Genomic DNA, 57671 nt, shown 5'->3' with positions numbered 1-57671 from the left:
GATATACTATATTTACATGTGATCGATTATGCTGCTCGTACTTCTGATGAAGGACTGACACTGTTGAAATCAATCCGCCGTACATTTTCCAATCTACTCATTCTCAACGGTGGGTATTCCCGCGAGCGTGCCGAACAAGTGCTGCACAACGGTGAAGCCGATATGGTATCGTTTGGAACACCTTTCATTGCTAATCCCGATCTTCATTATCGGTTAAAGCATGGTATAGCGCTGCAGGAATCAGACCCCAATACCTTTTATACTCCGGACAGTAAAGGCTATACCGATTATACTTTCGCCTAGAAGATTGTTTTTTCATGATACAGGGAATGCGGTGTATAGCTATCTATATACACCGCATTCTTTACAACTATATATAGCATTTCAATACTATAACGCTGTGGCTGTTGCCGGTAACTGGAACAGAGAGGCATAGTTTTGTGCAAATGCCTGGAACGTGCGTGGCGCATGCCCGGTACTGTCATGAACGGCCGTGCTGATTTCGGATGCTTCTCCCCGCGCATAGTGAGCGTAGTCTTCCAGCAATCCATCAGCCTGCCAAACGGGAAATCCAACGTGCAGTAAAGCGTGACGCATTTCTTGCGGTGATACATTTATAAATTTTACCTGGTATCCGAATGCATCGGAAAAACGCATAGCCATTTCGGTGTGGGTTAATGCCTCCGGTCCAGTAATGTTATAAATCTTATTGGCATGATTGCTTTCCGTCAATGCTGCAGCCGCAACTGCTGCTATGTCCCGGACATCCACTGCGCTTATTTTTGCATCACCGACAGCAGCAAAGAATTTACCCTGCTTTGTTATAGGCTCACGGAAGCCGAGAAACCCCTGCATATACAGATTCGGTCGGAGAAACGTATAGTCTATGTCCGTTGCTTTTATTTTTTGCTCGATCGCAGCATGGTATCGCAGAAAGCGTACCGGTGAATGTATATCAGCTGCAAACTGCGATAGTTTTACAATATGCTGCACGCCTGTTTCGCATGCCGCGTTTACAAAATTAGTCTGAAGTTGTTCGGCCTGTTCGGACGAATTGGTGAGGAGAAATGCGCGCTCAATTCCCTGCAGGGCATTCCGTATACTTTGTAAGTCGTTGAGATCGCCTATAGCAAGTTCTGCTCCGAGGTAAGCGAGTGTGGCGGCATTCTCGAACGATCGTACCAGTGCGCGAAAAGGTATGCCCTTGGCCGCGAGTGCTCTTGCCAGTTCTGTACCTACACTTCCGGTTGCGCCTGTAATCAGGATAGATGGTGATTTCTTCGTTGTCATATTTTTGTTTGTTTCGTTTGATATGACAAAGGTGTAAAGACGACTCTCCGGGAAATTGTAAGAAAACGAAAAATGGCAACAACCGTTATTCAGGTCTGGCAATGCAGATGTCCTGTTGAAACTTCAGGAACCTGGTGGGCGAAAGGTTGAGGTAATGTTTGAAATCGTGAATAAGCTGACTCTGATCGTAGTAACCAAATTGTGTAACTACATCCTGCCAGTCCACAGGCTTACAGGTTTCAGTAACGGAACGTCCCAGGTATTCAATCGTATTTAGAAAGCGCTGATACCGCGCCATCTCTTTAGCGCTATACCCCAGGTGTTTTTTATACTTTAACTGAATGTTGCGTTCGCTTTGTTGGGTGTCTTGTGCTACAACCTTGATCGCATTTACATTTGAGTCCTGTGTATACTGGTCGAGTTGTTCGAGCGTTTCATCTTTGTCCTTTAAATAAGGTTGCGCAAATTCGAGTAAAACTTGTATACGATCCGCTGTATGCTTGCTTTTTAAAATGGACCACAGGTTGTTGAAACAGTTATCGTTTATGATCGTATCCGGATCAACCGAGATTTGTGTTGAGGCAAGTGCTCGCCCGAAGAAGCGGAAGAACCCATCTGATTTGAAATTAACGACCAGCATGTCGACTTCAGGAGGCAGCGTGTAGTCAATGGGTTGTTTTATAGGTCCGAGTACAACTACTTTATCGAGGTCAAGCATGGAACCTTTTGGCGATGTAAAGCGGACGGTTTCTCCAAAACTAAATATCAATATGGTTTGATACGAAGGCAACAGTGTTTTATGTACCGCTTCATTCGTAAGATTACGCGCTTCATAGAAATGCGTGAATACATCCTCAAATGCTGCAGGTGCAGCAATCCGTGATCCGATGTAGGCAGGCTCGTCCTGATGCGATGTATTCTTCATGGTCCCTGCAATATAGTATAAATGTGTTGTGTAATATATGACTTATGGCTGTGCCAGATTATTGATCTTTTGCTGAATATTCTCTTTCTCCGTTTCTGTTTTGGCAAGTGACCACGCTCGTTCAAAGTTTGATTTGGCTTTGTTTACATCAATCGCCTTGTATAACTCTCCCAACAAAATGAAATAAAAGTGACTATGTTCCAGTCGAAGTTGTTCCGCCTCTTTCAACGCTGCCGGCGCACCGTGTACTTTGTACAAAGCGAACGCCCGGTTAAGCGCTACGCTTGGAGAGTAGTTGATCGTTAAAAGTTGATTGTATAGATAAAGTATATCTTCCCATTTTTCTGGCGAGTCTTCTTTTAGACAATGCCAATAGGCAATACGCGCTTCCAGGTGATAAGACGTTATTTCTTCGCCTTGGACTGAACGCTCCAGAAAATACACACCTTGTTGGATTAGTGCCTGATCCCAGAGCGCTTCGTTCTGATCTTCATATAGTATCAAAGCGTCTTCGCTCGTTTGCCGTGCATTAAATCGGGAAGCATGAAAACACATCAGTGCGAGTAATGCGTTCGTTTGGGGCTCATCGGTACTTTTGTACTCTGTCAGCATCAGGCATAGACGCAATGCCTCCAGGCAAAGATCTTTTCGCAGAATGGCATTCTGTGTTTTTGAGTAGTAACCTTCTGTAAAGAGCAGATATAGTATGTGCAATACATTATCAAGTCGGCTGGCTATTTCATTTTCCGGAGGCAGCTCCATTTTAATTTTCTCTTCACGGAGTTTTTCTTTCGCACGGAACAGCCTTTTATTAATTGTTTCTTTGTTGGAGAGGAAAGCCTCTGCAATTTCATCAATTCCAAAACCACAGAGTATACGCAACGCAAGGCCTATCTGCGCTTCGCTGGCGATAGCCGGTGTACAAATAGCGAAAAGCATTTGCAGCTGACTATCGCGAATATTTTGTGTTGAGAAATCAGGCTCGTCTTCTACCGATGGGACCGCTAGTTCCGGCACTACTTTCTCCTCGTAGATCTTGGTCCTTCGGAAATGATAAAGCGTTTTTTGTTTGGCTACGACATACAGCCATGCCGTTGGATTTTCAGGAATGCCCTTCATTCCCCAGGTTTCAGCAGCCAGCAGAAATGTTTCACTGACGATATCTTCTGCCAATTCAATATGCTGCAACCCGAACTGCTTACTGATAACAGCAACCATTTTACTGAACTCCTGCTGGAAGAGTTCTTTAAGCGAACGATTTTCTCTTTCCATAGTTAAATTGAAAAACCACTCCGGTTGATCAGAGTGGTTTTTGTCAGCTATAATTCGTTAACTCATAATCTGTCGGATCTCAACACTGCCGTTAGCATCTATAGCCGGGCAGCCATGTGCCAGTGTAGTGGCTTCATCAAGACTTTCTGCCTTTACAACAAGAAAGCTGCCGAGGCGTTCGCGGATTTCTACAAAGGGTCCATCAGTTACAACACCTCCGGCCTTCAATACTTTCCCTTCCATGCTAAGACGTGTACCGTTGCCTGCTAATTTACCTTGTGCCGCTATACCACCTACCCAGTTCTTCCATTTTTCAGTAAGTACTTGCATATCTTTCGGTGATATGTTGCTATGGTCAAAGCTCGGTTGACGGAATAATAATAGAAAATCTTTCATAATTAGAGTTTATAGGTTGTGCGATATCTCTTCAATTGTGTCTTTCAATTTACAAAGTAAAATTAAAGGTTAAGCGTGTACTTCAAACTGTCCCGGCTGGTACGTTCCTGCCACCGGACGAAAGGCTATATTAATTCGGTTGTATGAATTAATGGTATTGGCAGCAATAGTAAGCTCTATAACTTCATCTTCCGAGAATTGCCTTCTTACTTCTTCAAACACTTCGTCTGATACGCTTGCTTTGGTGATGGCTTCTGCCCATGCGAGTGCTGCACGCTCGCGGTCGGTATAGATCGGTGATTCTCTCCAGGCATCCAGCATATAAAGTCGTTGCTCGGTTTCTCCGTTTGCACGCAAGTCTTTCGAGTGCATATCGAGGCAATACGCACAACCATTGATCTGCGACACGCGGAAGTACAATAAATTTAAAAGCGATTTTTCGATGGATGATTTGGAAGGATATACTGTTAAGCCATACATCGCCTTGAAAGCACTTTTTCCTTTTTCGTTGAAATTCAGTCTTGGTTCCATGTTGTTAATGTTTATGTGTTTGTGATATGTTTGATTTACAACCCTACAATGACTGACATTCGATGAATTGGACATGCACGCTGAAATTTTTTTTGATTTCGTTCGAATGCTAATTAAGTTGTTGATATTGTGCCTCTTAGAAGATGAAGATAAGTTGTGTATGAGCTGTCAAAAGATTGCTTTGCTTTTCAGATCCGACATGGTATACTTGTTAGCGCAATAATTTAATTTACTATGAACAAGTTCGGATGGATAATTTTTTCGTTGCTGGCGGGATCTTTTCTGCCTATTCAGGCGGGGCTTAATGCAAAAATGGGTAAAGCGTTAGAGAGCCCGGTATATGCTTCGCTCATATCGTTCGTGGTTGGCTCGGCAGCACTGATACTATATATACTTTTTACAGGACAGTCGGTTTCATGGGCGGGACTGAAATCGGCACCACCTCAGGCATGGCTCGGAGGTATACTCGGTGCATTTTATGTTACCGTTATTATACTCGCCTTCCCGAAGCTGGGACCTGCGCTTACGTTCGGTCTTATTGTATTGGGACAGATGGTTATCTCCCTGGTGCTCGATCACTTTCAGATACTGGTGCCACAACAGCACACTATTAATATATGGAGAATTGCCGGTGTAGCTTTGATCGTAGCAGGAGTGGTGATATTGAGGAAGTTTTGATGTAGACGCTGACGCGACACTTTATACTTTCGTAGGCGCATGCCCGAAAGCATTTTTGAACGCGAAAGAAAAATGCGAGAGATCTTCAAAGCCTACTTCCAAATATACTTCAGAAGGCTTCTTGCCTTTTTCCTTTATCTGGTAGTATGCTTCTTTTAGTCTGCGTTGTAGCAGCCAACGGCTTGGTGAAGTACGAAATATTTTTTCGAAGTCGCGTTTAAAAGTGGCAAGACTCCGGCCGGTAAGGTAAGCAAAGTGATTCAGCGTAACATTGAAATGATAATTCTTGTTCATGAATGCTTCCAGATCAATTTTACCAGGCTCGGAAAAATCGAAGAGTATATCTTTTAGCTCAGGATTAGTTTTGATAAGTATAAGTATAGCTTCCTTTAGCTTTAGAGCTACAAGTTCGTCACTGCCGCGCTCGTTAAGCGTGTCGTAAGGTTCAAGTGATTCCAGGTAACTCTTAAACATTTGATGAGCCTCCAGCTTCAGTATACTATCGCCATCGTGAATATGATTTACACTATAATTATACTCTATGCTGATTTTACGCAACGTCTCCTGATCCAGGTATATTGAAATTGATTTGAACTCTCCGGCTGCAGGCGGTTGTTTCGTAAACTTCAGGAGATTGTTGCGTTTGATGAAACGGAAATCTCCATCCTTGAAAATATACTCCTGTGTGCCATCATATAGCGTTAGTGTACCGGCTATCTGATAGCTGAATATATGCTCGGGTACGAATTGTTCGCCTTCACGACTCTTGTTAAAGTAGCAGGAATATGTAATTCGATTCTGACTGTTTTTGTTCACCTGTAGTGACATAGCAATTTCCGGTTGCTTGATTAAAGAAAGTGACATCAGGTGGTTTTTCGTTCCCACCTGATATAAAGTTTGCTGTTCAGGCAACAATCTGCAAATGATTCTGATTCCCGTGTCCTATATTTTATTTGTATTGGACAATACTGCGGGTGGACGGAATTATAGTATTGATTGATGTACGTTGCTCCATCAGTTAATCCGGATGTCTTTTCAGAATACCGGTATGAAATTGATTTTACTGATGGGCTAAACACACGACTGAAATCTATATATTGACTATATCTGTTCCTGTCTCATTTACGTGCAACAAAACTTTTTCCAAGTTCAGTGTCCAGGAAATTGGTTGCTTCGCGGTGATCGGTGGATGTTGTTACCGGCAACCATTTTTCAAATTCTGTTTTCCTTTTTTCGTCAGCCAGTTTCAACAGCGCAGCCGCTTCACTCCCCAGCACCAGGTGTACAGGAGGTTCAGGGTGGTCTGTCAACTCAATCATAACATGGGCTGCTTTTGCAGGATCACCCATCGGTATAAATGCACCGCTTGCAAAGTATTCAGCGCGATTGTCTACCGTGGTTTCATAACCTTCAACGCGCGCAGCATAGATCATCGAGTTGCCTGCCCAATCGGTACGAAAGCCTCCTGGTTCAACGGATGTAACGTTAATACCCAGCGGAGCTACTTCACCAGCGAGCGCTTCGCTGAAACCACTCAGTCCAAATTTGGAAGCCTGATACATGGTCAATCCGGAGTTACCCACACGGCCTCCTATAGAACTGATTTGTAATATACGACCACTACGTTGCTTGCGCATATAGGGTAATACGGCACGTGTTACAGCTATGGGAGCATAGAGGTTTGTCTCAAGCTGATTGCGTACCTGCTCCTCGGTATATGCTTCAGCAGCTCCGGTTATACCAAAGCCAGCGTTGTTAACCAGTATATCAATGCGACCAAAGTGCCTTATTGTTTTCTCCACACTATCCTTGATCTGTGCAGAGTCATTAACATCCAGCGTGAGTGGAAGTATTTGTCCGGGATATTTAGCAACCAGGTCTTCCAGTTGTTGCGTGTTGCGTGCAGTAGCCGCTACGTTGTATCCTTTTTCCAATACTGCTTCTGTCAGGCTTCTTCCCAATCCGCGGGAACTGCCGGTTATAAACCAAACTTTTGTCATATACTTTTTTTTGTTTTTGATGATACAAAGTTAGTGTAAACGCGCGCGGTCAACTTTGTTAAAGAGCTCAAAGATGCTTTGCTGAAAAGCTCAGATTACGAGCTTGATTTTCCGGGAAATTGCGTTTGCCGCTTGTTTTATGAGACACGCCTTTAAGGGGGTGAAAAGATCCTTTCGGGATGTTGCCGTTTGAAAAAGAAAACACTTTTCGTATTTAGTAGTATGATTAAGGATGCAGTTATTCTGGTACTGAGTTGTCTGGGTGTAGCACAAGCATTGTTTCTATGCGGCTATCTGTTTACGGTAAAAGACAGGAAGTCAAATATATTGCTTGCACTGGTGTTGCTGGGGTTGACTATGCGCATTGGTAAATCGGTGCTCTTTAATTATATGCCGCTCGAGCCATGGATACGAAACATCTGTATGTCGGGTATGCTGATAACAGGACCATTCCTTTGGTTCTATGGCAGAGCGTTGTTTGAGAAGAAATATTTTTCAGGACGCGACTATCTTCACCTGATTCCATTTGCAGTTTTTGTTTTGTGTTGCCGCATTATCCCGAACCGAGGTGACATGTTAACCACCGTTATTTTCTGGCTGGTATTTTTACACATGGCAGTTTACCTGACTGCATGTTGGGTATATATGGTGCGATCGTTGAAGGGAACGCGGTTGCTACCGTGGTATAGGAATATAACAGCAGGCGTAACCATTATCTGGCTTCTGTATGTGGGCATCTTTGCACGGCTGATTCCATTCTATATACTGGGATCTGTTTTCTTTTCTTTCCTGATGTATATCTTCTCTTATCTTTTGTTGAAGCGACATGTTTTTGCGCTGGAGAAGTATACATCGTCCGGTATGGATACCGTTGCGTCCAGGCGTTTGCTCGAACAGATAAAAGATCTGTTTGCAAACAAAGAGATGTATCTCGAAAGCGATGTGTCGTTGAAGATGGTAGCTGAAAAACTTTCGGTAGGAGCACGTGATGTCTCGCAGGTGATAAACGAATACGAACAAAAAAACTTTGCTGAGTTTGTGAATCAATACCGGATCGCACGTGCGAGAACATTGTTGAGTGCCCCGGATTATGCACGTGAAAAAATTGAAACGATAGCGTACGACTGTGGCTTTGGGAATGTCACTTCATTCAACCTCGCCTTTAAAGCCGAAATGCAAATGACACCTTCACAATACCGGAACCAGTTCGCGGTCGCAGAAGCGTAAGAAATATATAGTGCTGTATAAATGTCAAGAGGACCAGGTGATCCTCTCTTAATTAGATATCGCGAAACGCTTTAGTTATTAATCATTGGCGTGAGGCTTTCATCCTTGTTTCGTAAATCTATACCTCCTTCCAACACAGATTTAAGATTAGCCAGGTAAAATGTCCAGCCGTTGGAGCAGCCTAATCGCACGAATTGTCGCGAGTGATCGTCTAATGGAATATTGTAATGACGGAGCGCAATGACCGTATATCCCTTCTCTTCACGGAGGTTAACGTCCACCAGGCACTCGCCTTCAAATGTAAATTGCAGGTAATCCTTTCCATTAGCCTCTTTGATAACACCTTCCATCGGATCTTTGTATAAATACCAAAGCCACTGATACCGGGTTCCTTTCTGCGCAGGGGTGTTGGCATCCATGCGTGTACCCGTTGCGTTGTAAAACTCTACTTTCTGTAAAAACCATTTTTCCAACTCACTTGATTTGGTCCAGGCGTCATAGATGTCAACTATACTGGCGCGAATGGCTATCTTTTTTGTGAAGGCTGTCCAATCGAAATTTTTCATAGGTGGTAATATGAGTGCAAGGTATGATAACGACTGTGTGTGACTGGCGATCAAATTACTTTACGAACGGAAGATTTTGATGAGCGATGCCAGTTCTTCTTTTTCATAACCGGCAACTTGTGCGCGCTTGAAGAAACTCGCACTTAGTTCAGCTACCTCTGTGTTGATGCTATAAGCTTTTGATGATTGCAAAATTCTTTCGGTTGCTTCCACACTTATCGACAACGGACTTTGTGTTATAGCAAAGTTTCCCGATTGTATCACGCCTGCTTCGTACTGCATGAACTCCGTAAAACCCGGAGTCACCTCGCGAATGATGCTGCCAAGTAAATCTACCGGAAAACCTTCCGCTTCACTAATGCTTACAGCATGAAAGAAACCCAACAGCGATCCATATAAATAGGACAGTGATGCAAGGTCCATTGCAGCCGCTGCACTGACTTTCTCACCAAGGTATTTTATATTTCCTCCGAATATTTTCAACACGGCTTCGCTAAAATCGAAGGCATTTTTTTTACCGGATACAAATATAGTGGTATCAGGACGCGCCATTTGTTCAGGAGCAACTTGTATGGCGCCATCAATGTAGTGCGCACCGTGTTTATTCGCCCATGTTTCCAGTTCGCGGGCATCTTCGGGACTACCGGTGGTTAACTGAATAATTGTTTTTCCCGCCAGGCCATCCGTAACCAGTTTGTTGAAGAGTATATCTTTCGTGGCGGCATAATCGAGCACACAAATAATAATGATATTACTGGCGTTGATAGCATCAGAAACGTTTGATAAAAATGTTGCACCTTCTTTTACAAGTACATCAGCCTTCTGCTTCGTTCTGTTCCATACTGCGACATTATAATTCTGCTTCATTAAGAGTCTGGCCAGCGTTATACCCATTTGTCCTAAGCCAACAACCGTTGCATTTTTAATCGTCTTCATTTTATTCGTTTTTAAATTTTTGATGACTCAAAATTGAAGACTGTCACCTTTCAGCTCAACGTGAGAAAATTTATTCAGCGGAATAATTTTTCCCTATAGAAAGGTGTTCCCGGTGATGATTAAATTTGTTGAAAAGGAAAGATTATGTATACTCGAAAGAAGCCCGAAGACCTTGATTGCGGCATTGAAGTTGCCATGCGCGTATTTGGTGGCAAATGGAAACCGTGTATCATCGATATAATCAACAAGGGCAAAAAGAGACCAAGCGAAATACACCGAGCTATAGCTTCGGCCACTCCGCGTGTCCTCAACATTCAACTTAAGGAACTTGAGAACTATAAAGTGGTAAGTAAAACTATTTACCCTGGTCTGCCACCAAAAGTAGAATATACTCTTACCGAAATGGGCAAGAGTATATTGCCACTTGTTGCATTAATCGATGCATGGGGCCAACGCAACAGTGAAGAAGTAAAAAAGATCAGCGATATGCTGAAAGTGGTGGGGAAGATGAAGATTATATGAATTCAAAGAAATACATAACTCAACTAAAGAAACAATCCAGTGCTCAGCAACGCTCTAAGAGCCCATCTATGAAGTCATCGCTGAGACCGGATGTTTACAAATCGGATACAACGGGGGAGGGTATATATCAGAATCGTGATTTCTTTTGTATAGCGTATTTGAGACCGAACTGCGGAACTACACGGGTATTATCATTACCTTCGAGAAATTTCTGTCCGCCAACGGCTAGTTCCAGCCAAAGTCCTTCATCAATTTTCATTTCACCGCCAATGGTGTAGCGTATATACTCACTCTTCTCAAGAGTCTCTCCGCGAAGAGATGCCTGACTATATAAGAACTCTGCCGATAATCGTTTGTCAGCTTTGCCAAGCAACAATCTTCCTCCTGTGGAGAATTCCCATTTCAAAGGCACGGAACTGTCTTTGTAGTTGATGTAGCTTGCCTGGTATATTACCTGCGAACGTTTAGCGAATGTGGAGTTACTGTTGCCAAGTCCGGGAACGCGTCCTGCTATACCGCCAAAAAGACGCCAGTTAAGAAGTGCTAAATCTTTAATTGAATTTTCAGCAGAGTTATACTTTGACCCTGCTTTGAATTGAATAACCAGGCGGTTCCAGTTTTCTTCCACGAAAATTTTCTTTTCCCGCTTCAAAGCTTCGCTAAAGCTTTTTTCAAATTCCTTTTCTTCTTTGAGCTCGGTAAATGTGAGCTTTGCATTTTGAGCAACAAGCGTTGATAACGTCTGCGCCTGGCTATTATTTATAGTGATACTGAGTGTTGACATTTTCCGGAGTACTGTATCTTCGAGCGCCATTGTATATAGCTGATTATCTGTTGAGTCATAGCGAAGTAATCGGCTCCGATAACCACCACCAAAGTATTGTAGTATAGCTACTCTGGTTGCGGCTGGCAATGGACCCGCCGGTGTTGACAACGTATTAAGAAACAGATTTACATCCCGAAGGTGTTTGTTTCGCTGCCCTGCAAATGACAGTTGATTGGCTATACTATCGCGATTGGCTAAATAATTAGCGAAGAAATTTTGTAACCTTCGGCTGGCTACCGGATCAGTTCTGTCAATCGGTGTCCAATTGATGCCCCATGCCGCTAATAGATTAGATGAATCGCCTTGTGCTGTTCCAATGCTGATCTGTAAATTCTTGAGTGATTTATTTTGTTCCCAGGCCGAGCGTACTTTTAACGCTTTCGCGAGAATGCGATAGGGTGCAATTTCTATTGCAAGGCCGGGTTTCAGGTTTCCTTCCGCATCAATGTAATTTTGGATGCCTACAGCAAGCTCTTTGATATTTCCAGGCCTTACGACATCATTGGAGTTTATATCGAGTATAGAGAAGGCTGTAATATCAGGTACCGCGAAATCGACATAGTAGTCGTCTATACTAATGGAATCGGGATTCTGTGCGTAAAGCGCACTGGTAACAAATCCTGCTATAAGAATGGAGATGATCTTTTTCATATATAGGTTTCTTAATTGGTAGCGTCTAAAAGAGCGTCATCAGAAATTTTTGTGGCTGCACCCGCGGGTACATTTACTTGTCGTGTCCACACATTCAGAACCTGACCATCCTGCTTCCAGGTTATCGTTACGGTTACAGTCACATTATTGGTACCGATGTTACCAAGTCTGATGTCCCAGGAATTAATATCGTCATCGAGATTGACAGGAAGTCCTAGTGTATGCTGCGAAGGATTGCCGGTTGAACTTTTGTTGGTGAACGTCAGGTCACTCACATATATATAGCTCCATACATTTGTATCCTCAATATCAATATCAATTGATACAGGGCCACCGTTTTTATTGAATTGAACTAGTTCCATGGTTTGAGTCTTTTGGGATTGTTTATTTTTTCTCATTTATAATTTTGGTAGCATAAGGCACTACTCCTATACCGAGTGATGCCAGTATAGGCCAGAGCTCTTCGAATTTTGGTACAGCAAGTCCTTTGATAGCGAAATACATATAATAGCTTGTTATACATATCGCGATAATGACAGCTGAGAGACCGGAGAAGAATGCGATTAATCTGCTGCTACTTCTTTTTAATACGGGCTGTTGTGGCGCTTCTCCGGTAGCAAGCGAAGTGCGCTGTAACTGCTCAACTTGTTCATCAGACATGTCCACTGAAAGTGCGTCAGCTATTTTATAGTTGTCTTTTTTCAGCCAGCGCAAGAAATACCACAGCAAGAGTATAAATAGTATTACTGGTAACAGGATCAATAACCATTGTATAAAGTCAGGCTTTGTAACACAATCTATACAGGGATGTACAGGTGGTCTACTTATCACGGCGCGTTTGATCGAATCCGATTTTATGACAAGCGTTTTTAACGATCGATTCGATTCTGTATTTACCTTGATTATCTTGTTTAGTCGGTTCGTGACGACAGTGTCGCTCGGTGCTGACTGACTGTGTGCAGTATAAACACACATCATCAGCATTAGTATATAGACAAGTATTTTCATGTCGGTAATAGCTTCGGATAACTTTTTATGGTGAGGCAACTGGTATAATAATGTTAAGCGCGTTGTCCGTTTGTTACTTCGTTTATCTGTTCTTGTTTGGCGAGCCGTACGTTCGGCTGAGCGATATTACTGTGGCGTTGGTACCGGATGGCTCTGCGTGCACCTTTCACCTTACTTTTAACAGCCATTCTTGCACTGGCCAGTGTGTCGCGACTATAGGTTTCGTGGCTGCCACTGCTGGGGTTGAAGAAGCCTATATATCCTCCCGGATTTACTCCGAATGATTTCAGAGAAGATCCGTCCGGGTTAATGGTGCCCAGAAAATCATTGCGACCTTCAAACTCATCACCGCCTGTGAAATATAATGGCAATACAAAATTGGAGACGAGTACTCCATCTATTTCATACGTTTCTGATTGGACAGCATCGCACATCTCATACCAGTGGAATACATCACTGTCGTTGGTTGGATCAGGGTGTGGACCTGCCACCAGAAGATTTACTTCTGCATCACCAATCAATTCGAGTACTTCATGTGAAAGTGTTACAGACCACGGTTCATTCAATTGCGCTGCTATATCGAGGAAGACAAAACCGAACGGTATGCCCCGGTTGTTGAGATCGTGATAGCCGAGAGCACCATCGATGTCTGAACGGTCCCATATATATACAATAGCGTCACCGCGCATGTCAATCAAATCTTGCTTGTCTGGATTGGAAGCACTTCGTCCTTCCAGGCGAAGTGTGGCACCGAGGCTCCAGTAGGGTTCAAAATCTTCGCAAATCTGCCTGCGGATAGCACGTATAACCGTTTGAAGTTCAGCATCTGAAACTTTTCCATTGCTGTGGTTGAGGATAGAGATTAGCATACAATATATAGTATAGATAACAGCTTACTCTTTACAGGATTTTCAGCGATCTCCTTGGGTTTAGAGATTTATTCTCTGACAACGAGAACAAAGTTCATTCAGCAAGTGCTGCCTATCAATGTGAAAAGGGCCGTGCGTATGCCGTGAAAAACCCCGTTTTTGCAGAATGTAAATTGTAGGAATATAGTATTGCAATTCCGGAACACGTGTTGTTTCGGGTATAAACAAACTATCTAACCTAAAATAAAAAGTGTATGCAAAGAAGATTTAAACTCGGTGACAAAATTGCTTCCACGGAGCAAACACCATCGTTAACAATTTCGGAAGATGGAAAGCGAATGATCTTTACGTTCCCCATCATTTCAACTGAAACACCTGATACGGAACCGTTCGAACGTGACAACAGCAAGCGGCACACACACCGCGATCTTTTTGAACCGGTCGGAGGAACTATATATAGCAGTGGTTTGAAAGCTTCGCTTACGAGCGCAGGTGCCAGTGGTGAAACAGTACTGAATCTTACCATGAGACTTAATTCGAAAGTGCCCGGCACCGGAACTGCCTTTGCCCTGGGAGCCAGCTCTACCAATGGTAATGGACATCATTCATAGGAACTAACCTCTCTACAAAACAGAAGCTGCCTCACACGAGGCAGCTTTTTTGTTTAGATAAACCAACGGTATATAGACAGTTTACACAATGACTTCTTCGGCCTGTATATAGCTCTTTATAAATTGATCCCATCCAAAATGTTGAATAAACTCAGTTGGTGAAAGTGACGATTCAGTCATAAAGTTATCGAGGAATGATGTTCGATAGTCCTCTGAGAAAATAGGGAAGTAAATTGAAAAGCCAGATGGATTTACCCCTGGTAGATTGCCAGCTTCCAGAAACTCTTTTCCAATGAACGAACTAACCACAACCTGGTCCATCATAGCGATGAGTGTATTGAAAAATTTTTCAGGAATGAGTTCCGGCATCTCGTGGTAAAAATTTACAACGAGATTGCGAAAATCGAGAAGACAGAACATCGGGATGCCGGGTGATATATACCCGCATTTACTTGCAGCCCTGAATATTTTTTCGCGATGATCCGGTATGGCGGCTGTTAGCATACCGGCAAGTCGGTCAATCATCCGTGCCAATGCCGGATACCATGAGAGATCATTTGCAAATAAAGCAACCTCATCACGAGATTCAGCATTGTCGGGAAACGTGGCAGCAAAGTCGTTAACTATAATTTTGGATAAAGTTTCCGGTGTCATGGCAGAATTGTCAGCCATAGCTTGTAGTATATTTTTATAGTTGAATGAATTGTTGAAGTACATGATAGTCTCGAATGTAACCAGGTAATCGGTGCACCTGCTTAGTTCATACCCGGTATCAAAGAACTGGAGAAAGCAATTGGACATAACCAAAACATCTAAGTTCTGTCCATCGAAAGCCCATTGAATAGCTTGCTTTAACTCCGTTGCTGTCAGCATAGGCAACGCATCATCCGCAGGCACAGGAGCTGCTGCTCTGACTAATCGTTCTGTTTGTAATTGTTTTTGTTGAAGAAAGTGAAATGCATTTAAGTGAAGGTTTTCCAGGGGCGATCTTACTACTGAATTCTGATTTGTATCCGGAAAGATTCCGAACGGTTGGCCATGATCCCAGGTGAATAGTATATACCGCTCGGCAGCAAATTGAGACAGCACCCGTTGCTTGAAGAAAACTGTGATATCTTCTTCCTTGTCCATTCTGAACTCACGGCTCTCGCAAATGGGATTGAATATATTGTTTCCATCTGCTACAGATTCAAGATTACAGAACAAGGTAGTCCAACCGGGTTTTCGGATCAGCGAATCATTTGGTCCGAGCACAGTGGCCAACGGTAATGTTGTTGGTGCTATCTCGGCACGTATGTTAATGCAAAGCACTACGGCTACATCAGGCGACAAGTTAGTAGTAGCGAGTTGGTCGAGCATTTGTGTAAATGCCCGGAGGTTGTCGGCTGCACCTTTAATAAGAAAGATGGCTGTCCATTTGAATTTTTTTGGTGTCATAAGAGGTAGGGTTTTGAATATAGTAATAAAAGTGCTGTCATTCGTGCTGTGTAACAAGGTGAGAATATCCGGTCGACAACGGGAAAAATCCCGTTATCTCGAAAATCTTAAAACCGGAATATTGTAGAGTTAACACGGAAGATGTATATTCCATACATGTTCCGATACTTTACTGGTTAACGTTTGGCACTACAACCTTAATGAGACTATAATGAAAGTGATGATCGGAATTGCTGATGATCAGCAGTTATTTTTAAAGTCACTGGTAACGCTCGTCAATACCTTTGGCCAGTTTACAGTTGTACTGGATGCGCAGAACGGAAACGATCTTTTGGATAAACTGGAAAGGACGAAGCAAGAACCCAGCATTATTTTATTGGACGTAAACATGCCCGGCATGGACGGTATACATGCGGCCCGGCAGATTTCGCAACGATATCCTGCTATAAAACTGGTGGCTTTGTCTATGAAGGATGATGACACCACAATTATCAGTATGTTCAAAGCCGGGTGCTGTGCTTACCTGGTAAAAGATATACATCCCGATGAGTTGGAGAAAGCATTGAGCGAAGTATATAGTAAGGGATTTTATAATGCAGATGCTGTAAATATAAATTTCCGCCGGTTGCTTGCGCACGGGGATAAGAGTAATGAGACAAGGTTTACAGATCGTGAGATGACGTTTCTGCGATTGGCATGTACTGACATGACCTATAAACAAATTGCTTCGGAAATGAGTCTTGCCGAGCGCACCATTGACGGTTATCGTGAAGCGTTGTTCGAAAAGCTTAATGTGCAGAGCAGGGTAGGGATGGCGATGGAAGCTATACGGAGAAAGTTGGTGGAGATTTAGTATATTCTATTCCTATAACATTATCATATTATTATGCAACGAAGAGTAAAACTTGGTGCCTTTCAGGATTTGGCGACAACCACACCTGATGTAAAATTTTCAAGCAACGGAAAAAGTCTGATCATTGCATTTGCATTTAAGTCAGAGGCGATTCCTTCAAATGATCCTGTGACTCCAACACATCCGAAAAGAAACACGCACCGCGACATTATTGATATTAGTGGATCAGTATACGGTGGAAGTCTGGATGCAACGCTCTATGGTAGTTCTGAAGATTCAAGTACTGTCGTTTTAACCTTGAAACTAAATTCCAAAGTTCCGGGAACTGGTGCCGGATTGGTATCGGCAAAGAGAGGTGGGGCGAAGAAGGCTGTGAAGAGGAAGTAAATCTTACTTGCCGCAGATATCAAATGTCTGTCTTTTCAGGTGAGGTGATTTCGATCATTTCAATATAGCGTGCTATAAAAGCATCCCAGGTAAATCTTTTCACAAATTCAGTTGGAGATAACCCCGACTCACGCATATATAGATCGCGAAAGAGCGAATGATATATGCCTGGTGTTTTGGGAAGATATATTGAGAAGCACGATGGAGCTTTAAATTCATCAGATGCTTCGTTTGTAAAATCTTCTCCTACGAATGATTCAACCACCACTTTCTCAAGAAACGATTGGATTACTTCATAGCCATTGTTTTGAAATAATGCCGGAGCTTCATTGTATAAACAGGTTATGAAATTTCTGAAATCAATGAGTGCAAATATTTCTATGTTGGGTGCTATATATCCACATTTTGATAAAGCAGTTTTTATTTCCTGGAAATAACGCGGAAGTTCCCGGATAAGCGTCTTGCTCAACTCGTCAAATTGCTTTGCTATCGATGGATACCATGATAAGTCATTGGCAAATAAGGCAACGGAACGCTTAAACTCATTTGAATTGTTAGGGTCAGTCTCGTATAAAAAAGTTGTGACAATCAACCTGGATAACGACTCTGAGGATATATATGGGTTGCATGAGATTGCCTCCAGTATTGTCTTATGATTAAAGGTATCGGCAAAGTACATCAATGTTTCAAATGCAACCAGATATTCTGCGCATGAACTCAATTCATATCCGGTGTCAAAAAATTGTAAGTAACAATTCGACATAGCGATAACTCCCATTTTCTTACCAGAGAAAGAAGACGCAATAGCATTCCGTAACTCAGTTATGTTCAGAATTTGTACATCACTCTCAGTCAGAAACTGTCGTGCTTTGGGTTTTAAGGCTGGAAAAGCATTATATAGTTTAAAATAAAGGGGCAAAGGATTTTTTGAATTTACTATTCGAGGAGCTTCATCGCTGCCCCCGAAAATTCCAAATGGTTGTCCATGATCCCAAGTGAATAATGCATATTGCTCTGCAGGAAAATTGTCCTGCACTATATCTTTGAAGAAGAAAGTAACGCTTGCTTCGTCCAGTATATCAAATTGTGGATTTTCTGAAATTAACGTTAATGAGTTTTCAGCAATTTCTATCGTGTAGAATAGTGTTGTGAAACCTGCTGATGGCCGGTTCGTGCCCCTGGGAAAATTGGTTGGGACAAGATTTGAATCAATATTTATACATAAAACGATCGCGATATCTTTTGTTTTCCGGGCTTCCAGGAGTTGATTGATGACTGCTGCCATATCCTGAACTTGCGCAGACAAGCTTTTCATAAGGAAAATTATGGTCCACTTAAATTCATTTTGTTGGATCATTTTCGTAGCTTACTATTTTGGTTGTGAAAAGCTTTGGCTATTATATACTCCTAACTGTTATACTCTATCCAACGGTCGCGTGTCTTGGCCAGGAGACGAAGTTTGTTACGCCTATTAAATATACCCAAAACGAAGGACTGTCGAGTTACTACACTACAAAAATTATTAAGGATTCCTATGGCTTTCTGTGGATTGGGACACAGGAAGGTCTTAACCTTTTCGATGGAAATCGCTTCCAGACATTCACCAAACGTTCACCTGCCAAGCAAAAGCTAAACGGAAGTTTTGTCTCTGATATTCTCGAGGACAAAAAGAGAAACTGTCTCTGGGTGTTATTGTCGTATGGTGAAGCATGTTCGATCGACTTGCAAACGCGCAGGGTAACGCGCAGAATTTCACTAGACACCAGTAATCCCGAAAATGTGAAGTGGAGACGATGTCTGGCGCTGAAAGGTGATACTTTGTGGATTGCCGGATTGGACTTTGCCTATGCCTATCATATACCAGAAGGAAAAAGTTTGTCAATCGATATTCATGCAAAGTGTCAGCTTGATAAAGGTGAACTTAATATCTCGATGATATACTTTGATCATCAACAACGGATGATCCTCTGCGTGGATGGATATGGTATCATTATACTTGATAAAAACCTGGAGCTTCTTCGCACGTTCCGCGAGACAGAGTTAAACACATCCGGTGCCAATACCCGGCTTCGCTTTTGGGATGCCGTTATGTTGAAGCGTACGCTCTACATGGCCAGCAGTATAGGACTGAAAATACTCGATACTGACAAATTAAAAATCGTACAGCGCTCCGATAATAGAAGCCCGTTGATATACCATTCAGAAATGCAAAGCATTGCGGCTTCATCTGATTCCTCTTTGTTGCTATCTACATCAAAAGGTATATATGAATATAACCTGGCATCCAGGCAAACAACGATATATAGAGATAATAACCCGGATCATAATTTATTTACTTCAACGTATGATATATACTACGACACCGCGACTCATCGGGCATGGCTTGGTACATTAGCCGGAATTGCTTCTTTCCCTACACGGGCTACTCACTTTCGATCATTTTCGGAATATGGCTATGAGGTCAAGCTTAAGCACTTATTTTCGTTACTACCTGTTTCGAAAGATATACTTTACTGTGGTGATGAGAATGGTATATACAAGGTAAATACCCGTACAAGTGAAATCGTGCAGATAGACAAGGCCAGTTCTAATCTGATGCTTTTCAAGGATGCCCGGAATCACGTGTTCGTTTCGAACAAGAATGGTTTTTATATCATTGAAGGTGATAAGCTCAAGCCGGCACATACCATTATACCATCGTTGAAAATACTGAATTCAGATCATCTTAGCTGCGGCATTCAATACAACGATTCGCTGGTGTTGTTTGGAAGCATTGTGCAGAAGGGACTGGCGGTTTGGAATACAAACACGAATAAAATCCAGATTTTTCATCGGCAGTCTAAGGAAACATCGATTGACGGACTCTCGATTATCAATTACTTGTATAAAACAAAAGGTGAAGATGTAATGATTCTCACCGAACGATCAATAATTGCTTTTAATCCGCTTACTCATAAATATACTACGCATACACTTCGCGATAATCTGACACAAGAAGTGATGAGTAACTTTATGGACATGTGCGAAATGGAGGATCGATTTTATATTGCCACATATGGAGATGGATTGATTGAAACAGATAAGAAGTTTCAGGTTAAGAAAATAATTCGTTCCGAGGACGGGCTAAATAACACCTGTATATATCGGGTTTTTCCTTTTTTGAATAAAGCTATACTGGCTACGACAAATGAAGGAATATCGGTTATATATCTGAACCCCTTAAAAGTTAAAAACTATTTTCAGACCGATGGACTTAACACGAACGCTTTTGAGCAGCTCTGCGGTTATCAGGACGAGCGCTATATACTAGCCGGAGGTATTGATGGTTTTACAATTATAGATCCTGCGCTGCTGCCCCGCAACGAACGACCGCCTGATCTATATTTCTGGAATACAAAAGTGAATGCAAAGTCGCGCGTGATTGATTCATGTCATATCAGGATGAAAGCTATAACTATACCTACTGATGTCTTGCAAACAACAGTATCATTTTCTGCGCTTAATTTCAGCAATCCCAAGGAAGTAAGGTATGCCTATAAAATCAATGAACTTAACAATGACTGGATTGATTTGGGTAAACAAAATTTTGTGGACTTGATTGGGCTCTCTCCCGGTAACTACACACTTCAGGTTCGTGCCGCCAACGAAGACGGTATCTGGAGTGAGACACCCCTTGCGTTGAGTCTTACCTATATGCCAAAGTGGTACCAGACGGGTATATTTAAATTGGCAATTATACTGATGGGCGGTGTTTTAATTTACGCATTGCTGCGTTACCGCATCGATCAATTACGAAAGCAGCAAGAGATACGGAAAGAAATTGGGAACGATTTGCATGATGATATAGGAAGTGTGCTGAATACATTGAAAATCTTTACGCACTTGGCAAAGCGTGAACCCGAAAATAAACTTCATCTTGATCAAATTGAAGAATCAATAACGCAGGCGACTACAGGCTTGCGTGACATGATTTGGGTATTGGAAGAATCAGAAGATACAATCTTTGAGTTAATGGAACGCATCAGAAAATTTGCTTTTCCTGTTTGCGTTGCCAACCAGATTGAATTGCATGTAAATATAGCTGCCGATAAAAAGACAAAACCTCTCATTAAAACTGAAAAGCGGAACCTGCTGCTTTTTGCCAAGGAAACAATCAACAACAGTATAAAATACGCCCAATGCAAAAATATAACAGTATCGCTTGCACAGAATGGGAATGCGATACGACTAAAAATTGTTGATGATGGAATGGGCTTCGATTTGCAACAGATAACCTATGGTAAAGGATTAAAAAGCATTCAGCTGAGAGCACTTCAGATAAATTTTAAGTTTGCCATGGTATCGTCACCCGGCAAGGGCACATCAGTTGAAGTGTGGTGCGAGTAAACATAAAAGGCCCTGAATTTCTTCAGAGCCTTTCCGACCTAAACCTGAGATGTTGTGAGTGTTACCTACGCGTGATCATCTCTACTCATCGCGCAGTGTTTTTACAGGATCCATCGTGGCGATGGTATATATCTTGTAACCAATGGTAAGACCGCAGATTGTTAATAATAATCCGACTGCCATGGCAGCGGCATATATATCAACGCCTTTATAGTATCGCCACATGTTACTCATAATTGTATTTGACCATGTATAGCCGGCCCAGGCTCCCAGTGCTGAGGCTACCAACAGGATGATGATAAATTCTGCATTAATAATTCGACTGATATTGAAGACGGAGGCTCCGAGTATTTTTCGAACGCCAATCTCTTTCATACGCTTCACAATATTTAAGGACACCAGGCTGAATAGTCCTGTAACGGAAAGAAGCAGAGCAAGTGTTCCTAGGAATGTATATCCATACACAACACTCATGTTGAGATTCGTCACTGTCTGCAAATCGGAAGACAGCATGCGGCCCGGGTATAGCCTGTTGGGAAATATTTTATACCACTCTTTCTGCATGTAGTCCTGAACGGAAGCTATATTTTCAGCCTTTGCATTTACAATAATATTACTGTACTGATCGGCCGGTATATAGCGCATCATAAGCGCATCGCGATCACGCCATAATCCCTGTGTATATATGTCTTTTACGACACCAATCACAAAAAGACGAATGCTATCGCGCCAAACAATTTCTTTACCCAGCGGCTGTGTGAGTCCAAAGAGTGTAGCCATGTTTTCAGTGATGATCACGGACTCTTTCATATCTGTTTCTGAGTTGCTGATGAAATCACGACCCTGGGTAAGTTGCAGGTTGAACGTCTTCAGGTAATCATCACCTGCTTCAACGATATCTACTTCGGCCTTTTTCATTTCATGTTCAACCGCTTCGTGCATTCTGAAAGAACCAATGCTGCTTTTGGCCCCTGCTATCGAAAGTATCTCCGGATTGTTTTGTAATGCGTTTCGGTACGTATCAAATTCACTTCTATTGTTTACCGGAGCAATCAGAGAACCGCGAATATCAAAACCAAGATCATACTCCCGTTGGTAACGTGCATTTTGTAAGAATGCAAACGCACTGACAATCGAGATCAATGAAATGGCAAATTGCAGGCAGAGCAGAATGCGGGTAAAATAGTTGGTGCCTCCAAACTTGAGTTTCCCCTTAAGTATACTTACCGGTTGAAATTTACTGATATAAAATGCAGGATAACTTCCCGCTATAATACCGGTAATAATCAGCAACGCGATAATAAAAAATAATATAGACGGTTGATCAAAATAGTTTACTTCCAGGTGTATATTATTTCCGGTCATGAGGTTCCAGCCTTCTACGAGGAAGTTTGTCAGCGCGACACCAACGATCAGTGCAAGCAGGCAGGCGCAGGTGGTTTCTCCTATAAATTGAATGATGAGTTGTATCCGCACACTTCCCATTACTTTGCGGATGCCAATCTCTTTTAACCGTCTGGAAGAAATAGCAATGGCAGTATTGGTCAGGTTAAAGCACGCGATCAACAGAATCAATCCGCTCATAATAACAGACCCAATGATGGCTGCTACGGGTGGTGCACCCCACGTTTGGGAGCGAACGTCTTCGTCACGGTCATGATGCGCCATACTCAAAAAAGGATCGAGGGCGAACTCGGCCAATTGGAAGTTTTCCTGGACTTCGTTGTTATTTTTGATATAGGGTTGAAGTTGTTTATATACTATATCTTTTCGATCCGTATGGTTGATCTGGATAAATAATGTTCCTAACTGGTGCCAGTCATTTTCAGGTGCATGCGGGAACTCATCTTTATAGTTCTCGAAATTCATGAACGCTAAACCGCCTTGCTTGTGGAAAGATGAGTTCATAGGTGGATCCTGAAATATACCGGCAATCTTTACCTCTTTCAGTTCCTGGCCATACACTTGTGTCATGGTTTTACCCAAGGCTTCTGCCGGACTATTGAATAAACGCACAGCCATGGACTCACTGATCAGTACATTACTTTTATCGCGAATGGCATCGGATGAGCCTGCGATAAAATTGAACGAAAACATCTGGAAGAAATCAGGTTCTACGTATGAGACCCGCGAAGCAAACAAGTCATCTTCGCGCTTGAAATTTGAATACGAGTCGGTATACAAGGAGGAATGATCTACATCCTGGAAAGTCTTGTCCATAATTTCGCCCAGTGGAAGCGATGCATAGCCAAAACGTGTAGATGTATTTTCGAACGATCGTATTACACTGACGCGATAAATGTGCTCACCGTTTTTATGAACCGTATCGAAGTCAGAGTCGTATTGGTAGGCGAGGTAACTCACGATACAACAGGCAAGCGCGATGCCCATGCCGAATACATTGATAATGATGAAGGCCTTGTTCTTCATCATGCTTCGATAGGTTATGAGCAGGTAATTTTTAATCATGGTTTGGGTATGTCAATATGTATGCCAGTGAGCAGGATATTGCAAAATAGCGAATTCAGCAAAGTATACCGTTCATTCACATACACTTTTGTCCGCGAATGGACGTGCTTTGGCAATGCTGGTTCATGTGTTTTGCTAAAGTTTTGATGTGAGCATCGAACAATATTTTACTTACATTTGAACAGATATACTTAGGGTAAATGCACGCTACGAAGAATGCTGGTACAGCCAGCGATACTGTTAAGTCTGGGGAATGGGGAAAATTTTGGGAAACTCAAAAGACAGCTTTTTACGAAGTGATGAAGATTGCAACGCAGGGTTTTGCAAAGAAGCTCGTTGCTACATATCATATCGACAATTCCCATCATATACTTGACTATGGCTGTGGGCCTGCGTTTTTGATTGATGATCTGCAGCGCACCACGCAACATATAGCAGGTGTCGATATAAATCCATTTTTTATTGAGCAGGCAAAACAGAATCATCCGCATTATACGTTTGCCCTGATCAGCACTGACATTGGGCAGACGCGCTTAACACTGCAACAACAACTCGCGGAAAAGCAATATGATTTTATTATACTGCTCAGCATCTCGCAATATTTTCCGGATGTGCAGTCGTTCAGTCTGGTTATCGATATGTTGTCAGGTTATCTAACTAACGGGGGCAGAATTATTGTAGCCGATGTGATTGATCAAAAGACGTCATCGTATCGCGATGCGCTGGCGTTGTTATACCAGTGTCTCAAACGTGGTAAAGTCATTTCGTTCACGCGTTTCGTGCTATATGTTCTATTCTCCTCGTACTCCGAGACGTCAAAGAAAGCAAAGTTACTGACTATATCGTACCAGGAGGTGAATGCCGTGGCTGCAGGTTGTGGTTTGAAATGTGAATCGGTGCCAGGGTTGACGATTCATCCTTCGCGGAGTAATTATGTTTTAAGTAAGAAGTAAAGAGATGGCTGTGAGCAGTTCGCCTCTGGCTGCTAGTGGATTTTAGTTGAAAATACGTTTCTACTACTTGGCAGAAATAGAGTAAGGAGTAATTTTTCTGCAAAAAAAATATTAAAATGTATAGAAAAGGAGGCTATGAATGTTCGTAGCCTCCTTTATTTTGTTAGTCCTTTATGAATTTATAGAATCCGGAGGAGCCGGTGGTGGTTCGTACGCGGAGTATATACATGCCTGCACGAAGGTCTGATACTTTTATTTGTGTGGTGCCATCCGATTCTAGTGAATGTATATTTCGATAGAGTGAATTGCCACTTAAATCAATTACCCGTAGTTCAACTTGTTTATCAGATACTATATTTTCTTTGGACAAGTCGATGGTTAGCCAGTCTTTTACCGGGTTCGGATATAGAACTGATGCGCTGGAGTGGGATGGCTCTTCTTCTATCGCTGCTACTTCACGTGCAACGGCATTGCCATTAGCACAGGTGATAGCATCCAGGTCAAAACCATCGGAGAGGCCATCAAAGGCAAATACAGCGGTAGGGCTACACGCACCGTTAAGTATACGTGCATTGCGATCAGTTTTGTCAATCACCTTTACATAGCGGAACCATGGTAATTTTCCAGCTATATCAAAAGCATGATCAAGTGTACCCTGGCATGAAGCCGGTGTTGTTAGTCCTAATGTTACCCAGGTGGTACCATTCTGTGAGATCTGTACTTCAGCACGTTCCGGATTTTTGGCAAATGTAGGTTCACCATACGAGTATTCATGAACGGTGAAGTCATTGCCAGGTTCATTATATATATCACTGCTCATGCGGAGTACTATAAATCCGTTATAGCCCAATGAGAAATACCGGGCGTAAATCGTTGGCTCGTCATCAATTGCATCGGGCTCACCAAGTGCTGATAGGGTTCGGCTGACATTGGCGTTCAAGGTATAACCGCGTTTGGTTAAACCCTGGTGACGTGAAATTACGTCAGAAGCATATGCACATGCAGGAGGATTACACAATTCTGTACTTGGTGATTTGACTATGGTTCGTGGCGTTCCATCACCATCGCCCCAGTGTATTTGCAAGGTATTCGGGACAGTCGGTTCTGTGGGAGGTGTCATCAGGTTCCCCGTGAGATAAATATAATTATCACCAGGATGGAGCGTAGCTGAACCTACGGACACTTGGTAATACAGTGTTCTATACGCTATGTCAACAGCAAAGTTATTGGGATTGTGAACCCGGAGCCTCTTGTTGTTTAGACTTTCGGAGCAGTCTGCATGCACAGTGATCGATCGAAACGGTGTACGTTCTCGTACTACGAGGGTATATATTTGTTGGTTGACGAGGCACGGTCCCACATAAACGCCTATTGTAAATGTATACATGCCCGATGTAGTCGGTATGCCCTCCATGATGGCTCCTATACCTGTAAATTCATCTTGATCCGTGAGTGTAAGGCCGGGAGGAAGCTGTCCCTGTATTACTTCTACGTGGTAGAAAGAAGGAGCAGCCATGGGATTTTCAAAACCAAAATACTGAGAGAAGGGCTCATTGACAGGGAGGTAAGGAAGTGTACCTGGAATAATACGCTCCGGAGGAATACATGTAAAATTCCTGGTTATGATCAGTGTATCCTGGCAGCCTTTAGACGAAGTCCCGGCAATAACAACGTCAGCTGTACCTGGCTGTTCTGGAATACCTCCTATATATATGAGTTCCGGATAAGGATCTGACCAGAATCCGGGAGGTAAATTTACAGCCTCGTATACTACAGAATCGTCCTCATAGCTGCTGATAATATCAAATATACCTACTCCCACCATAGTTTGTTCCGGACTCGGCCCACCCGAAACACGAACTATATTGAAAGCATCACAGGAATCTTTCAGTATAAAGGGTATGGAATATTGCTGTTTATAATAGGGACAACCGTCTTTCGAAAATGCTCCGATCGTAAAATTCCATGTCTCAGCGTGATCGATTTGTCCACTCAATACATTTCCACTTAGGCTTACGCCATCCGGTAAACTGCCTTCTGTAAGAGTAAACTGTGCGCTGTCGTCTACAACGCCGTCCCTACTGGCCGATAATGTAATGGAGAAATTCTTTTTCACATAATAGGTATTGGCAGAAATGTCTGTAGGTGTTGGTGTCACTGCATCATAAATTTTGCATATCGTATTCGGTGGCGACACTTCGATATAGTACGGCTGTTCCACGTAGGCGCAATTGGCAGTAGGGTGTATAGCCTGAAGTCTGAAATGATATATACCGGTTGTGGTTGGTATACCAATAATGTGCTCGTTCTCGATAGTAAGTCCGGGAGGCAAATTAGCTTCCGATAAAACAATTTTAGTATTGGCAAAATGTTCATCGTATGGTATACCGATCACGCCATACGCGAGCTTGGGACCTCGCGGCGTTATGGAATCAGATGCTGCCATTGGACAGCGCACTTGCCAATTATAACGAATCGTGTCGCGGCAGCCTTGATTGGTTTGGGCAGCCAGAATAATTGTATGTGTTCCGGTATACTGTGCTGTGCCACTTACTGTCGCCATGTAAGAACCCGCTATATGATTTAATGAGAACCCGGACGGAAGGCTGACGGTAGTATATTGAACAGAGTCAAAATGCTCTGTATAGAAACGGGCCTGACCACTGGCGTTTACCAGGTTCGGAACAAAACCTGTTGTTGTTATTTGAAATTCATCGCAGGGTAAATTCCACCACACAGTCAGCGTAAATGTTCTCTCTAACGCCACCGGGCAACCGGCATTGGTCGATACCCCAACGGTAAATGTATAGGCTCCTGCAGCAGTAGGAATACCGGTAATTCCAAAATTGCTCAATATGAGCCCCGGGGGAAGTGTACCATTTGTGACTGTAAATTGCGCACCGTGGAGATGTGTACCGCCATTCTCCGCCCGGAGTTGCATGGCATTGTACTCGCCAACAAGGAAACCGTTATAAAGAAAGGACGAAATTTTGGTGACCGGATCGCAAGGTTGCGCTGACGTAACGCATGGGAGCAAGCAATACAGCCCAAGAAGAGCTGTAAATAAAATGAATAGATGTTTTTTCATAACAGGTGGGTTTGCAGTAATCTGTAGGTATCTGCCGACCATGTTAGTTCAGGTCGTTGAAATAAAAGCCAATCGATAGAAGTGACTAATAATTTAGGAAGAAGAAAGTAAAGGCGCTATCCCTGAACGATAGTCGCCTTTATTTGTTAGTCCTTTATGAATTTATAGAATCCGGAGGAGCCGGTGGTGGTTCGTACACGGAGTATATACATGCCTGTACGAAGGTCTGATACTTTTATTTGTGTGGTGCCATCCGATTCTAGTGAATGTATATTTCGATAGAGTGAATTGCCACTTAAATCAATTACCCGTAGTTCAACTTGTTTATCAGATACTATATTTTCTTTGGACAAGTCGATGGTTAGCCAGTCTTTTACCGGGTTCGGATATAGAACTGATGCGCTGGAGTGGGATGGCTCTTCTTCTATCGCTGCTACTTCACGTGCAACGGCATTGCCATTAGCACAAGTGATAGCATCCAGGTCAAAACCATCGGAGAGGCCATCAAAGGCAAATGCAGCGGTAGGGCTACACGCACCGTTAAGTATACGTGCATTGCGATCAGTTTTGTCAATCACCTTTACATAGCGGAACCATGGTAATTTTCCAGCTATATCAAAAGCATGATCAAGTGTACCCTGGCATGAAGCCGGTGTTGTTAGTCCTAATGTTACCCAGGTGGTACCATTCTGTGAGATCTGTACTTCAGCACGTTCCGGATTTTTGGCAAATGTAGGTTCACCATACGAGTATTCATGAACGGTGAAGTCATTGCCAGGTTCATTATATATATTACTGCTCATGCGGAGTACTATAAATCCGTTATAGCCCAATGAGTAGTAATTAATGCGAGCAGAATATTCATCATGCGCATCGGGATTGCCAAGAGACCTTGTAGTTTTGCTGGCATCGATATCTATGTTATAGCCGTTTTTAGTAAGCCCCTGGTGAACTGTAACTACATCTGAAGCATACGCACACGCGGGTGGATCACATAACTCTGTACTGGCAGATTTGGTAATGCTGCGCGGTGTCCCATCCGGATCGGCCCAACTTAATCGGATTGTACCGGGAAGTGTAGGGGACATAGTTTTATCAGCATAGATTGTAATATAGAATTCACCGGCAGGTGCTATACCAAAAGGGAGGATAGAAACGGTATAGCCATCGTAGTATACTGGTCCGTAACGAATAGGAATACCAAAGCCATTGGGATTGTGAACTCTCCAGGTCTTTGACGTCACGTCTTCGGAGCAAACCGGATGTAATGTGAACGACTGAAAAGGTGTATTGCCACGAACCACCAGCGTATAGGTTTGTTCATTAATCGTACACTCGGAAATAATGGCACTTACCGTAAACGTATAGCTTCCTTCGGTGGTTGGTGTACCCTCTATAAATCCGCCTACATAATCGGTATCCCTAAGCGTAAGACCTGGAGGTAACGAACCTTGTGTTACTTCTACACGGAATAAAGTATAATCTACGTCAACAATCATATAGAGATCTTCGAAGCCTACGTATTGCGAATATGGTTCATGAATAGGGACATAGGGTAGCATATTTGCATCGGGAATAAAAGGCTGGGACATAAGACATGTGAAATTTTGTCCGATTGTTAACGTGTCCTGGCAGCCCTCCACTGTAGTTCCTGCAATCACAAATTCTTCATAACCTTCATAAAGTGCGCGTCCGGATACTTCTATGCTTCCCCCGTAATCCCTGGCTTCAAATCCAACCGGTAAATGGACAGCTTCATAGGTTACAGAATCAAAATTTGAATAAGTACCTATTAGCACAAACATATTTACCCCCACCATCGTAAATCCAGGCTCACCCATAAGTCCCTGCAGATTAAAAGCATCACACGGATCTTTTAGAATAAATTGTATGACGTATGATTGTTCATAATATGGACATCCATCTTTTGAAAATGCGCCTATCGTAAAATTCCATGTACGGGCATGATCGATCTGTCCACTCAGTATACTTCCATTTAAAGTTATGCCATCCGGTAAATTACCTTCGGTCAGTTTAAACCGGGCACTGTCGTCTGTAATGCCACCCATACCGGCTGATAGGGTAATGTTAAAATTTTTCTTTACGTAGTATGTGTTGGCGGATATTTCGGCCGGTGTTGGCGCTATAGCGTCATAAATTTTACACACTGTATTAGGAGGTGATACCTCAATATAGTAGGGTTGTTCGATGTATGCGCAAGTTACAACAGGGTGTATAGCGCGAAGTGTAAAATGGTATATACCTACCGTAGTAGGTGTTCCGATAATGTGTTTATTCTCAAGAGTAAGTCCGGGTGGTAATGAACCTTCTGATAAAACGATGTTATAATCCCGGAAGTACCCATTGTCGAAAGCTTGATCGTACGATATGCCGATAACGCCATACGGTAGCTTGGGTTTTCGTGGATTTATGGAGTCGAGTGCAGTTGTTGGACAATATAAATATACTTGCCAGGTGTAGTGAATGGTATCGCGGCAACCATTGTTGCTCTGGGCAGCAAGCACAATGGTATATAGTCCTGCATTTTGCGGAGTGCCTGTTACGACCGTCTCGTAAGAGCCGGGATTATGATTCAGATTGAATCCGGCAGGCAGACTGACGGATGAATATTGAACAGAGTCAAAATGCTCGGTCCTGAAAGTAATAGACCCGCTAAAGCCTGCTGCTGATGGTGGCGGGCTTGCCGGTGTAATGGCAAATTCGCGGCATGGTAAATTCCATGAAACGTTCAATGTAAATGTTCTCTGAAATACAGGACATCCTGCAGCAGACGATGCACCAATCGTAAATATATAGGTGCCGACAGCCGTTGGTATACCGGTTATCTTATTCCCTTCAAGAATAACTCCGGGAGGTAGTGCACCACTCATAACGGTGAATACACCTCTTAGATATATACTTCCATACTCCGCCCGCAGTTCCATCGTGTTTTGTTCACCAATGATGAAGCCGCTATACAGGAAAGATGAAATTTTGTTAACCGGTGTGCAAGGTTGTGCAGACAAGACAAGCGGTAGCAGACAACACAGCAAGCAAAATGCTGTGGAAAAACTAAACACATGCTTTTTCATGATAAATGAGTTTTGGTGTGATGTATAGCTGCCAACTCTGTTTTTGGACAAGAGTGAGCAGTTTATACTTATAGTGTATAGGTAAAGGCGACTATCCAGAAACGATAGCCACCTTTAATGTTTTAGTCTTTTAGAAATTTGTAAAACCGTGAATGCCCGGCAGCGGTTTGTACACGGAGTATATACATGCCCGTGCGAAGTTCTGATACTTTTAATTGCGTGGTGCCGTTTGGCTCGAGTGAATGTATATTTCGATAGCGTGAATTGCCGCTGAGATCGATTACGTGCAACTCGATCTGTTTATCGGTTGCTATATTTTCTTCCGACAGGTCAACGGTGAGCCAGTCTTTTACGGGGTTCGGGTATAGAACTGATGTGCTGTTGAATGATGACTCTTCTTCCTGTACATCCTTCCGCGCAAGGGTGCTACTATTTATACATGTTACGGCGTCAAGATCAAACCCATCGGATACACCATCGAAAGCAAATACAGCGGTAGGGCTACACGCGCCATTCAGGATGCGGGCATTACGATCGGTTTTGTCAATTACTTTCACATAGCGGAACCATGGTAATTTTCCGGCTATATCAAATGCATGATCAAGAGTGCCCTGGCATGAAGAAGGTGTTGTTAATCCCAGCGACACCCAATTTGTACCGTTCTGCGAGATCTGTACTTCAGCGCGCTCCGGATTTTTGGCAAATGCAGGTTCACCATACGAGTATTCGTATACCATGAAGTCGTTACCAGGTTCGTTATATATAGCACTGCTCATGCGTAATACTATAAAACCATTGTAACCCAATGAATACGAACGTATGGAGGGCCAGTATTCATCCTGTGAGTCTGGTGTGCCGAGCGCCCATACAGTCCTGCTTAAATCTAGGTCGATACTATATCCGCTTTTTGTTAATCCCTGGTGAAGCGTAACTATATCAGAAGCATACGCACAGGCCGGAGGATTACATAGTTCTGTGCTCGCTGATTTAAGCAGGCTTCGTGGTGTACCATCGCCATCGACCCATTTTACCTGTACTGTATAGGGTAAGCTTGGTTCGGAGCTGTTATAGGTTCCCAATATTATATAGCTGTTCCCCGGTGTGGCAACGTGGTTTATTGGCCCATAGTTATAAAAATAGTAGGGCTGGTAGGTTATCGGGATATTAAAATTGTTGGGATTGTTGATACGCCATTTTTTATACGATATATCTTCAGAGCATTCAGCATATATAGTGAGCGATTTAAATGGTACAGGTTCGCGTACCACGAATGTATAAGCTTGTTCTGTTATAGCGCATGTTTCAATCATGGCCGTTACTGTAAATGGATAGGTTCCTGCTGTGGTTGGTGTTCCGTGGAGATAACCCCACACCAGGGTTGTGTCTGACAGTGTTATACCAGGAGGTAAAGCACCTTCTGTTATCTCAAAACGAAAATTGTCATAGTCCGCATCAAAATTTATATAGGGCGATTCAAAGCCTATAGATTGATAATATGCTTCATTGATATGAAGGTAACCAATGTCTTTCGGTTCTGGATATATAGGTTGTGGAAAGGGACATGTAAAATTAAGACCAACCACCAATGTATCCTGGCAACCTTCTGGTGTGGTCGCGGCAATTACAAATTCATCATAGCCTACATGCAGGGCATGTCCAAACACGTGTATCTGGTAGTAAGAAGGTTCAGCCTGAAAACCAGGCGGCAGATGCACGGCTTCAAATGTTGCAGAATCGAAGTCACCACCAACACTACTTATACCTATATAGCTGAACATATTTACGCCCACCATGGTGAACCCCGGTTCGCCCCAGGTAGTAACTATATTAAAAGCATCACAAGGCTTTTCCAAGATAAATTGTATAGAATACTGCTGCTGGTAATATGGGCATCCATCTTTGGAAAATGCGCCAATTGTAAAATTCCAGTTCCTTTCGTAATCAACTGCTCCACTCAGTATATTCCCATTTAACGTTATCCCATCGGGCAGATAACCTTCTGTTAATACAAACTGCGCGCTGTCGTCCACAACGCCACTCCGGCTGGCCGAGAACATAATGGAGAATTTTTTCTTTACATAATAGGTAGTGGCAGAAACCTCTGCGGGTGTTGGTGCTATAGCATCATAACTTTTGCAAATGGTATTAGGTGGAACTACTTCAATGTAGTAGGCTTGCTCGATAGATTCGGAGCAACGTCCGGTGACGCGCAGCTTAAAATGATATATACCGGTAGCGCTGGGTGTACCTGTGATGCGCCTATTCTCGAAAGTAAGGCCGGGAGGTAATGATCCCTCTGATACAGTCATGGTGATACTGGGCACTAACCCCGTGCTGAAAAATTGATCGTACGGTATACCCATAATACCGTATAGTAGTTTAGGACCTCGTGGTGTTATAGAATCCAGACGAGGTGCTAAACAAGGAGGCGATTGCACGTACCACTCGAAACGAATAGTGTCGCGACAGCCTTTGTTGCTTTGCGCGGCCAGCACAATTACGTTAAGCCCTGGATATGGCATACCACTTACTATAGCCTGCGCTGACCCTTCTACATGGCTAAATGAAAATCGTGGCGGTATAGTTACCACAGTATATTGAACGGAATCAAAATGCTCTGTTTTAAAAACGATGGATCCAGAGCTAGTGCTTGACGTGGGCGGATTACTGGTTGATGTAATAGCAAACTCGCTACAGGGCAGATCGCTCACTATTTTTATTGTAAACGTTCGCTGAAATATAGGACAACCCGGAGCCGATGATGCACCTATGGAAAAGGTATAGGTTCCTACTGTGTTAGGTATACCTGTAATTTTGTTTCCGATAAGCGATAGCCCCGGAGGAAGCGTTCCGCTGGTAACGGTGAATACACCATTCAGATATATACTTCCGTACTCTGCCCTGAGTTCCATGGTATTTTGTTCGCCCAGAAAAAATGCAGTGTAAAGAAAGGATGATATTTTGTTAACCGGTGTGCAAGGCTGTGCAGACAAGGCAAACGCGAGCATACTACATAGCCAAACGGCTACGAATGAACCGAATAAAATTCTTTTCATAAACGAGGGGTTTTTACTTTAATAAAAAAATGACAGGGAAGTAGCTTAAATTTAATAGCTATGCGATCGGGCATAACGATAGCAATAAGGTCACGCAGACCCTATGGTACATAACATAGTGCTTTTCATAAGATGTGGGTTTTGAAAAGGCGAATGGTACAACAGGAAGGAGACCGCAGCCGGGAACAAAAGGATATCTAACCAACGCTGAAAGTATCAGGATGATTAAAGACTGGTATACTATAGACTAAATTGAGGAAACGTATCGGGTATGCTATACCATACACGATCGGAGTTGCGGAGTCGTTGATCCTGGTGGTGTCGTGCCAAGCCGACAGGCATGCCTATTGGCTGCTAACGTGGGTTGTTTGTTTTTCATATCGAGGGGGATTTTTATAAAGTATATCGAACTTAGCTAAAAGGTTTATGATTGACAACAGAAGCTTAATATTTAAAATTACTATAGCCTCCTGATGTAAAAACTGCAAATTGTGGAGGGTATATTTGTATGAAGAGTATCTGACTACTGGCTGCTAGCTCCTGGCTTTTGTGGAATCTTGGTTTCATGGTATATATAGTAGCGATTGATTCATGTAATTCTACTTTTCCAGCAACCAGTAGTCAGAAGCCATGCAACTAATATTATATTATCCGATGAGACTTGCACTGATACTATTATTGACGAGCACCGAAGTTGTTGCTCAGACAGTGGGTATATATTTGCCCGATAAATTTAGCCGGACTGACCGTTTCATATTCTACCAACACGGTGGAGTGGTGACTATACTCGGTAATAATGCCGTTAATCAGTCCGTGCCTGAATGGGGACCGTATGAGTATCTGAATATTTTAGATTCGTTGAGCAAGCGCGGTTTTCACGTTATCAGCGAAAATCGTAAACCGGATATTGACGACTCTGTGTATGTCAATAGAGTAGTGTCGCAAATAGACTCTTTACTTCGTAAAAACGTCAAGGCTGAAAATATACTGGTGCTGGGTGCCTCTGCCGGTTGGAACATTACACTGCATGTCTCTGCACGACTCCAGAACAAAAGCATCCGGTATGTGGTGATGGGCGGTTGCTGGCCTGATACATATAAAGAGTACCAACATCTTACACTATATGGGCACTTCCTCTCAATAATTGAGTCAACGGACCCGCACGGAACCTGTGGCTCTATTTTTACAGGTAGAAAAACGCTGGCAACCTATAAAGAGATAAAACTTAATACAGGCCGCAGCCATGGGTTCATATATAAAGGGTATCGCGAGTGGATCGACCCAGTAGTAGATTGGAGATAGCTTCGAGCCTTGCGCTGTAGCTACTGGAAGCTCAAAGCTCGAAGCTAATTAATACTATTCGCTTCGCAAGGACTTCACCGGGTTTGCGCGCGCAGCCTTAATGGTCTGAAAGCTCACGGTGAGCATGGCCATGGTAAGTACAAAACACCCTGCTATAACAAATACTTCAGCCTGTATAGTTACGTGGTATGAGAAACTTTGTATCCATTCGTTCATCACGAAATATACCAGAGGCACCGCCAAAACGGTTGCAAGCAGAATGAGTCTGATATATTCTTTGGACAGGTGAAAGAAAATTCCAATTTCGCTCGACCCTAGTACTTTTCGTATGCCAATCTCCTTGGTGCGTTGCATCGTGGTATAGGCCGCAAGCCCTAACAATCCAAGACAACCAATGGCCAGCGCCAACGCAGCAAAGGTGGTGAACAGTAGGCCGAACTGGCGCTCATTTTTATATTGTGCGTTGAAATAGTCATCGAGGAAAAAGTATTCGAATGGATTGCCCGGAAAAGCTTTGATATATGCTTTCTCAATCTGTGCGATTGTCTCCGTAATATTTTTGGAGTGAATACGCAGCGAATAGTATTCTCCGTTTTCGATGTCGCAGTAAAAGACTGTAGGTTGCAGTGGATTCTTTAGCGATACCTGGTGGTAATCATTCACAACGCCTACAATGATCGGATCATACCAATCCGGAATGGACAGTGTTTGTCCTATAGCATCTTCAGGATCCTTAAACCCTAACTGTTTTACCAGTGACGCTGTAATTACAACCGATGTGTCCACATCCTGCACATGCTCGTGTGAAAATACTCTGCCGGCCAGCAGATTCATTTTATAGACATCTGCAAACTCGTAGTCCATGCTGTTGGTGAGAACAGACATAAGTTGGTCGTCAGCGGTGCCGTAACGCTTTACGTCTATTTTGTACTGACGCTGTTTGCCGGGTATAGTATATGACATGCTGAACGATTCTACCGCAGCACTACCTTTTAATTCATTTCGAAATGCTTCTACCGATGCATTGAATCCTGGCAATCTTGGCCCTATACCCGGACGCTCTACTACCAGCACCTGATCTATATTTACCCCTATATTTTGATTCAGCATGTGGTTCAGCTGACTATACACAATGAGTGTTCCGGCAATCAGTGATACTGAAGCTACGAATTGAACCACCACCAATGACTTACGCAATAATACACCCCTGGAACTGTTTTTCATTCTTCCTTTAACAATCAACAATGGACTGAAAGATGATAGTATCATAGCCGGGTAAAAACCTGCAAGTACTGTGCCTCCCATCCAAAGTATAAATAGCAAAACCACAAACCAGGTTTGCAGCAAATAATTTACATCGAGCGGTAAGCCGGATATGGAGTTGAATATCGGTAGTATAGCGCTCACGAGTGTAAGCGACAGAATAATGCCAGCAAGATTGATGAGCGAAGCCTCGGTAAGAAATTGTTTTACGAGTTGAACTTTCAGCGCACCCATGATTTTACGAACACCTACTTCACGTGCACGCTCCATGGCTTGTGCGGTGGCGAGGTTTACATAGTTGATTAACGATATACCCAATACGAACAACCCGATTAATCCCATGAAGTATAGGATGCGTCCATCGCTGTTCAGTTCGGCTTCGTCTGCCAGTTGAGATGTAAGGTGTATATCATGCAGCGGTTGTACTGTAAATACATTTCGCTGTTCACTTTGCGCGATGTTTGGATTATACTTTTTTTCAAGTGTATTAAGGCGTTTGGTGAAGTCGTTCACATCTGTACCTGGACGAAGCTTTACATAGGTATACATGTCATTGCGTGTCCAGCTCAGGTCAAAGCGAGGTATCCCGCCATAGGCATAATACCTTGGATCACCCTGTCGCGCGAATAGTGTTTTATACGAGAAGAGTATATCAAATTTCAAATGCGTATTGTCATGTGTCTCATCCACTACTCCGGTTACGTGCACAAGTTCATCGTTGCTGTCATCATCATGCATGTGTAATTCTTTGCCGATCGGATTCTCGTCACCAAAATATAGCCTTGCATATTCCCGGGTGATCACCGCTTTGTTGGGTTCTGCCAGAGCTGTGGCAATATCACCAGCGGATAACGTATAGCCCATTACCGACAGAAACGAAGAATCAGCATAGAGAAATCTTTTTTGCTTGATGGCCACAGGTCCGTGTGAGCCATGCTCATTCGTGATGATCACATTATTCTTGTAGCCTAAATTATAAGCACGTGTAACATCCAGCACTTCGGGGAGATCGGCCAGTGCATGCGTAAGTGCCGGATAATTCTCCGCACTTGCCTGCAGGCGTTCTTCGTTCCGGTATACTTCCAATGCAATGCGATAGATAGAAGATGCAGAAGGATTGAAGTCTTCGTAGCTGCTTTCGAATTTTATATATAGAGCGATGAGTAGGAAAACACTCATGCCGAGAGCGAGTCCGAATACATTGAGGAGCGAGAAGAAACGGTTTTTCTTAAACGTGCGGACAAAGGTTTTCAAGAACATAGGGTTGGGTTTGCTTTTCTATTGCAAGCTTAATGCCGGGGGTAAGGTATTGCAAATCAACGGGGTAGCTATACTATGCTGGCCGAATGCGGACGAAAACGTTCGGTAGCGGAAATAGCTGCTGGCCGCGAGCCGGGTCGAGAGAGTTGGAATGGTGTCAGGATATATAGGACTCAAGACTTTGAGACAACGATTTTGTTAGTAGTTTCCTGATCAAAAATATGCATTTTACTAGTAGCTTGCAGCTAACAGTCAGAACTCGATTTGCTATACTATAAATTAAAATCCACACATGGGACTTTTTGATATTTTTAAAAAGAAAGAAACTCCTTCATCTGCACAACCGGAAAGTAAGACACTGCTCGCTATGCCGATGTTTAACAATGGCGAACAATATAATTTGAATAGTGTTCTGGGGAACCTGAAAAGTTTTTGGGGACTAAATGTGACTGACTTGCAAGGGGATGACAATACCGCTGTGTTCAGGATTAACAGTGAGATGGTTGCCATTGCCTATATGCCTGCTCAAATACCCTGGGGCGATATCGAGGGAACGGCACAATATGCGTACAACTGGCAAACGGCCGCACAGGATTTAAAAGAACACAATGGACACGCTATTGTTTCCATGATGTCAGGAAGCAAAAGCGCTGTGGAGCGTTATCGGATTTTTAGTAAAGTACTTTGCGCTATATTATCAACATCTAATGCGATTGGAGTTTATCAGGGGAGTCAGACGTTGTTGATTCCAAGGGAGCAGTACCTGGATTTCGTAACGGATTTGAAAGATGACAGGACGCCTATACCGCTTTGGGTATATATTGGTTTGCGTGGTTCACAAGCAGGCAATAGTATATATACGTATGGATTATCAGTCTTTGGAAAGCAGGAAATTGAAGTGATTGATTCGAAGTTGAAACTGGAGGAGCTCTATAATTTTATTCTTAATATTAGTGCATATGTAGTAGGTAGCGATGTTACACTTAGAGATGGTGAAACACTTGGCTACACGGCCGATCAAAAGATAAAGATCACGTCTTCCAAAGGTAAATTTATAGAAGGAGAGTCGTTGAAGCTGGAGATGTAACAGTTTACAGCGAATAAAAAATATTAAAGTCTATGCAGGATTTAGTAATAGGTGTTAAATTTACACATAATACTAAATCAACCCGATGAAAGCAGTAAAGCAAGCAGTTATCTTCCTGGCACTGGTATGTTGCCTCGCAGCATGCAAAAAGAATGAACCTGAAGCTGTTGTAGATACTCCACAAACATTTTGCAATCCTATTGATATAAGTTACAGGTTTTGCCTGGATGAACCTTCGAGAAGAGAGGCCGCCGATCCTTCGATCGTCTGGTTTAAAGACCGCTATTTCTTGTTTGCATCCAAGTCAGGTGGGTATTGGTATTCGAATGACCTGGTTAATTGGACATTCGTTGAAACCAGTGAGATACCGGTAGAAGAATATGCGCCTACTGCTATCGCCATTCAGGATACACTATATTTCCTGGCTTCGTCCAACGAGAAGAGTACGTTGTATAAATCATCCGATCCGCTTAGTGGTAAGTGGACTATTGCACGTGAGAAGCTTGAACGCCCCGTATGGGATCCTGCCTTCTATCTCGATGACGATAAAAAACTATATCTATACTGGGGATGCTCGGATGTAAACCCTATATATGGCGTTGAGGTAGATTACAAAAAGAACTTTTCATTTATAGGACAACCAAAAGAACTGCTTCGTGCGGATACTGCCAATCATGGATGGGAAGTGCCGGGCGATAATAACACGCGGAAGAAGCAGGCTCCGTGGATTGAAGGCGCATGGGTAAATAAACACAATGGTAAATATTACCTGCAGTATGCGGGCCCGGGTACAGAATACAAAAGCTATAGTGATGCTGTATATATAGGAGACAGTCCGTTGGGACCATTTACGATTCAGGCCCATAATCCGTTTGCCTATAAGCCGGGCGGTTTTGCTGCGGCTGCCGGTCATGGAAGTACATTTGCTGATCCTTATCAAAATTACTGGCATATAGGCACGAGTACAATCTCGGTAAAACACATGTTTGAGCGCAGGTTGGTGTTATATCCTACATTTTTCGATGAGCAAGGTACACTTCATGCAACCACCAAGTATGGCGATTACCCGATGATCATGCCGAAGAAGCAAATCAGCAACTTCGAAGAGATTTTCCCGGGATGGATGTTGCTATCCTATAATAAACCGGTTCAGGTGTCATCGTCTATCGATTCACTTCCGGCCAGCTATATAACCGATGAGAACATGCGAACCTACTGGTCAGCGCAAAGCGGAAATGCAGGCGAGCACGTGGTACTCGATCTGGAAAAGACCGTAGATGTATATGCTGTCCAGATCAACTTTGCAGAACACAATACAAAAATCTTCGGCAGACAAAAAGATATTTTTCACAGATATACCGTTGAGTATTCTGACAACGGCACCGATTGGACAATGCTGATCGGCCAATCGAAAAGCGAAACTGATAAATCGCATCCATACTTCCCGTTGAAACAGAAGATAGCTTGTCGGTATATTAAACTTTCAAATGTCCAGGTACCGGATGGTAATTTTGCTGTGAGCGGATTGCGAGTTTTCGGTAAAGCAAATGGCGATCTTCCCGCTAAAGTCACAAACTTGCAAGCGCAACGCAACGCGAACGACAAACGCAGCGTAACCCTCACCTGGGACAAAGCCGCCAATACTACCGGCTACGTTATTAGCTATGGTCTCGCCAAAAATAAGCTATATCAAAGCTATATGGTATACGATGCCACTACCGTGACGATCAATAGCCTTAATGCTAAAGAGAAGTATTACTATACGATCGAGGCGTTTAATGAGAGTGGCATTACGAAGAGCGAGACGGTTGTTGAATAATGTGTTTACGTGTGTACGTAGTTTGAGTCTTTTAATTATGTGTGCTTTACCTGGTGACATAAAGTTTGAAGTATATCGTTAAATTAGTGTAATCAAACTGGCGGCCAGCAGCTCGAAGCCAGCAGCTCTAAAAAAGAATGCTCTACATCACGCAACTCATCTACATCGTTCCGGGGCAGGAGGATGTCTTCGATCAATTCGAGGCTGTTGCTATACCCATTATTGCAAAGTATAACGGGCGACTGTTGTTTCGCGTAAGGCCGGACGATGACGCATATATTGAGTATAGCACTGATAAACCGTACGAGATACATCTCGTGGAGTTTGATTCACAGCAGGACTTTGAGAACTTCAAACTCGATGAAGAGAGGAAGAGGTTTTTACATCTGAAGGAAAAATCTATCAGGGCTTCAATTCTTATTCAGGGAACGAAGCTCTGATGGATGTGTTGAGGTGTTAATGTGTTGGGTGTTGGTGTTGTGGACTAAACACCGTTTAATATATAGTATAATTATAAACGCTCCAGGTTGTCAGGTAGTCTACCGGCAAGGAAGTCTGCACGGTGTTGTGGGTTGTCGAGTTCTATTTCGTAGTTTACCCATTCTCCATTTTCATCCAGGGTGCCTACGTGGCGCGGGCCATTCGCGTGTTCATCGAAGTGCCAGAGTATAAGGAAGCCGTCTTCGTTGGAGAAGCCTTCGTGGTCGGCTTGAAATATACCCTGGGTGATGTCCCAGAATAACATTTTCAGTTCGGTTACAACGTCCCAGTAATTTTCTTCGCCTATCTCCCGACTTACGATCTCGAAAGTATATACCACTTTAATCTGGTCGAAATAATTTATCAGCCACGCAGCAGCGTTGTCGGGTTTGTCTCCGTATACAGCATCTTTAAAGGCCTGCATTTGTTCTTCCCCTCGTGCACCAGGTTGTATTTCCGTCTTCTCAATCAACACAAGGTCTGTTCCCCGTTGACTTTTCAAAATGATCTGTTCCCAATTGTCAGCTACACCACGTTGAAGATGAAAGTCAGCCTGCAGGTTTTCTCCTGCTAATTTTTCATGTATATCACCCACGGTGATGTTCGGATTTACTTTACCTAATATGCGAAACGAATAAGCCACTTGGTTGCCGTTTATCCAGCAAGATACTCTTTTTGTGTTGATGTGTTAAGGTGTTGAAGTTGCAGAATTTGGAAAATGTCGATGGAAAAGTATAAGCGGCTTTTATATATTAGTATTTATATAATTATAAGATTTAATGCTTAACAGGTTTAGTTTTTTTGCCGTTCTTACTTTTTTACTCCTCGCAGGTGCTTCACAAATCACGGAGGATTCAAAATTTGTAAGTTTCATTACCAGCGCCTCAAGTCTCAGATTCTATTGGAAAGATGATAATGGACAAATTTTTAAAAGTATTCAAAATCTGAAGACTTATATTGAGAGTGGCGATAAGGAATTAAGATTTGCAATGAATGGAGGTATGTATATGAAAAACAATTCTCCGCAGGGACTTTATATTGAAAATGGTATTACATCTACACCTCTCGATACACTTAAGGGTGCTGGTAATTTTTATTTGAAGCCTAATGGCGTGTTTTATATAACAAAAGATAATAACGCAGTTGTTTGCCGAACGGAGGATTTTATAGATAAAGGGCAAGTTAATTTTGCAACACAGTCTGGACCTATGTTGTTAATTGATGGACAAGTGCATCCTGCATTTAAGAAAGGTTCCGTCAACCTGAATATCAGAAATGGAGTGGGCATTCTTCCTGATAACAGAGTGGTCTTTGCTATGTCTAAACAGGAAGTTAATTTTTACGACTTTGCCGAGTTCTTCAAGAGCATGGGCTGTAAGAACGCACTTTACCTGGATGGTTTTGTTTCTCGTACCTATTTGCCAGAGCAAGAATGGAAACAGCTGGATGGGAACTTTGGTGTTATTATTGGTGTGCTGAGATAGCAGGATTGAATCCTATAATCCATAGGACGGATACTAAATTGTTTAGACTATGAAATCGTTATTACTAGTAGCTTTAATGGTGTCAATAAGCCAGGCATTTGCATGTAAGTGTAGTGAAACATGGACCGTTCGGGAATCATTTAAGTATGTACCTATAATTATATCAGGAAAGGTGTTGAAAAGGAAAGTTGTTTCTTTTGCCGAGATGATTCGAACGGACAAGTTGCACGATATAGAAAAGGACATTGCAGGAGATTCGCAGAAACTTAAGATGTTTGAAATGAATTTTATTTTTGAAGTTCAATTCTTAGTAACGGAACGTTTTAAGGAATTGAATATTCCGGACACCATTACGATTTACACTACTATAACATCCGGTTCTTGTGGCTTTAGATTTGAAGAAGGAAAGGAATATATAGTTTATGGAACGAAGAAGGGATTCTATCCTTTCATGTTAACAGAGGTAATGAAGAAAGAAATGATAGAAAGAGAAAATACCTATTGGACGACTCATTGCACTCGGACTCAACTATATAATGACCTTGAAGCAAAGGAATTGAGAACGTTAAGAAAAAGAATGGAATAGTAACTGAATTATAATAATGAAAATTACGTGGGACGACTTACGAATTGATTTTGACGAGAACACCTCTGATAAACTGATTGCGGATTGGAAATGGCTTATTGGTGAGAATAAGACACCTGTACTTGTTACAAGTATTGGAGATATATTTCTTAAAGACGATAAGGATAAAATATACTGGTTAAATGTTGGTGAAGGAACTGTAGCAGTTGCTGCTGATAACGTGGGAGAGTTTAAGGAAAAGTTGCAAGATCATGAACAAGTGAATCACTGGTTCCTGGTTGATCTGGTGGCAGCACTAAAGAAAGCTGGTCTGGAATTAGACAAAGGAGAGATATACTCATATATAAAACTCCCAGTTTTAGGTGGTGACTACACTGTAGATAATTTTGAAGTGACGTCCATGGAAGTTCATTTCTCTTTCGCTGGTCAAATTCATAGACAGGTAAAGGATTTGCCGGATGGTACGAAGATTAATGCCATTAAATTTAAACCGAACCACAACTAATTTTTTAACGACAAGCATTCAGGCTTTGTGCCTTCAGTTCTGAGCAATTGAATTTACATCCGCGCACAAATAACGGATAACAATCACCGAATAACAAGCCGCAACGGCAAACTCTCCTCCGTCTTCACAAAAGCAATCTCCTTTACTTGTTTGATGTTGATGCTGTCGAATTCTACAATGCAGTCGTTTAGCTTGTAAAGGGTATCGACTATTTCTCCGTGTTCAGCTTTGTTGTACAGGTATGGTCTCTTCAGGTATATTTCGTTGTTGTTGGTAACGTGAATTTTTCCCATGTCGGCAAGTTCCTGTTTGTTTGCACCTGCCAGTAGTGCGCCTCCATTCACAAATATATAGTCTGCGTTGGTGAGTGTAGTGAGGTGTTGCTTCAGTATAAACTCGATGTAGTGTTTGTCGCGGTTCAGTGGTATGGTGTTCTTTGTAAATTCGTCAACGGTGTATAATTTGTAGGATGACAACATGGTGGGATTGCCGCCATTGTTACCTGATTGTACGCCTTTGCGCATATACCCATCTGCATCAACGGACTGCTCCGGTTTTTCATGGATATAGAAATACCAGTCGTTGATAATTACATCGTCTGTTAATGAAAAGTGTCCGCCATAACGCAAGCTGTCGATAATCATCGTTGTTAAGGGTATAGTATAATCTTCGTCTGATGCCTTACCGTTTTTTATATACTCTGTCTGGTATAGCATCTCGCTTTTAATAAGTTTTGCCTGGGTAGGATTTACCAATATGTTGCTTCTTCCGGTTACATCAAGCGAGTCAACACGGTCGTTGTATTTTACAGTGTGTTTCCCGATATCAATTGTCTTGCGAATGGAGGAGTCTGCCGGTACTGCCACCGGTTCATTATCGATCGTGATTGTTATTGCATTCTTTGAAGGATTATAGATATAGATTGTGTCGCGCCCGGGGCCAGAGCAGGCAAATAACAAACTTGCTGTACAAACAACGATTGATAATTGATAGAAGAATTTGGATAAGGTAAGGTTCATGGTAAGAGCTATTCGGTAGATTTCTTTATCAAATTAATATTAATGAACCGATTTAACTATCGAAGTTTCGGGAGACTGTCGGAAGTCCATACAAAGCGCCTTGAAATCATGACAATTGTTTAAGTTTGGCGAAAATAGAATCTATGTCCGTTGATACATTTGAGATCTTTGCGGATGAATGCTGCCAACAGATTTCTGCTATGCAGAATTCATTTCTGGAATCATATGACATGGATAGTTATGAAAACTGGTTCTTTGATAAAGACTTTGGTGTGTTCCATTTTCAATCAAATGACGGGCGCAATCTTTATTTCAACTATACATTAGCCGGGTCATTTTCAACGAAAACAAATACGTGGAAATGGTCATGGGCTAACGAGTACCTGAAAGACTCTGAACGAAGAGATATTGAAAAAGTGCGAGCATTCGGTCTTGATAAGGGCTATACACAACTCTTCACCGGCCTGATTGATGGCGATGAATATACAGGTTGGGCTATGACTTCAGTAGCAGCCAAAGTATTGGATGCGATTGGTGTATATAGATTTTCCGAAGATCATCTCTTCTTCTATTTTGTATTTACCGGTGTGGTAAGTGAAGAAGAATATACGAAACAGAAAGAGAAATATAATGTGACCTGTGGAGCACATGGTGCAAGAAGGGCTGCGTTTGTTTGTCAACATTTAAACAGTTATACGCGTACCGGTTTTCACGAGCCTTTTGATTCAGACCCGTCAATAGAAGCAGACGATGATTACCAGGCGTGGTGTGATGCGTGTGAGAAGGTTAGATTACACGAAGGCGAATGGAACGATGTCTCGGAAGGATTTGCGAAGATCAGACTTGTTTGTGATCAATGTTTCTTCGAGATCAAGGCGAAGAACGTGGATGAAGACTCCAACGATAATAACCGCTGACTATTTGAAAAAATGAGTGAAAATATACCTCGAATTGTTGTATTAGTTTGTGCGGTGTTGTGAAGTATATATTTCAAGTATTAATGCATTTGACCCGATAAACTTCAATTAAAATTTCAAAAGCATCACTTCATCGTTCAATATATGTTGTTAAAAGATAAACCGATGCTAGATACGATATATACCTATACTTTTGAGTCATCTATTGCCCCGCATAGGCAAGGTTAGGAATCAAGGCCGGCAAATCCAGACGGGAAACTGCCGGTCTTATGTTTTTAAAGGGACTTATTCATTCTCCGTATATAGTTTCTTCCACACGTATTATCGACTTGTAACTAACGCTGCACCAGCCGAGTGGGCTTCCTTGATCTTTGGTGCGCGATAATTCAATCCGACAGTTGTACCCCCGGTTACGTCCACAGTCACCCCGGTAATCATGTTTGCCAACTCAGATGACAGGAAAACTGCAACCTGCGCTATATCATTCATCATCGGAAGTTTTTTGAGCATGGTATCATTCTTCATGCTTTGCAATACATGCTCCATCTCCTGCGGAACGGCATCTATAGCCTGCTTAAACACCTGTGAATCAGGTGAGCCTGCGGAACGTATATTTACAACCCGGACGTTATAAGCACCTACCTCCGAGGCGAGGTTGGTAACGAAAGTTTCCATAGCAACACAGGCCGAAGAAAAGCCTCCGGTATAGGGATAGCCAATGCCACCCGGTGTTGCTGTTAATGAGAGTATAACTCCGGATTGTTGCTTCATCATTTTTCGCGCAGCCGCAGTTGATGTAAGGAATTGTGATTGCAGCGCGATGGTTATAGGCCGCATGTAATCGTCTGCCTTCATGTCGACCAAAGGTATATCTTGTACCGACTGAAAGTCGATGGCGCAGAACGATATATCAATGGTAGTTCCGTCATTGCTAAGTTTATCGAGATATGCCTGAATTGATTTTTCGTTGAGTGCATCTACAATGGCTATTTCTGCTTTGCCACCGATGGCTATAATTTCATCAGCAACTTTTTGCAAGCGATCGGCTGTGCGTCCGGTTAAGAATATTTTAGCACCTGCCTGTGCAAGTGTGTGTGCAACAGTGCTGCCGAGCGAGCCTGCGGCACCATAGATGATGGCATTTTTATTTTGGAGTAACATGTGTTTGGGGGGTTATGTAAATATAGATACGCTACTCCCAAAAATACGGGTAACACTTTTAAAGTAACGTGGCGGTTTGCGGCAGGTTAGGGTTGTGCATGCGACAACATTTGTATGTGAAACTTTATTACCGGGGCAACTCGTCCAGTTTTAATTCGTGCCCGTTCAGATACCGGTGATAAAACCGAATGACGATGCCTGACATATCATCGGGATGAAACACACCAAGTTTGTTGAAGTGATTGGATAACCGCGAGCCTTTCCAAAGTCCCCAGTTGTTACGGATCCAGAGTCCTAATCCCATGTGGTATTTGTCCAACGAATTTTCACTTGCGTTGGCGAAAGATTGTTTATCAGCGGATGATAATAGTTTGTCAAGTTGTTTAAAGCAATCCTGCAGATCAGCCGGAATATATACATGATCAATGGAATCCTGCTGGATGCGTTTTTTATATTCAAGTTTGTCTTGCTTGATCTCCTGCTTCCGTTCTTTTCTCGCGACTGATGCCGATTTTTTTCTGAACCCGGTAATATAGCGGAAGTACCATTTCTCAATTCCATCCGGAATTTCTTCTTTATTGAACCGGAGTGTTCTGAATAATTTTGAGATCTCTTCGCGATAGAAGTTGTCGAGCATTTCAATTTGTAGTTCTTCGCACTTGCCGGTTGAATCAATGGCTATCAAAATTTCGAACATGTAGTGTTTATAATTTTGTTCGAAATCCCGGTTGTTGCCTTCCAGGAAAACTACATTCATTTTTTCTTCGAGCACGGTCCAATACTCTCTTCCATTTTCAAGTTTAGGAAGTCCGAATTGAGTGGGTATATCAATCGTATAGTTTTTAGTTCTTCGTTTGGCTGGCTGCACCGTATGGCTGCTGAGAAAACTTGTAAGCAACTCTTTCTTCATGATCTCTCCCGTTGCAATCGAGAATGTATATACCATTCCACTTTCCAACAGCAACGACAAGGTATCACCACTTACCTGCACATTGTTGCTTTTGTTGATGAAGGGAAACTGAATGGCGCTGTCGGACTCGCTATAGGAATTATATAACAGCGCAGGTGTGAGCGTTGAATCCGTGAGGTTGAAGTCGCTCAGGGTATATATATGGTTGACTGCTCCCCGATGATAATGTGTGAGGATGCCTGATTCATCCGTTACGGAGGGATCAATCCAGTTGTCCAGATAAAACAGCGATTGTCCATCGTTACTGAGAAACAAATAGTCGGGCGAAAAGTACCGGTTAATTGTTATGATCGGTTTCAACGTGTCGTCCGCTGAAACAACAACGGTCTTCCCGAGATCTGTCCAGACCTGGTCCGAGAAGGGTGTAGAATTTACAAAGAATTTTTCATTCTCTGAATATACCTTGTAAGGATACGCCAGCTGAGCAACACAGTGAAGATGCAGGCATGCCAGTATTGTTAAAAGTATAGCCTTGGACATGGATAAATATAGGACATTTCAGGTTTATTTTAGTATCTGTATCCATCCCTTTTGTTCTTGACGATTTGTAAAGTCACCGTTGGGCATTCAGAGTTTCTGCTATATTGCAATTGTCTTACGAAAAAATATCATGATACATAAAGGATTGATGTCTGTACTTGGCGCTATTGTCATTTTAACCATCACTGCACAGCGTGCCGATGCGCAGAAGGCTGTGAAACATCCGATTGCCAATGAAGAATGGTCGCGTGACTATCAGCCCTTTCGTATTGCGGGTAATCTGTACTACGTTGGTACGTATGATCTGGCGGCATACCTGATCACTACACCGCAGGGTCATATACTTATTAACACGGGGCTTGATGACTCCGAAGCCCTGATCCGTGCACACATAAATACACTTGGCTTCAAGTTCAAGGATATAAAACTACTACTGGCTACGCATGTGCACTTTGATCATGTGGGAGCTATGGCTGCTATAAAAAAGCAAACCGGGGCCAGGCTGATGATCAACGAAAAAGATGCACCGTTGTTGGTCGATGGTGGTGACTCTGACTATATATTGGGAGGGAAGGGAGCCACATTTGTGCCTGTGAAAGCGGATCGTTTGTTACACGACCGCGATACAATAAAGTTAGGTGACATGAATATAGTGATGTTGCATCATCCCGGTCACACACCCGGTGCCAGCAGCTTTCTGTTTGATGTGAAAGATGAAAAGCATACATATAGGGTGCTGATTGCAAACATGCCCTCGATACTCGATGAGACAAACCTGGCCGGCATGCCGCGTTACGCAGATGTTGGTAAGGATTATGCCTATACTCTGAAAGCAATGAAAGCTTTGCAGTTCGATTTGTGGTTGTCTTCGCACGCCAGTCAGTTTGACCTGCACAAAAAACATAAGCCGGGGGACGCTTACAAACCGGAGGTGTTTAGCGATCGTTCAGGTTATGATGAATCACTGACGGAATGGGAGAAGGTATATAGCGAACGGTCGGGAAGTAAATAAGTTCGTGACTGACGCATTGAGAAAATTTCTGTTCACGTTCTCTGTTTTCAATTCGCAGGAAATCGAAGCTGTGATCGACAGTGTGAAGATCATCACTCAATATAATTTCGGCCGATGCTGCTTTAACGAATCTGGATTTTTCTTTCAGGCAGGTTTAATTGGATGCACAAAAATTGTTCATCGTTGAACGTTGTGCCTTGACTTTGGGTGAGAAAATTGAAACACGGCAATGCTCCGGGCAAGGCATTGAAATTTATTCCCATCCGGTCGTATTAAAAGAAAGTTTTGCCTGAAAGAAAAATTTTAAATGACAGGGCAGATCACCAGTATATATAGAAAATTTTACCACGATTTAATAATAAATAGACGAGGCATCATGGTTGACTTTTAAAAGTCCCGAAAAAAAGATGTAGGCAGCAGAAATATTTTCAAAAAAAATATTTCAGAGAAATGATAGCGACAGAACGCCTGTAAAATGAAAAAAGCTTCGAGAAGGTTTCTTCGAAGCTTTTTGAAGTGATCCCGCTGGGATTCGAACCCAGGACCCATACATTAAAAGTGTATTGCTCTACCAGCTGAGCTACGGAATCTTGTCAATTTTGCGGTTTTTCCCGTAATTGAGGGCACAAAGGTAATCCAATCTGAATTATATGCAAAGGTGCGTTTCAAAAAATCTTATTATTCTTTTCATAAATATTTTTTGCGCGAGCTATACGCTTCTCGCTCAGACTTCTACACATCGGCTGAGTCAGGCAGATTCTCTTTTTAAAGAGAAACGCTACGTGCAATCACTCGATCATTATAAAGCAATCTTTGAACAACATGAATATTCTCCTGCTATGTTGCTGAAAATGGCATACATAGAAGAAGGATTGCAGCAAACCGGAGCAGCACTTTATTACCTGAATCTCTATTACAATGTAACAAACGACAAGTCGGTACTCGAAAAAATGGAAGAGCTGGCCGACAAGCATAATCTGGAAGGTTATAAACAAACAGATGCCGGCAGATTTTTGTCGTTCTACAACGATTATCATTGGCCTGTAGGCATTGCGTTAATGGCCATTGCTTTTTTGTTGTTAGGACTGAGCTTTTATTTAAAAAGAAGAAAGCACTTGTACTGGCCCTCGCTCGTGGTGATGGTGCTTGTGCTGGGAGCGCTGGTGGTGCATAATACGGTTGGGACAAAAGTTGCTATGGGTATTGTAGCAAACACCAACACCTATATTATGGACGGACCTTCACCGGGTGCTTCTGTTGTCTCTGTTATTCAATCCGGGCACCGTGTGGAAATTGTAGGAAAAAAAGATGTTTGGATAAAAATTATGTGGCAGGGCGAGACAGCTTATATAAAAGAGAATAACCTGTTACCGTTGAGCCTGTGATTCATCATCCCAGTACGAAACCGTAACAACGCCTTTATATTCTTTGTCTGAATATTTCACGAGGTAATAATATACTCCGGATGCTTCACCGATGGCGTACCATTTGAACTCGCGGTCGGCACTGGCAAAAACTTCTTTGCCCCAGCGGTTATATATGGTAATGCCTTCGAAATGTCCTGCACAGTTATCGAGCGGGAGAATATTGAGAAGTTCTCCGGTAGTAGCATCACGTTTCATCATGGCGAAGTAGTCATTCTTTAAATCACCATTTGGTGAAACGAAGTTGGGTGGGAGAAACTCGGTATCGCTTCCGTCTATGTCTTTGATCTTGATATTTACTTCTACAGTATCACCTTTCCCGTTAAAGCAGCGGTCGTCTGTAACCAGGAATGTAAATATGTAGTCATTTTCATATTGCCCGTTGGTAAAGATGTTGCATTCAGGTTTCCACGTAAAGGGCGATTGGACAGTGCCGCGACCTTCCGCGCCTGTAAACGTGTAGCCCTCGGGTTGTACGTTGCCGGTCGCTGAAAGTAATTTCAGCTGCAACATATCGGCTTCAGGGTAGGTGTCTGGATCAATGCCATTCAGACTAAGGTCTATCTGCTGACCAAGTGTAACCACCATCGAGTTATTAAGACTCAAGGCTATAGCGGGGTTGACGCTGGATACGAACAGCTGGGGTTCGGTATTATCAGGTGGCATTAATTTTACATTCACTACCAGTGTATCATAATATAGAAAGCGACATTTGTTTTCGTTATCCGCTACCAGGAAGTGAAAAGTAAATTCATCTTTTACATCCAGGTCTACATTATCGCACCGTATATTCCAGGTAAAGAGTGAGCTTACATTTTCATAGTCAACATCCTGTGGAAATGAAATGGAGTAATCAGCCATGCTGAAATTTTTTCCGGCTCCCGTCAGCACGAGTTTATCCTTGTCAAGATCTTTCCCATTGACATGAAATATCAGCGACTGGTTTACCTTTCTTTCCAGGTTTACAGTATCAATCAATGTACTGTTGTTGGTAAGCTCGGGCGATGATATAAGAGGTTTGCTGTTGCCGGGCAATTGTATGGTGAGATTTACTTTCATCCGGTCAGGATGATTGAAGGCGCATTGATCTTCGTCTTCAACCTGCAAGGCTATATCGAAGTTGGTGCGATTGGTGAAATTGAATACATCACACCGCGGGTCCCATGTTAACTCCGTAAACAACGTGTCGCCAACTTGTCCTAATGATTTAAAAGACATACCGGCACTGGCCAAGTCGACACCGATGCCAGGTATAATTACCTGGTTCATTTTATCACCATCTTCGTCAACAGCTTTAATCAACCATTTCTGTACAGGCGATCCTTCCGTTACGGTCTTCGTAATATCCGCTGTAGAATAATAGGGATTGTGATTAACCGGAGGCGTGATGTTTACCAATACCCGAAGAGTATCAAAGTATGGAAGGCTACACGCATCATCAAACGCAACAATGCCAACAGTATAGGGCCCTTCTATATAGGGACACTCATCAAAACATATCCGAAATGTTTTTGTCGGCGCAGATGCAGTAAGTGTTACCGAGGTAATGGCCGGAAGTATACCGCTGATATCTTTTTTGAAACCGATCGGTATAGCTTTGATCGTAACGTTCTCCATAAAGTTATCGGAACTCTTCAAAGCATCCGGATCAGACACCTGTACTTCAATGCAGCGATTGGCATCTGTTACTGTATTGCTGAATGTAACGTTCATCGTTTCATCATAGGTGAAACTTGCATCGGCTAATTTCTTTCCGAGTATTTGTGGCGGATCGGCCTGCGGACAAGCATCTACTACCAGCATCTGGAAGTCGCGTCTTACTTCACCAAGCTTTACACCTTTTCTATACTCTTCGCACTTCACCGCAAAAACATATAGTCCTTGTGTTTTTGGTGTAACCGTCAATAAACCATCCGTGCTGATCTTCAGATCAGGAGAACCACCAATGATATTCGTAAGACTAAAAGGCGATCGCCATGTTACCAGAGGATAGGGTGCAGGACTTGGTCCTCCGGAAGGAATAGCTTCTGCTGTATGTGTATTAAATGGCGTGACTAAAGTATATACCAGCGAATCGCCATCGACATCGGAACCGGCAAAATCTGCATAGTAAAATTTATTAGGACATGCATAATCATTCAGAGGAGGGAAGAGGCGTGGTGTTGAGTTAACGAAAGGCTCACCGTTTTTTACCACCGGAGGAAACTCCAGGTAAAAAGTTTGTCCTGCAGCATTCGGATAATCGATAACACCTGGGGGCGGTTCTTCACTTATAATGTTAAGCAAGCCTTTACTGTTATAGTTACGGCAGCAACGTTCCCATACAATATAGTATCCCTGGGCATCGCCATATTGGCTGTTGGAAAAAGTTACCTGCGTTTTATAGATCAGTTTGTTGGTTTGAATTTCACCGTTGGAGCATTCAGGTTGTGTATACGAAACGCGCGAGATACTATCGAGCGGCAGAAAAACGTCTTGCATAAAGGCATTATCGCGTTTACGGAAAATGCGCGCGTTTACAAAATCATCCTGCGCTCCCGGATTTCCGTTTTGCAGATCGAAATAAAGAATGAGTCGTACTTCGTAGCGATTGGCGGATATATACCGGATTTCAAACTCTCCGCCCACAATGTGCGAGGCAAGGGAAGGAAACGCCACCACAACCAATACCAGCAGCAGTAAATATCTTTTCATAACGTTCCGGCTAGAGATTAAATATAGGGAATAAGGATGAAGCGAAAAACTCCGGCAGGTTTGTATTTTTGCGCCCGTATGCGAAAAGGAGACATAATCGAAAATCTTGTAGTCGAAACCATGGCATCTGAGGGCAAATGCGTTTCGCGTGTGGATGGCAAAGTGATTTTTTTACAGGGCGGAGCTCCGGGCGACACTGTAGATGCACGCCTTACGAAAATAAAAAGCAGCTTCCTGGAAGGCACGGTTACGGCAATAAAGAAATTCTCGGCCGATCGCGAAACACCTTTTTGTATTCACTTCGGATTGTGCGGAGGTTGCTCCTGGCAACATATTAACTATCCTACACAGTTGTTATACAAGCAAAAGCAGGTAGTAGATAACCTGGAGCGATTGGGTGGACTAACACTCCCTGCGATCAGTCCAATTGTTGGATCTGCCAAAACAAGATTCTATCGCAATAAACTGGACTATACATTTTCTGCAGAACGCTGGCTCACCAAAGAGGAACTTCACGAGCGTAAAGAGGCGCAGCCCGATGCACGCATGCACCAGTTATATACTCCGGAAGATGTAGCGTTGGGGTATCATATACCGCGTAAATATGATTTGGTTTTCGATGTAAAGGAATGTCACCTGCAGCCCGATCCGTCCAATGCTATACGCCTCGCGGTGAAGGATGAGGCAATGAAAGCATCCATTCCATTCTTTGATCTGCGCAAGCAAATTGGTTTTCTGCGCACCATTACCATTCGCACTGCGAACACAGGCGAGACCATGATTATTCTGCAGGTAACGTACGATAAGATGGAATGGATCGAGTGTATACTTCATCGTCTTGAAAAAGATTTTCCACAGATCACTTCTTTCAATTATGTTATCAATGGTAAGAAGAATGATACGTTTGCTGATCTGAATATAGTTTGCTGGAAAGGTAATCCCTATATAACGGAATCCATGCCAAAGCCTGATGGTTCGGGTACACTTCAGTTTCGTGTGGGTCCTAAATCATTTTACCAAACAAACTCCGAGCAGGCTTACGAACTATATAGAATTGCCTGGGAGATGGCCGAGTTGAAAGGTGATGAACTGGTATATGATTTATATACAGGAACCGGTACCATTGCAAATTTCGTAGCGGGTCAGGCAAAGAAAGTGATAGGACTTGAATATGTAGCCGCAGCCATTGAAGATGCAAAAGTAAATTCGAAGATCAATAATATTTCCAATACTGACTTTTACGCAGGCGATATAAAAGATTTACTGGACGATGATTTTCTAAGTAAGCATGGAAGACCTGATACGGTAATTACTGATCCGCCCCGCGCAGGCATGCACGAGGATGTTTGCAAAATGCTTTTGAAAGCAGAGCCTAAAAAAATTGTATATGTGAGTTGTAACCCCGCCACGCAGGCCCGCGACCTGAGTATACTTTCCGAGAAATATACCCTTGCAGCTGTACAGCCGGTTGATATGTTTCCGCACACTATGCATGTGGAGAATGTAGTGAGCCTGGTAAGGAAGTAATGCATGGTCTGGGTCTTTTTACAGAGACAACAGGAACAGCGGAAAACATGTAAACTGTTATGTTCGTTGCTACCAAACACTTGTTCCAGAAAATTTTTTATTGATTATACTTGAATCCTTCCGGCAAAACTCTCAACATCGCTGCTTGAAAATTTTTAATCATGCGGCAGAAGTTATTAAGTGAAGGTGCAAAGGAATTAAGCTATGAGATCCGTGAGATCGTAAAGAAGGCTGACCAGTTAAAGAAACTTGGTGTGGCCATCTCGTGGGAGAATATTGGCGACCCTATACAGAAGCATCACAAACTTCCGCAGTGGATAAAGGATATCATTTCTGATATGATGAAACAGGATGATACCTATAGCTACTGTCCTTCCAAAGGGATGCTGGAAACAAGAGAATTCCTGGCCAAACAAACCAATGCCATGGGCGGTGTGCAAATTACCGCGGAAGACATCTGTTTCTTTAACGGACTGGGCGATGCTATTTCCAAAGCATACCAGTTCATATCTCGTACGTCACGGGTAATCGGTCCATCACCGGCTTACTCTACACACTCGAGTGCCGAAGCCGCCCACGCGGCACATGAACCGCTAACCTATAAGCTGGATCCAAACAACAAATGGTATCCGGACCTCGATGATCTATACAACAAGGTAAAGTATAATCCGAACGTAGTGGGTATACTCATCATCAATCCCGATAACCCAACGGGAATGGTATATCCGCTGGAAACCCTGAAGCGCATTGTAGAGATCGCAAAGGAGTTTAATCTCTTTCTGCTCGCGGACGAGATCTATATTAATATCACCTATAACGGAGCGCGGGCATATTCATTGGCGGAGATCATTGAAGATGTACCAGGTATATCCATGAAAGGTATATCCAAAGAATTACCGTGGCCGGGCGCACGCTGCGGCTGGATGGAATACTACAACCGCGATAAGGATGAAGACTTCAACCGATTTTGCCAGGCGTTGGACAATGCCAAGATGATTGAAGTGTGTTCTACCAAACTACCGCAGCTTACTATACCGAAGATATTGGGCGACCCTCGCTTTAAAGTATATCGCGAAGAGACCAATAAAAATATAGGACGCAGAAGTAAAATCATCTCGGATATACTCAGTACGGTGCCTCAGCTCACGTTTAATGAAACGTTTGGTGCTTTTTACAACACCATTATTTTTCGTGATGGAAGTTTAAAGCCTACACAAAAGCTGACGGTTACCAATACACAAGTTGGCAGTCTTGTTGACAGTTGGGTAAACAATGCCGATGGCACTCCCCGGAAAGATATAGCACTGGATAAGCGTTTTGTATACTACCTGCTTGCAGCCAAAGGAGTTTGTGTAGTACCGATATCATCATTCTGTTCCGAGCTGCAAGGCTTTCGCGTTACGTTGCTCGAAGAAGATGAAGATACACTCATCAAAACCTTCACAGCCATCCGTGATGGTATAGTGGAGTACCTGCAATCATAGTTTTCTCGTTGCCCGCAGAATGACCGATAAACGTATTTGATTTTTTCTGATTTGTTCTGCGTTTACCTGCTACATCTGCGGGCTTGAAATTTCAGAATCGGACACATACCGATAGATACCGTACGCTTCGCTTTTTTCGAACTTGCATTTAAGCGTTGATTTTGCAGAATTGCAGAGTGGTATATGCTTTGTCTTTTTAGCAGAAACTACTTGTATGCTGAAGTATTATCTCTTGCTGTTCTTTCGTAACATTAAACGTCAAAAATTATTTTCATTTATAAACCTCCTTGGTCTTACAGCCGGTATAGTCAGCACACTGGTTATATACCTGTATGTAACGGACCAATTCAGTCATGATCGTTTTCATAAACACGCTGAACATATTTTTCGTATCAACCAGACCTTTATCTGGGGTGAGAACGATGAGCATCAATTCTCATCTACCGGTCCGGGTGTAGCCTTCGCGTTGCAAGCCGAAATTCCGGAAGTAAAAGAAGTAACCCGCGTGCATCCGCCGGGCAAATTCCTGGTATCCTATACCAATCCACAACACGAGGCATTGGCGTTTGATGAGGGCGGCATATTAGCGGTTGATTCGAACTTTCTCAAAGTATTTACTTTCCCGTTACTAAAAGGAGATACCGAATCATCGCTTCGCTATCCAAACAGTGTAGTGGTAACTGAAACTACAGCACGTAAATATTTTGGGGATGAAGAGCCAGTCGGAAAATTGCTGGAGGTAGCTGATATCAACACCGATCATTATAATGCAACTTCCGCGGGGTCCAAGCAGGTATACCAGATTACCGGTGTTGTGCAAGATCCTCCTGCAAATTCATACTTCCAGTTTGATATGCTGATATCCATGAGTAGTCTGCCGAAAGTAAAACAACGCAGTTGGAGCTGGATATGGACAACTTTTGAAACTTTTGTGCTGCTTGATGAACGTGCTACTATAGATGCCGTGCGTTCCAAACTACCAGCGCTTCCACGCAAGTATGCGGAGACTACGTTGCAAAACGTAATGAACCAGTCGTTTGATGACTATATTAAGAGTGGTAAAAAATGGGAGCTGTTTGTGCAGCCACTTACAGCGATACATTTACACTCGTCCAATATATACAATCGGGTTGGTACTGTCGGGAGCATTACAACACTCTATATACTG

General features: G+C 42.8%; 47 protein-coding genes and 1 tRNA gene (2 of these 48 only partly in view). 22 read left to right on the top strand and 26 right to left on the bottom strand.

The window, feature by feature from the left end:
• A protein-coding gene (locus ACFQ21_RS11770) for an alkene reductase (RefSeq protein ID WP_377579195.1) crosses the window boundary here: on the top strand, positions 1 to 303 show its 3' portion. It extends 783 nt beyond the left edge of the window; only the last 303 of its 1086 coding nucleotides appear in the window; its start codon lies beyond the left edge, outside the window; it ends in the stop codon at positions 301 to 303.
• Between the two features lie 87 nt (positions 304 to 390).
• Here ACFQ21_RS11770 and ACFQ21_RS11765 read toward each other — a convergent pair whose 3' ends face one another.
• From ACFQ21_RS11765 to ACFQ21_RS11745, 5 genes are all read right to left on the bottom strand, one after another.
• Positions 391 to 1290, bottom strand: a complete 900-nt coding sequence (locus ACFQ21_RS11765; protein ID WP_377579193.1) for an SDR family oxidoreductase — start codon at positions 1288 to 1290, stop codon at positions 391 to 393.
• A gap of 85 nt (positions 1291 to 1375) precedes the next feature.
• A complete protein-coding gene (locus ACFQ21_RS11760) occupies positions 1376 to 2215 on the bottom strand; it encodes a DUF6597 domain-containing transcriptional factor (RefSeq protein ID WP_377579191.1) in 840 nt (279 codons plus the stop codon).
• 42 nt (positions 2216 to 2257) lie between these two features.
• Complete coding sequence (locus ACFQ21_RS11755; protein WP_377579189.1) at positions 2258 to 3487, bottom strand: RNA polymerase sigma factor; 1230 nt, start codon at positions 3485 to 3487, stop codon at positions 2258 to 2260.
• A 57-nt stretch (positions 3488 to 3544) separates the two neighbouring features.
• Positions 3545 to 3883, bottom strand: a complete 339-nt coding sequence (locus ACFQ21_RS11750; RefSeq protein WP_377579187.1) for a YciI family protein — start codon at positions 3881 to 3883, stop codon at positions 3545 to 3547.
• Positions 3884 to 3952: 69 nt separating this feature from the next.
• Positions 3953 to 4414 carry a carboxymuconolactone decarboxylase family protein gene (locus ACFQ21_RS11745; RefSeq protein ID WP_377579185.1) on the bottom strand — a complete coding sequence of 154 codons (462 nt, stop codon included), beginning with the start codon at positions 4412 to 4414 and terminating at the stop codon, positions 3953 to 3955.
• Between the two features lie 234 nt (positions 4415 to 4648).
• Here ACFQ21_RS11745 and ACFQ21_RS11740 point away from each other — a divergent pair, with 234 nt between their 5' ends.
• Positions 4649 to 5092: a DMT family transporter gene (locus tag ACFQ21_RS11740; RefSeq protein ID WP_377579183.1), complete on the top strand. Its 444-nt coding sequence runs from the start codon at positions 4649 to 4651 to the stop codon at positions 5090 to 5092.
• Positions 5093 to 5113: 21 nt separating this feature from the next.
• Here the strand turns inward: ACFQ21_RS11740 and ACFQ21_RS11735 are convergent, their stop codons facing one another.
• Entirely contained in the window at positions 5114 to 5977 is an 864-nt protein-coding gene (locus ACFQ21_RS11735; RefSeq protein WP_377579181.1) for a helix-turn-helix domain-containing protein, read from the bottom strand.
• A 233-nt stretch (positions 5978 to 6210) separates the two neighbouring features.
• A complete protein-coding gene (locus ACFQ21_RS11730; protein WP_377579179.1) occupies positions 6211 to 7092 on the bottom strand; it encodes an oxidoreductase in 882 nt (293 codons plus the stop codon).
• A 222-nt stretch (positions 7093 to 7314) separates the two neighbouring features.
• On the opposite strand from ACFQ21_RS11730, the gene ACFQ21_RS11725 reads away from it, so the two are divergent.
• Positions 7315 to 8319 (top strand): helix-turn-helix domain-containing protein, encoded by a 1005-nt coding sequence (locus tag ACFQ21_RS11725; RefSeq protein ID WP_377579177.1) that lies wholly within the window; start codon positions 7315 to 7317, stop codon positions 8317 to 8319.
• A gap of 71 nt (positions 8320 to 8390) precedes the next feature.
• Here ACFQ21_RS11725 and ACFQ21_RS11720 read toward each other — a convergent pair whose 3' ends face one another.
• A complete protein-coding gene (locus tag ACFQ21_RS11720; RefSeq protein ID WP_377579175.1) occupies positions 8391 to 8885 on the bottom strand; it encodes an SRPBCC family protein in 495 nt (164 codons plus the stop codon).
• Between the two features lie 60 nt (positions 8886 to 8945).
• The gene (locus tag ACFQ21_RS11715) at positions 8946 to 9821 is read right to left on the bottom strand and encodes an NAD(P)-dependent oxidoreductase (protein WP_377579173.1); all 876 of its coding nucleotides are present in this window, start codon (positions 9819 to 9821) and stop codon (positions 8946 to 8948) included.
• A gap of 144 nt (positions 9822 to 9965) precedes the next feature.
• Between ACFQ21_RS11715 and ACFQ21_RS11710 the strand changes: the two genes are divergently transcribed.
• Positions 9966 to 10343 (top strand): winged helix-turn-helix transcriptional regulator, encoded by a 378-nt coding sequence (locus ACFQ21_RS11710; protein ID WP_377579171.1) that lies wholly within the window; start codon positions 9966 to 9968, stop codon positions 10341 to 10343.
• Between the two features lie 127 nt (positions 10344 to 10470).
• Here ACFQ21_RS11710 and ACFQ21_RS11705 read toward each other — a convergent pair whose 3' ends face one another.
• From ACFQ21_RS11705 to ACFQ21_RS11690, 4 genes are all read right to left on the bottom strand, one after another.
• On the bottom strand, positions 10471 to 11820 hold the full coding sequence (locus tag ACFQ21_RS11705) for a hypothetical protein (RefSeq protein ID WP_377579169.1): 1350 nt from the start codon (positions 11818 to 11820) through the stop codon (positions 10471 to 10473).
• An 11-nt stretch (positions 11821 to 11831) separates the two neighbouring features.
• Complete coding sequence (locus ACFQ21_RS11700) at positions 11832 to 12182, bottom strand: hypothetical protein (protein WP_377579167.1); 351 nt, start codon at positions 12180 to 12182, stop codon at positions 11832 to 11834.
• 22 nt (positions 12183 to 12204) lie between these two features.
• Positions 12205 to 12651 (bottom strand): hypothetical protein, encoded by a 447-nt coding sequence (locus ACFQ21_RS11695; protein WP_377579165.1) that lies wholly within the window; start codon positions 12649 to 12651, stop codon positions 12205 to 12207.
• A 230-nt stretch (positions 12652 to 12881) separates the two neighbouring features.
• Positions 12882 to 13697 carry a hypothetical protein gene (locus tag ACFQ21_RS11690; RefSeq protein WP_377579163.1) on the bottom strand — a complete coding sequence of 272 codons (816 nt, stop codon included), beginning with the start codon at positions 13695 to 13697 and terminating at the stop codon, positions 12882 to 12884.
• Positions 13698 to 13951: 254 nt separating this feature from the next.
• Here ACFQ21_RS11690 and ACFQ21_RS11685 point away from each other — a divergent pair, with 254 nt between their 5' ends.
• Complete coding sequence (locus ACFQ21_RS11685) at positions 13952 to 14308, top strand: hypothetical protein (RefSeq protein WP_377579161.1); 357 nt, start codon at positions 13952 to 13954, stop codon at positions 14306 to 14308.
• Positions 14309 to 14389: 81 nt separating this feature from the next.
• Here the strand turns inward: ACFQ21_RS11685 and ACFQ21_RS11680 are convergent, their stop codons facing one another.
• On the bottom strand, positions 14390 to 15745 hold the full coding sequence (locus tag ACFQ21_RS11680; protein WP_377579159.1) for a clostripain-related cysteine peptidase: 1356 nt from the start codon (positions 15743 to 15745) through the stop codon (positions 14390 to 14392).
• 211 nt (positions 15746 to 15956) lie between these two features.
• On the opposite strand from ACFQ21_RS11680, the gene ACFQ21_RS11675 reads away from it, so the two are divergent.
• Together ACFQ21_RS11675 and ACFQ21_RS11670 are read left to right on the top strand one after the other, a co-directional pair.
• Entirely contained in the window at positions 15957 to 16598 is a 642-nt protein-coding gene (locus ACFQ21_RS11675) for a response regulator (protein WP_377579157.1), read from the top strand.
• A 33-nt stretch (positions 16599 to 16631) separates the two neighbouring features.
• Entirely contained in the window at positions 16632 to 16985 is a 354-nt protein-coding gene (locus tag ACFQ21_RS11670; protein WP_377579155.1) for a hypothetical protein, read from the top strand.
• A gap of 19 nt (positions 16986 to 17004) precedes the next feature.
• Here the strand turns inward: ACFQ21_RS11670 and ACFQ21_RS11665 are convergent, their stop codons facing one another.
• Positions 17005 to 18300 (bottom strand): clostripain-related cysteine peptidase, encoded by a 1296-nt coding sequence (locus tag ACFQ21_RS11665; protein ID WP_377579153.1) that lies wholly within the window; start codon positions 18298 to 18300, stop codon positions 17005 to 17007.
• Positions 18301 to 18365: 65 nt separating this feature from the next.
• Here ACFQ21_RS11665 and ACFQ21_RS11660 point away from each other — a divergent pair, with 65 nt between their 5' ends.
• The gene (locus tag ACFQ21_RS11660; protein WP_377579151.1) at positions 18366 to 21371 is read left to right on the top strand and encodes a sensor histidine kinase; all 3006 of its coding nucleotides are present in this window, start codon (positions 18366 to 18368) and stop codon (positions 21369 to 21371) included.
• Positions 21372 to 21452: 81 nt separating this feature from the next.
• On the opposite strand, the gene ACFQ21_RS11655 is transcribed toward ACFQ21_RS11660, so the two are convergent.
• Positions 21453 to 23840, bottom strand: coding sequence for an ABC transporter permease (locus ACFQ21_RS11655; protein ID WP_377579149.1), 2388 nt, complete (start codon positions 23838 to 23840; stop codon positions 21453 to 21455).
• Positions 23841 to 24040: 200 nt separating this feature from the next.
• Here ACFQ21_RS11655 and ACFQ21_RS11650 point away from each other — a divergent pair, with 200 nt between their 5' ends.
• Positions 24041 to 24793: a class I SAM-dependent methyltransferase gene (locus tag ACFQ21_RS11650; protein ID WP_377579147.1), complete on the top strand. Its 753-nt coding sequence runs from the start codon at positions 24041 to 24043 to the stop codon at positions 24791 to 24793.
• A gap of 163 nt (positions 24794 to 24956) precedes the next feature.
• Here ACFQ21_RS11650 and ACFQ21_RS11645 read toward each other — a convergent pair whose 3' ends face one another.
• From ACFQ21_RS11645 to ACFQ21_RS11635, 3 genes are all read right to left on the bottom strand, one after another.
• Complete coding sequence (locus ACFQ21_RS11645; RefSeq protein WP_377579145.1) at positions 24957 to 27881, bottom strand: putative Ig domain-containing protein; 2925 nt, start codon at positions 27879 to 27881, stop codon at positions 24957 to 24959.
• A gap of 146 nt (positions 27882 to 28027) precedes the next feature.
• Complete coding sequence (locus ACFQ21_RS11640) at positions 28028 to 30973, bottom strand: putative Ig domain-containing protein (protein ID WP_377579143.1); 2946 nt, start codon at positions 30971 to 30973, stop codon at positions 28028 to 28030.
• Positions 30974 to 31095: 122 nt separating this feature from the next.
• The gene (locus tag ACFQ21_RS11635) at positions 31096 to 34029 is read right to left on the bottom strand and encodes a putative Ig domain-containing protein (protein ID WP_377579141.1); all 2934 of its coding nucleotides are present in this window, start codon (positions 34027 to 34029) and stop codon (positions 31096 to 31098) included.
• A 630-nt stretch (positions 34030 to 34659) separates the two neighbouring features.
• Between ACFQ21_RS11635 and ACFQ21_RS11630 the strand changes: the two genes are divergently transcribed.
• A complete protein-coding gene (locus ACFQ21_RS11630; RefSeq protein ID WP_377579139.1) occupies positions 34660 to 35331 on the top strand; it encodes a hypothetical protein in 672 nt (223 codons plus the stop codon).
• 54 nt (positions 35332 to 35385) lie between these two features.
• On the opposite strand, the gene ACFQ21_RS11625 is transcribed toward ACFQ21_RS11630, so the two are convergent.
• Positions 35386 to 37854, bottom strand: a complete 2469-nt coding sequence (locus ACFQ21_RS11625; protein WP_377579137.1) for an ABC transporter permease — start codon at positions 37852 to 37854, stop codon at positions 35386 to 35388.
• Positions 37855 to 38146: 292 nt separating this feature from the next.
• On the opposite strand from ACFQ21_RS11625, the gene ACFQ21_RS11620 reads away from it, so the two are divergent.
• The 3 genes from ACFQ21_RS11620 (at position 38147) to ACFQ21_RS11610 (ending at position 41200) form a co-directional block, all read left to right on the top strand.
• Positions 38147 to 38941: a DUF4261 domain-containing protein gene (locus tag ACFQ21_RS11620; protein WP_377579135.1), complete on the top strand. Its 795-nt coding sequence runs from the start codon at positions 38147 to 38149 to the stop codon at positions 38939 to 38941.
• Between the two features lie 85 nt (positions 38942 to 39026).
• Entirely contained in the window at positions 39027 to 40760 is a 1734-nt protein-coding gene (locus ACFQ21_RS11615; RefSeq protein WP_377579133.1) for a family 43 glycosylhydrolase, read from the top strand.
• A 137-nt stretch (positions 40761 to 40897) separates the two neighbouring features.
• Positions 40898 to 41200, top strand: coding sequence for a DUF1330 domain-containing protein (locus ACFQ21_RS11610; protein ID WP_377579131.1), 303 nt, complete (start codon positions 40898 to 40900; stop codon positions 41198 to 41200).
• Positions 41201 to 41271: 71 nt separating this feature from the next.
• Here ACFQ21_RS11610 and ACFQ21_RS11605 read toward each other — a convergent pair whose 3' ends face one another.
• On the bottom strand, positions 41272 to 41883 hold the full coding sequence (locus tag ACFQ21_RS11605; protein WP_377579129.1) for a hypothetical protein: 612 nt from the start codon (positions 41881 to 41883) through the stop codon (positions 41272 to 41274).
• Positions 41884 to 42019: 136 nt separating this feature from the next.
• Here ACFQ21_RS11605 and ACFQ21_RS11600 point away from each other — a divergent pair, with 136 nt between their 5' ends.
• From ACFQ21_RS11600 to ACFQ21_RS11590, 3 genes are read left to right on the top strand one after another with little or no spacing between them, the layout of a single operon-like run.
• Positions 42020 to 42724 (top strand): phosphodiester glycosidase family protein, encoded by a 705-nt coding sequence (locus tag ACFQ21_RS11600; protein ID WP_377579127.1) that lies wholly within the window; start codon positions 42020 to 42022, stop codon positions 42722 to 42724.
• A 49-nt stretch (positions 42725 to 42773) separates the two neighbouring features.
• Entirely contained in the window at positions 42774 to 43310 is a 537-nt protein-coding gene (locus ACFQ21_RS11595; RefSeq protein ID WP_377579124.1) for a hypothetical protein, read from the top strand.
• A gap of 16 nt (positions 43311 to 43326) precedes the next feature.
• A complete protein-coding gene (locus tag ACFQ21_RS11590) occupies positions 43327 to 43815 on the top strand; it encodes a T6SS immunity protein Tdi1 domain-containing protein (RefSeq protein ID WP_377579122.1) in 489 nt (162 codons plus the stop codon).
• A gap of 83 nt (positions 43816 to 43898) precedes the next feature.
• On the opposite strand, the gene ACFQ21_RS11585 is transcribed toward ACFQ21_RS11590, so the two are convergent.
• Positions 43899 to 44834 (bottom strand): hypothetical protein, encoded by a 936-nt coding sequence (locus ACFQ21_RS11585; RefSeq protein WP_377579120.1) that lies wholly within the window; start codon positions 44832 to 44834, stop codon positions 43899 to 43901.
• A 143-nt stretch (positions 44835 to 44977) separates the two neighbouring features.
• On the opposite strand from ACFQ21_RS11585, the gene ACFQ21_RS11580 reads away from it, so the two are divergent.
• Positions 44978 to 45751: a DUF6882 domain-containing protein gene (locus ACFQ21_RS11580; RefSeq protein ID WP_377579118.1), complete on the top strand. Its 774-nt coding sequence runs from the start codon at positions 44978 to 44980 to the stop codon at positions 45749 to 45751.
• A 321-nt stretch (positions 45752 to 46072) separates the two neighbouring features.
• Here the strand turns inward: ACFQ21_RS11580 and ACFQ21_RS11575 are convergent, their stop codons facing one another.
• Together ACFQ21_RS11575 and ACFQ21_RS11570 are read right to left on the bottom strand one after the other, a co-directional pair.
• Positions 46073 to 46912: an SDR family NAD(P)-dependent oxidoreductase gene (locus ACFQ21_RS11575; protein WP_377579116.1), complete on the bottom strand. Its 840-nt coding sequence runs from the start codon at positions 46910 to 46912 to the stop codon at positions 46073 to 46075.
• Between the two features lie 127 nt (positions 46913 to 47039).
• The gene (locus ACFQ21_RS11570) at positions 47040 to 48362 is read right to left on the bottom strand and encodes a DUF6794 domain-containing protein (protein WP_377579114.1); all 1323 of its coding nucleotides are present in this window, start codon (positions 48360 to 48362) and stop codon (positions 47040 to 47042) included.
• Between the two features lie 148 nt (positions 48363 to 48510).
• On the opposite strand from ACFQ21_RS11570, the gene bla reads away from it, so the two are divergent.
• Positions 48511 to 49374, top strand: a complete 864-nt coding sequence (gene bla / locus ACFQ21_RS11565) for a subclass B3 metallo-beta-lactamase (protein ID WP_377579657.1) — start codon at positions 48511 to 48513, stop codon at positions 49372 to 49374.
• Positions 49375 to 49891: 517 nt separating this feature from the next.
• Here the strand turns inward: bla and ACFQ21_RS11560 are convergent.
• Positions 49892 to 49964: transfer RNA gene (locus tag ACFQ21_RS11560), tRNA-Lys, on the bottom strand.
• Positions 49965 to 50024: 60 nt separating this feature from the next.
• On the opposite strand from ACFQ21_RS11560, the gene ACFQ21_RS11555 reads away from it, so the two are divergent.
• Positions 50025 to 50759, top strand: a complete 735-nt coding sequence (locus ACFQ21_RS11555; RefSeq protein ID WP_377579112.1) for an SH3 domain-containing protein — start codon at positions 50025 to 50027, stop codon at positions 50757 to 50759.
• Here ACFQ21_RS11555 and ACFQ21_RS11550 read toward each other — a convergent pair.
• Positions 50742 to 53492, bottom strand: a complete 2751-nt coding sequence (locus ACFQ21_RS11550) for a T9SS type B sorting domain-containing protein (protein ID WP_377579110.1) — start codon at positions 53490 to 53492, stop codon at positions 50742 to 50744. The two genes, ACFQ21_RS11555 and ACFQ21_RS11550, sit on opposite strands and share 18 nt — an antisense overlap.
• 36 nt (positions 53493 to 53528) lie before the next feature.
• On the opposite strand from ACFQ21_RS11550, the gene rlmD reads away from it, so the two are divergent.
• The 3 genes from rlmD to ACFQ21_RS11535 all read left to right on the top strand — a co-directional run.
• Positions 53529 to 55019, top strand: a complete 1491-nt coding sequence (rlmD, locus tag ACFQ21_RS11545) for a 23S rRNA (uracil(1939)-C(5))-methyltransferase RlmD (RefSeq protein ID WP_377579108.1) — start codon at positions 53529 to 53531, stop codon at positions 55017 to 55019.
• A 161-nt stretch (positions 55020 to 55180) separates the two neighbouring features.
• Positions 55181 to 56503 (top strand): pyridoxal phosphate-dependent aminotransferase, encoded by a 1323-nt coding sequence (locus ACFQ21_RS11540; RefSeq protein WP_377579106.1) that lies wholly within the window; start codon positions 55181 to 55183, stop codon positions 56501 to 56503.
• Positions 56504 to 56717: 214 nt separating this feature from the next.
• A protein-coding gene (locus ACFQ21_RS11535) for an ABC transporter permease (protein ID WP_377579104.1) crosses the window boundary here: on the top strand, positions 56718 to 57671 show its 5' portion. 1545 nt of this gene lie beyond the right edge of the window; 954 of the gene's 2499 nt are visible here — the first part of the coding sequence; it begins with the start codon at positions 56718 to 56720; its stop codon lies beyond the right edge, outside the window.

Source organism: Ohtaekwangia kribbensis (assembly GCF_042676245.1).
Classification (GTDB): Bacteria; Bacteroidota; Bacteroidia; order Cytophagales; family Cyclobacteriaceae; genus Ohtaekwangia; species Ohtaekwangia kribbensis.
Note: the sequence above shows the minus strand (reverse complement) of the source record. Positions and strands in the feature narration are given on the sequence as shown.

What these genes read in the sequence shown, in the direction of transcription:
- ACFQ21_RS11555 (WP_377579112.1), top strand. Translation starts at nt 50,025, where the DNA reads ATGCAAAGGTGCGTTTCAAAAAATCTTATTATTCTTTTCATAAATATT.
- ACFQ21_RS11750 (WP_377579187.1), bottom strand. Translation starts at nt 3,883, where the DNA reads ATGAAAGATTTTCTATTATTATTCCGTCAACCGAGCTTTGACCATAGC.
- ACFQ21_RS11690 (WP_377579163.1), bottom strand. Translation starts at nt 13,697, where the DNA reads ATGCTAATCTCTATCCTCAACCACAGCAATGGAAAAGTTTCAGATGCT.
- ACFQ21_RS11665 (WP_377579153.1), bottom strand. Translation starts at nt 18,300, where the DNA reads ATGAAAAGCTTGTCTGCGCAAGTTCAGGATATGGCAGCAGTCATCAAT.
- ACFQ21_RS11760 (WP_377579191.1), bottom strand. Translation starts at nt 2,215, where the DNA reads ATGAAGAATACATCGCATCAGGACGAGCCTGCCTACATCGGATCACGG.
- ACFQ21_RS11650 (WP_377579147.1), top strand. Translation starts at nt 24,041, where the DNA reads ATGCACGCTACGAAGAATGCTGGTACAGCCAGCGATACTGTTAAGTCT.
- ACFQ21_RS11640 (WP_377579143.1), bottom strand. Translation starts at nt 30,973, where the DNA reads ATGAAAAAGCATGTGTTTAGTTTTTCCACAGCATTTTGCTTGCTGTGT.
- ACFQ21_RS11630 (WP_377579139.1), top strand. Translation starts at nt 34,660, where the DNA reads ATGCAACTAATATTATATTATCCGATGAGACTTGCACTGATACTATTA.
- rlmD (WP_377579108.1), top strand. Translation starts at nt 53,529, where the DNA reads ATGAAGCGAAAAACTCCGGCAGGTTTGTATTTTTGCGCCCGTATGCGA.
- ACFQ21_RS11600 (WP_377579127.1), top strand. Translation starts at nt 42,020, where the DNA reads ATGCTTAACAGGTTTAGTTTTTTTGCCGTTCTTACTTTTTTACTCCTC.
- ACFQ21_RS11585 (WP_377579120.1), bottom strand. Translation starts at nt 44,834, where the DNA reads ATGAACCTTACCTTATCCAAATTCTTCTATCAATTATCAATCGTTGTT.
- ACFQ21_RS11710 (WP_377579171.1), top strand. Translation starts at nt 9,966, where the DNA reads ATGTATACTCGAAAGAAGCCCGAAGACCTTGATTGCGGCATTGAAGTT.
- ACFQ21_RS11575 (WP_377579116.1), bottom strand. Translation starts at nt 46,912, where the DNA reads ATGTTACTCCAAAATAAAAATGCCATCATCTATGGTGCCGCAGGCTCG.
- ACFQ21_RS11725 (WP_377579177.1), top strand. Translation starts at nt 7,315, where the DNA reads ATGATTAAGGATGCAGTTATTCTGGTACTGAGTTGTCTGGGTGTAGCA.
- ACFQ21_RS11620 (WP_377579135.1), top strand. Translation starts at nt 38,147, where the DNA reads ATGGGACTTTTTGATATTTTTAAAAAGAAAGAAACTCCTTCATCTGCA.
- ACFQ21_RS11645 (WP_377579145.1), bottom strand. Translation starts at nt 27,881, where the DNA reads ATGAAAAAACATCTATTCATTTTATTTACAGCTCTTCTTGGGCTGTAT.
- ACFQ21_RS11730 (WP_377579179.1), bottom strand. Translation starts at nt 7,092, where the DNA reads ATGACAAAAGTTTGGTTTATAACCGGCAGTTCCCGCGGATTGGGAAGA.
- ACFQ21_RS11635 (WP_377579141.1), bottom strand. Translation starts at nt 34,029, where the DNA reads ATGAAAAGAATTTTATTCGGTTCATTCGTAGCCGTTTGGCTATGTAGT.
- ACFQ21_RS11700 (WP_377579167.1), bottom strand. Translation starts at nt 12,182, where the DNA reads ATGGAACTAGTTCAATTCAATAAAAACGGTGGCCCTGTATCAATTGAT.
- ACFQ21_RS11570 (WP_377579114.1), bottom strand. Translation starts at nt 48,362, where the DNA reads ATGTCCAAGGCTATACTTTTAACAATACTGGCATGCCTGCATCTTCAC.
- ACFQ21_RS11680 (WP_377579159.1), bottom strand. Translation starts at nt 15,745, where the DNA reads ATGACACCAAAAAAATTCAAATGGACAGCCATCTTTCTTATTAAAGGT.
- ACFQ21_RS11745 (WP_377579185.1), bottom strand. Translation starts at nt 4,414, where the DNA reads ATGGAACCAAGACTGAATTTCAACGAAAAAGGAAAAAGTGCTTTCAAG.
- ACFQ21_RS11720 (WP_377579175.1), bottom strand. Translation starts at nt 8,885, where the DNA reads ATGAAAAATTTCGATTGGACAGCCTTCACAAAAAAGATAGCCATTCGC.
- bla (WP_377579657.1), top strand. Translation starts at nt 48,511, where the DNA reads ATGTCTGTACTTGGCGCTATTGTCATTTTAACCATCACTGCACAGCGT.
- ACFQ21_RS11715 (WP_377579173.1), bottom strand. Translation starts at nt 9,821, where the DNA reads ATGAAGACGATTAAAAATGCAACGGTTGTTGGCTTAGGACAAATGGGT.
- ACFQ21_RS11595 (WP_377579124.1), top strand. Translation starts at nt 42,774, where the DNA reads ATGAAATCGTTATTACTAGTAGCTTTAATGGTGTCAATAAGCCAGGCA.
- ACFQ21_RS11655 (WP_377579149.1), bottom strand. Translation starts at nt 23,840, where the DNA reads ATGATTAAAAATTACCTGCTCATAACCTATCGAAGCATGATGAAGAAC.
- ACFQ21_RS11615 (WP_377579133.1), top strand. Translation starts at nt 39,027, where the DNA reads ATGAAAGCAGTAAAGCAAGCAGTTATCTTCCTGGCACTGGTATGTTGC.
- ACFQ21_RS11610 (WP_377579131.1), top strand. Translation starts at nt 40,898, where the DNA reads ATGCTCTACATCACGCAACTCATCTACATCGTTCCGGGGCAGGAGGAT.
- ACFQ21_RS11740 (WP_377579183.1), top strand. Translation starts at nt 4,649, where the DNA reads ATGAACAAGTTCGGATGGATAATTTTTTCGTTGCTGGCGGGATCTTTT.
- ACFQ21_RS11685 (WP_377579161.1), top strand. Translation starts at nt 13,952, where the DNA reads ATGCAAAGAAGATTTAAACTCGGTGACAAAATTGCTTCCACGGAGCAA.
- ACFQ21_RS11540 (WP_377579106.1), top strand. Translation starts at nt 55,181, where the DNA reads ATGCGGCAGAAGTTATTAAGTGAAGGTGCAAAGGAATTAAGCTATGAG.
- ACFQ21_RS11550 (WP_377579110.1), bottom strand. Translation starts at nt 53,492, where the DNA reads ATGAAAAGATATTTACTGCTGCTGGTATTGGTTGTGGTGGCGTTTCCT.
- ACFQ21_RS11590 (WP_377579122.1), top strand. Translation starts at nt 43,327, where the DNA reads ATGAAAATTACGTGGGACGACTTACGAATTGATTTTGACGAGAACACC.
- ACFQ21_RS11625 (WP_377579137.1), bottom strand. Translation starts at nt 37,854, where the DNA reads ATGTTCTTGAAAACCTTTGTCCGCACGTTTAAGAAAAACCGTTTCTTC.
- ACFQ21_RS11755 (WP_377579189.1), bottom strand. Translation starts at nt 3,487, where the DNA reads ATGGAAAGAGAAAATCGTTCGCTTAAAGAACTCTTCCAGCAGGAGTTC.
- ACFQ21_RS11765 (WP_377579193.1), bottom strand. Translation starts at nt 1,290, where the DNA reads ATGACAACGAAGAAATCACCATCTATCCTGATTACAGGCGCAACCGGA.
- ACFQ21_RS11675 (WP_377579157.1), top strand. Translation starts at nt 15,957, where the DNA reads ATGAAAGTGATGATCGGAATTGCTGATGATCAGCAGTTATTTTTAAAG.
- ACFQ21_RS11580 (WP_377579118.1), top strand. Translation starts at nt 44,978, where the DNA reads ATGTCCGTTGATACATTTGAGATCTTTGCGGATGAATGCTGCCAACAG.
- ACFQ21_RS11705 (WP_377579169.1), bottom strand. Translation starts at nt 11,820, where the DNA reads ATGAAAAAGATCATCTCCATTCTTATAGCAGGATTTGTTACCAGTGCG.
- ACFQ21_RS11670 (WP_377579155.1), top strand. Translation starts at nt 16,632, where the DNA reads ATGCAACGAAGAGTAAAACTTGGTGCCTTTCAGGATTTGGCGACAACC.